Origin of the sequence: Acetobacter farinalis (assembly GCF_011516935.1) — a bacterium.
Taxonomy (GTDB): Bacteria; Pseudomonadota; Alphaproteobacteria; order Acetobacterales; family Acetobacteraceae; genus Acetobacter; species Acetobacter farinalis.
This window is the reverse complement of sequence record NZ_WOTF01000008.1, coordinates 1-57671: the sequence shown is the minus strand read 5'-3', so window position 1 is coordinate 57671 and position 57671 is coordinate 1. Positions and strand designations below refer to the sequence as shown.

The 57671-nt window shown below is 60.2% G+C and carries 42 protein-coding genes and 1 tRNA gene (1 of these 43 running past the window's edge); 14 read left to right on the top strand and 29 right to left on the bottom strand.

Going from position 1 to position 57671, the window contains the following annotated elements:
- The 3 genes in view from GOB82_RS08585 to gyrA are tightly spaced (at most 42 nt apart) and all read right to left on the bottom strand, a layout consistent with a single transcriptional unit that may run on beyond the window.
- Window positions 1–92, bottom strand: the start of a protein-coding gene (locus tag GOB82_RS08585; protein ID WP_166122122.1) for a peptidylprolyl isomerase. It extends 403 nt beyond the left edge of the window; only the first 92 of its 495 coding nucleotides appear in the window; its start codon is at window positions 90–92; the stop codon falls past the left edge of the window.
- 42 nt (window positions 93–134) lie between these two features.
- The gene (gene coaD / locus GOB82_RS08580) at window positions 135–668 is read right to left on the bottom strand and encodes a pantetheine-phosphate adenylyltransferase (RefSeq protein WP_265794519.1); all 534 of its coding nucleotides are present in this window, start codon (window positions 666–668) and stop codon (window positions 135–137) included.
- On the bottom strand, window positions 665–3493 hold the full coding sequence (gene gyrA / locus GOB82_RS08575; protein ID WP_242007292.1) for a DNA gyrase subunit A: 2829 nt from the start codon (window positions 3491–3493) through the stop codon (window positions 665–667). Before gyrA ends, coaD begins: the two co-directional genes overlap by 4 nt.
- Before the next feature lie 214 nt (window positions 3494–3707).
- Here gyrA and GOB82_RS08570 point away from each other — a divergent pair, with 214 nt between their 5' ends.
- Window positions 3708–3893 carry a YqaE/Pmp3 family membrane protein gene (locus GOB82_RS08570; protein WP_166122120.1) on the top strand — a complete coding sequence of 62 codons (186 nt, stop codon included), beginning with the start codon at window positions 3708–3710 and terminating at the stop codon, window positions 3891–3893.
- 123 nt (window positions 3894–4016) lie between these two features.
- Here the strand turns inward: GOB82_RS08570 and GOB82_RS08565 are convergent, their stop codons facing one another.
- The 4 genes from GOB82_RS08565 to truB all read right to left on the bottom strand — a co-directional run bounded on the left by GOB82_RS08565 (window position 4017) and on the right by truB (window position 9177).
- Window positions 4017–5435 carry an NAD(P)H-dependent flavin oxidoreductase gene (locus tag GOB82_RS08565; protein ID WP_166122118.1) on the bottom strand — a complete coding sequence of 473 codons (1419 nt, stop codon included), beginning with the start codon at window positions 5433–5435 and terminating at the stop codon, window positions 4017–4019.
- A gap of 76 nt (window positions 5436–5511) precedes the next feature.
- Window positions 5512–7662 (bottom strand): polyribonucleotide nucleotidyltransferase, encoded by a 2151-nt coding sequence (gene pnp / locus GOB82_RS08560; protein ID WP_166122116.1) that lies wholly within the window; start codon window positions 7660–7662, stop codon window positions 5512–5514.
- 305 nt (window positions 7663–7967) lie between these two features.
- Window positions 7968–8237, bottom strand: a complete 270-nt coding sequence (rpsO, locus tag GOB82_RS08555; protein ID WP_166122114.1) for a 30S ribosomal protein S15 — start codon at window positions 8235–8237, stop codon at window positions 7968–7970.
- A 25-nt stretch (window positions 8238–8262) separates the two neighbouring features.
- Window positions 8263–9177 carry a tRNA pseudouridine(55) synthase TruB gene (gene truB, locus GOB82_RS08550; RefSeq protein WP_166122112.1) on the bottom strand — a complete coding sequence of 305 codons (915 nt, stop codon included), beginning with the start codon at window positions 9175–9177 and terminating at the stop codon, window positions 8263–8265.
- 187 nt (window positions 9178–9364) lie between these two features.
- On the opposite strand from truB, the gene GOB82_RS08545 reads away from it, so the two are divergent.
- The 4 genes from GOB82_RS08545 to GOB82_RS08530 are packed head-to-tail and all read left to right on the top strand — an operon-like array spanning window position 9365 to window position 12898.
- Window positions 9365–10549, top strand: a complete 1185-nt coding sequence (locus tag GOB82_RS08545; RefSeq protein ID WP_166122168.1) for an MlaE family ABC transporter permease — start codon at window positions 9365–9367, stop codon at window positions 10547–10549.
- Between the two features lies 1 nt (window position 10550).
- On the top strand, window positions 10551–11333 hold the full coding sequence (locus GOB82_RS08540; protein ID WP_166122110.1) for an ABC transporter ATP-binding protein: 783 nt from the start codon (window positions 10551–10553) through the stop codon (window positions 11331–11333).
- Between the two features lie 6 nt (window positions 11334–11339).
- Complete coding sequence (locus tag GOB82_RS08535; RefSeq protein ID WP_166122108.1) at window positions 11340–12296, top strand: MlaD family protein; 957 nt, start codon at window positions 11340–11342, stop codon at window positions 12294–12296.
- The gene (locus GOB82_RS08530; protein WP_242007290.1) at window positions 12293–12898 is read left to right on the top strand and encodes a PqiC family protein; all 606 of its coding nucleotides are present in this window, start codon (window positions 12293–12295) and stop codon (window positions 12896–12898) included. Before GOB82_RS08535 ends, GOB82_RS08530 begins: the two co-directional genes overlap by 4 nt.
- An 87-nt stretch (window positions 12899–12985) precedes the next feature.
- Here the strand turns inward: GOB82_RS08530 and GOB82_RS08525 are convergent, their stop codons facing one another.
- From GOB82_RS08525 to GOB82_RS08500, 6 genes are all read right to left on the bottom strand, one after another.
- A complete protein-coding gene (locus GOB82_RS08525; protein ID WP_166122106.1) occupies window positions 12986–14557 on the bottom strand; it encodes a glycosyltransferase family 4 protein in 1572 nt (523 codons plus the stop codon).
- 84 nt (window positions 14558–14641) lie between these two features.
- On the bottom strand, window positions 14642–15958 hold the full coding sequence (locus GOB82_RS08520) for a hypothetical protein (protein WP_166122105.1): 1317 nt from the start codon (window positions 15956–15958) through the stop codon (window positions 14642–14644).
- Window positions 15959–16053: 95 nt separating this feature from the next.
- On the bottom strand, window positions 16054–19233 hold the full coding sequence (locus GOB82_RS08515) for a glycosyltransferase (protein ID WP_166122103.1): 3180 nt from the start codon (window positions 19231–19233) through the stop codon (window positions 16054–16056).
- Window positions 19234–19281: 48 nt separating this feature from the next.
- The gene (locus GOB82_RS08510; RefSeq protein ID WP_166122101.1) at window positions 19282–21066 is read right to left on the bottom strand and encodes a tetratricopeptide repeat protein; all 1785 of its coding nucleotides are present in this window, start codon (window positions 21064–21066) and stop codon (window positions 19282–19284) included.
- Window positions 21067–21110: 44 nt separating this feature from the next.
- Window positions 21111–22553: an HlyD family type I secretion periplasmic adaptor subunit gene (locus GOB82_RS08505; protein WP_166122099.1), complete on the bottom strand. Its 1443-nt coding sequence runs from the start codon at window positions 22551–22553 to the stop codon at window positions 21111–21113.
- A gap of 3 nt (window positions 22554–22556) precedes the next feature.
- Complete coding sequence (locus GOB82_RS08500) at window positions 22557–24812, bottom strand: peptidase domain-containing ABC transporter (protein ID WP_265794517.1); 2256 nt, start codon at window positions 24810–24812, stop codon at window positions 22557–22559.
- Window positions 24813–25456: 644 nt separating this feature from the next.
- Between GOB82_RS08500 and metH the strand changes: the two genes are divergently transcribed.
- From metH to purF, 5 genes are all read left to right on the top strand, one after another.
- Complete coding sequence (gene metH, locus GOB82_RS08495) at window positions 25457–28972, top strand: methionine synthase (protein ID WP_194300427.1); 3516 nt, start codon at window positions 25457–25459, stop codon at window positions 28970–28972.
- Window positions 28973–29062: 90 nt separating this feature from the next.
- Window positions 29063–30769, top strand: coding sequence for a Na/Pi cotransporter family protein (locus GOB82_RS08490; protein ID WP_166122095.1), 1707 nt, complete (start codon window positions 29063–29065; stop codon window positions 30767–30769).
- A gap of 64 nt (window positions 30770–30833) precedes the next feature.
- A complete protein-coding gene (locus tag GOB82_RS08485; protein WP_242007289.1) occupies window positions 30834–31268 on the top strand; it encodes a phosphoribosyl-ATP pyrophosphatase in 435 nt (144 codons plus the stop codon).
- Window positions 31269–31359: 91 nt separating this feature from the next.
- Window positions 31360–31884, top strand: coding sequence for a CvpA family protein (locus GOB82_RS08480; RefSeq protein WP_166122093.1), 525 nt, complete (start codon window positions 31360–31362; stop codon window positions 31882–31884).
- Window positions 31885–31930: 46 nt separating this feature from the next.
- A complete protein-coding gene (gene purF / locus GOB82_RS08475) occupies window positions 31931–33397 on the top strand; it encodes an amidophosphoribosyltransferase (protein WP_166122091.1) in 1467 nt (488 codons plus the stop codon).
- A 146-nt stretch (window positions 33398–33543) separates the two neighbouring features.
- On the opposite strand, the gene GOB82_RS08470 is transcribed toward purF, so the two are convergent.
- The 3 genes from GOB82_RS08470 to GOB82_RS08460 are packed head-to-tail and all read right to left on the bottom strand — an operon-like array spanning window position 33544 to window position 37424.
- On the bottom strand, window positions 33544–34242 hold the full coding sequence (locus tag GOB82_RS08470) for a PqiC family protein (RefSeq protein WP_166122089.1): 699 nt from the start codon (window positions 34240–34242) through the stop codon (window positions 33544–33546).
- A gap of 3 nt (window positions 34243–34245) precedes the next feature.
- A complete protein-coding gene (locus tag GOB82_RS08465; protein WP_265794515.1) occupies window positions 34246–35952 on the bottom strand; it encodes a PqiB family protein in 1707 nt (568 codons plus the stop codon).
- Window positions 35949–37424, bottom strand: coding sequence for a paraquat-inducible protein A (locus tag GOB82_RS08460; RefSeq protein ID WP_166122087.1), 1476 nt, complete (start codon window positions 37422–37424; stop codon window positions 35949–35951). Before GOB82_RS08460 ends, GOB82_RS08465 begins: the two co-directional genes overlap by 4 nt.
- Before the next feature lie 171 nt (window positions 37425–37595).
- Here GOB82_RS08460 and GOB82_RS08455 point away from each other — a divergent pair.
- Window positions 37596–37671 (top strand) — tRNA-Thr (locus GOB82_RS08455).
- A 386-nt stretch (window positions 37672–38057) separates the two neighbouring features.
- Here the strand turns inward: GOB82_RS08455 and GOB82_RS08450 are convergent.
- From GOB82_RS08450 to GOB82_RS08400, 11 genes are all read right to left on the bottom strand, one after another.
- On the bottom strand, window positions 38058–39740 hold the full coding sequence (locus tag GOB82_RS08450) for an ArnT family glycosyltransferase (RefSeq protein WP_166122085.1): 1683 nt from the start codon (window positions 39738–39740) through the stop codon (window positions 38058–38060).
- Window positions 39734–40489 carry a glycosyltransferase gene (locus GOB82_RS08445; RefSeq protein ID WP_166122083.1) on the bottom strand — a complete coding sequence of 252 codons (756 nt, stop codon included), beginning with the start codon at window positions 40487–40489 and terminating at the stop codon, window positions 39734–39736. The genes GOB82_RS08450 and GOB82_RS08445 overlap by 7 nt, the downstream gene beginning before the upstream one ends.
- Before the next feature lie 26 nt (window positions 40490–40515).
- Window positions 40516–41010: a F0F1 ATP synthase subunit B gene (gene atpF / locus GOB82_RS08440; protein ID WP_265794524.1), complete on the bottom strand. Its 495-nt coding sequence runs from the start codon at window positions 41008–41010 to the stop codon at window positions 40516–40518.
- Window positions 41011–41043: 33 nt separating this feature from the next.
- Window positions 41044–41625, bottom strand: coding sequence for a F0F1 ATP synthase subunit B family protein (locus GOB82_RS08435; protein ID WP_166122159.1), 582 nt, complete (start codon window positions 41623–41625; stop codon window positions 41044–41046).
- Between the two features lie 46 nt (window positions 41626–41671).
- Window positions 41672–41896 (bottom strand): ATP synthase subunit C family protein, encoded by a 225-nt coding sequence (locus GOB82_RS08430; protein WP_003624142.1) that lies wholly within the window; start codon window positions 41894–41896, stop codon window positions 41672–41674.
- Between the two features lie 53 nt (window positions 41897–41949).
- Window positions 41950–42699, bottom strand: coding sequence for a F0F1 ATP synthase subunit A (locus tag GOB82_RS08425; RefSeq protein ID WP_166122079.1), 750 nt, complete (start codon window positions 42697–42699; stop codon window positions 41950–41952).
- Between the two features lie 58 nt (window positions 42700–42757).
- Entirely contained in the window at window positions 42758–43057 is a 300-nt protein-coding gene (locus tag GOB82_RS08420; protein WP_166122077.1) for an AtpZ/AtpI family protein, read from the bottom strand.
- Between the two features lie 134 nt (window positions 43058–43191).
- On the bottom strand, window positions 43192–44136 hold the full coding sequence (gene ftsY / locus GOB82_RS08415; RefSeq protein ID WP_166122075.1) for a signal recognition particle-docking protein FtsY: 945 nt from the start codon (window positions 44134–44136) through the stop codon (window positions 43192–43194).
- 1 nt (window position 44137) lies between these two features.
- Entirely contained in the window at window positions 44138–45382 is a 1245-nt protein-coding gene (gene mtaB, locus GOB82_RS08410) for a tRNA (N(6)-L-threonylcarbamoyladenosine(37)-C(2))-methylthiotransferase MtaB (protein ID WP_166122073.1), read from the bottom strand.
- Window positions 45379–46203, bottom strand: coding sequence for a diaminopimelate epimerase (gene dapF, locus GOB82_RS08405; RefSeq protein WP_166122070.1), 825 nt, complete (start codon window positions 46201–46203; stop codon window positions 45379–45381). Before dapF ends, mtaB begins: the two co-directional genes overlap by 4 nt.
- Window positions 46204–46312: 109 nt before the next feature.
- Window positions 46313–46714 (bottom strand): VOC family protein, encoded by a 402-nt coding sequence (locus tag GOB82_RS08400; RefSeq protein ID WP_166122068.1) that lies wholly within the window; start codon window positions 46712–46714, stop codon window positions 46313–46315.
- Window positions 46715–46888: 174 nt separating this feature from the next.
- On the opposite strand from GOB82_RS08400, the gene GOB82_RS08395 reads away from it, so the two are divergent.
- Window positions 46889–48835, top strand: coding sequence for a hypothetical protein (locus GOB82_RS08395; RefSeq protein ID WP_377792250.1), 1947 nt, complete (start codon window positions 46889–46891; stop codon window positions 48833–48835).
- Between the two features lie 114 nt (window positions 48836–48949).
- Entirely contained in the window at window positions 48950–50716 is a 1767-nt protein-coding gene (locus tag GOB82_RS08390) for a DEAD/DEAH box helicase (RefSeq protein ID WP_166122066.1), read from the top strand.
- Window positions 50717–50784: 68 nt separating this feature from the next.
- Here GOB82_RS08390 and GOB82_RS08385 read toward each other — a convergent pair whose 3' ends face one another.
- Entirely contained in the window at window positions 50785–51459 is a 675-nt protein-coding gene (locus GOB82_RS08385) for an apolipoprotein A1/A4/E family protein (protein ID WP_166122064.1), read from the bottom strand.
- A gap of 149 nt (window positions 51460–51608) precedes the next feature.
- On the opposite strand from GOB82_RS08385, the gene GOB82_RS08380 reads away from it, so the two are divergent.
- Window positions 51609–53171 (top strand): S10 family serine carboxypeptidase-like protein, encoded by a 1563-nt coding sequence (locus tag GOB82_RS08380; RefSeq protein ID WP_166122062.1) that lies wholly within the window; start codon window positions 51609–51611, stop codon window positions 53169–53171.
- Between the two features lie 53 nt (window positions 53172–53224).
- Here the strand turns inward: GOB82_RS08380 and GOB82_RS08375 are convergent, their stop codons facing one another.
- The gene (locus GOB82_RS08375; protein ID WP_166122060.1) at window positions 53225–57559 is read right to left on the bottom strand and encodes a Hint domain-containing protein; all 4335 of its coding nucleotides are present in this window, start codon (window positions 57557–57559) and stop codon (window positions 53225–53227) included.
- Window positions 57560–57671 lie beyond the last annotated feature (112 nt).

Below are 57671 nucleotides of genomic sequence, written 5' to 3'. Positions count from 1 at the left end.
AGGGGAGCAATGTCCGAACGCAGGCGGATGACCACGCGGCCTTCGGGCACGTCCATATAAATCAGATCATTTTTATCTGTGTCGGCGGTCATAAAACTTCTCCTTGAACACTCGGTAACAGCACTGTGGGCCTGTTACCCCCCTGCCCGCGCCTTCAGCCGGGCGAGCAGGCGTTTTTGTGTGCCGGGTGTCACGAATTCGGAAATATCTCCGTGATACCCGGCAATTTCTTTCACAAGGCGTGATGAAATGAACTGTGTCCGTTCAGACGCCATGAGAAAAACAGTTTCAATGTCCGGGGCCAGACGGCGGTTCACGCCGGACATCTGAATTTCATAGTCGAAATCCGTCAGCACTCGCAGGCCACGGAAAATAAGCGAAGCCCCATGGGCGCGCACGGCTTCCACCAGCAGGGAATTGAAGGAGACCACTTTCAGATCTCCCTCCACCCGGCTGGCAATGGCGGGCAGGGCTTCCTCCACACAGGCCACACGTTCTTCCAGCGGCATGAGCGGATTTTTGCCCGGGTTTTTCGCAACACCAATCACCAGGCGGTCCACCAGCCGGGCTGCACGCTCGATCACGTCCAGATGCCCGGCGGTCACGGGGTCAAATGTCCCCGCGTAAAAGCCTATGCGCCGAGGCTCGGCACACACGCTCTTGGTCACGCGCCTTCATCCGGTGATGCGGACGCGTCATCAGGACCCGCCGCAGGAGAGGAACTGACCGCAGGCGGTGCGGCCCCTTCCGTCTCTCCGGTTTCTTCATCTTCCATAACCGGGAAGACGCTGCTCACGCGTTCATCCTCATTCAGGCGGAAGAGCGTGACACCGCTGGCCTGACGCGACATGACACGCACCTGATCAACCGGCACACGGATCAGGCGGCCTGCATCCGTCACCAGCATCACATCCGTTCCATCAAGCACCTGAAGGGTGGCAGCCACTTCCGTGCCGCGCTTGTTGGGCGAGAACGTCATGTTGGTAATGCCCTGCCCACCACGCCCGCTCACGCGGTAATCATACGCGGAAGAGCGGCGGCCAAACCCGCCATCGCTTACCACCAGCAGAATTTCCTCCGCGGCTTCAAGCTGGGCGAAGCGCTCAGGTGTGAGCAGTTCAGAACCGGATGTGGTTTCCTCTTCATCCGCATCAACCACCGGGGTTTCGGACTCTTCCTCACCCTCAACGGCATTTTCAGCACGGCGTTTGGCATTGGCCATCCGCAGGTAAGCCGAGCGTTCCTCCACCGTGGCGTCAACATGGTTGAGCACGGCAAGGCTGATCACTTCATCCCCTTCCGCCAGACGGATACCGCGCACGCCCGAAGACCCACGGCCTGCAAACACGCGCAATGTTTCATCCGTAATCTGGAAGCGGATACAACGAGCCTTGCGGGTGGCCAGGAACACATCCTGCCCTTCGCGGCAGGTGGCCACACCAATCAGCCTGTCCCCTTCATCCAGCTTCATGGCAATCAGCCCGGAAGAACGGATGTTGCGGAAGTCACTCAGGCGGTTGCGGCGCACGCCGCCGCTGGCTGTCGCGAAGACAAGGTGCAGGGATTCCCACAGCTCCTCATCATGCGGCAGAGGCAGCACGGCCGTAATCGTGTCCGACCCCAGATCAGGCAGCAGGTTCACCAGCGCGCGGCCCTTGGCCGTGGGGCTGGCTTCAGGCAGACGCCACACTTTTTCCCGATACGCCTTCCCACCGGAGGAGAAGAACATCACCCACTGGTGCGTATGCGCATTGAAGGAGCGGACCAGAATATCATCACCGCGTGTCCCGGCCCCGGTGCGGCCACGGCCACCCCGGTTCTGGGCGCGATACACATCCAGCGGTGTGCGCTTGATGAAGCCTTCACGCGTGATGGTGACAACCATCTGGCCGGGTTCAATCAGGCTTTCATCATCCTGATCTCCGGCGTAATCGGAAATTTCGGTGGCACGCGGTGTCGCAAGTTCAGCGCGGGCCAGCATCATTTCATCACGCAGCACTTCCATGCGGCGGACATGGCTGCCGATAATTTCCAGCAATGTGTTGATACGAATGGCAACTTCGGAAAGTTCGCCCTGAATCTTGTCCCGCTCAAGCCCGGTCAGGCGCTGCAGGCGCAATTCCAGAATACCGCGGGCCTGGGCTTCCGTCAGGCGGACCTTGCCATCCACAACCTGATTGCCATCATCATGGATCAGCGCCAGCAGCGGCGCCACATCTCCGGCATCCCAGGTTGCGGCAATCAGGGCTTCACGCGCGCTGGCGGCATCGGGTGCAGCGCGGATCAGCGCAATGACCGCATCAATGTTGGCAACGGCAATGACCAGACCAACCAGAATATGCCCGCGATCCCGCGCCTTGTTCAGGTCAAAGCGGGACCGGCGCAGAATGACTTCCTCACGGAAGGCAATAAAGGCCTGAAGGACGTCTTTCAGCCCCATCAGACGCGGCTGCCCGCCATCCAGCGCCAGCATGTTCACCCCGAAGGAGGTCTGAAGCTGGGTGAAGCGATACAACTGGTTCAGCACCACTTCCGGCGTGGCATCGCGCTTGATTTCAATCACCACGCGCATGCCGGAGCGGTCAGATTCATCACGGATATCCGCAATGCCTTCAATCTGCTTGTTGCGCACCAGATCGGCAATGCGCTCCTGCAGGGTGGCCTTGTTCACCTGATACGGAATTTCCGTGATGATAATGGCCTTGCGGTCCTTGCGGATTTCCTCAACTTCAGCCCGGGCGCGGATAATCACGGCGCCACGGCCTGTGGCGAACGCGCTGCGAATCCCGGATCGCCCGAGAATGATGCCACCGGTCGGGAAATCAGGCCCCGGCACGTACTGCATCAGTTCTTCCAGATCCATCTCGGGCTTTTCGATCAGCGCGAGTGTCGCATCAATCACTTCTGATGGATTATGCGGCGGGATGTTGGTGGCCATCCCCACCGCAATGCCGGTCGCGCCATTGATGAGCAGATTGGGGAAGGCTGCGGGCAGAACCGTTGGCTCATGCTCGCTTTCATCATAGTTCGGCTGGAAATCGACTGTATCGCGGTCAATATCCGTCAGCAGGAAGGTCGAGGCCTTGGCCAGACGCGCTTCCGTATAACGCATGGCTGCCGGGCTGTCTCCGTCCACGGAACCGAAGTTCCCCTGCCCGTCAATCAGCTTGACGCGCATGGACCAAGACTGCGCCATACGCACCATGGCATCATAAATGGAGGCGTCACCATGCGGATGGTATTTACCCATCACCTCACCGACCGCACGGGCCGATTTGCGGTAAGGTTTATCGTGCGTAAATCCGCTTTCGTGCATGGCGTACAGAATGCGCCGGTGCACCGGCTTGAGGCCATCACGCACATCAGGCAGAGCGCGGCTGACAATCACCGACATCGCATACGCGAGGTAGGAGGAGCGCATTTCCTCCTCAATGGTGACAGGAATAAGGTCAGAGGGTACCGGCGATCCCGGCTGGTCAGAAATCTCGGTCAAGGTCCATCCGTCTTGTTCATGGCCGCGCACCCTGCCCAAACGCGGGGCGCGCCTTAAAACGCGTAAGGGCACACCGCACGGTGTACCCTGCATGTTGTTCTAGCACACAAAGGCCGAGGCACCTAGGGCCGCGCACCGGGCTTGTTTTCCTCACGCCGGACCGCCATCCTGCCCGTATTGGCGTCATGCCTCTCCATGGGAGTCTCTTATCATCATGCGTCTGCTTCTTGCCCTGCTGCTGCCCTGGCTTCAGTTCTTCACCATCGGTCGGCCGTTCTCCGGCCTTATCTGCCTGTTTTTGCAGATTACGATTATCGGCTGGATTCCGGCTGCCATCTGGTCTGTCTACGCACTGAGCCAGTATGAAACCGACAGGAAGATTGCCCGCGCCGGCCAATAAGGCCCGGCCTGGGCCCGCCCGGTAAAGCCGCCTTCGGCCAAGGCCCAGTGTGCCGGAGCCGAAGGCAAAAAAAGCCCGCCAGACACAAAGCTGGCGGGCTTTTTTGAAGCAATGGCGCGGGATTTAACGCCCCGTCATGATCCGTTCAACCAGTTGCCCCACCGTCGGCACAAAGCCGTTGGCGTAGAACGGGTCTGTTGCAAAACGCCACGCATTGGTGCCGCCGAACATCAGGTTATGGTCCATCGCATCCTCCGCTTCCGGCCCGCTGGCGTGCGCCACGGTCTGAAGCGTTTTCTGGATGCAGAAGGAGCGCGGATCAGCCTTATGCCCGGTGGAATAGTTCGGGGCGTTCTGGCTCCAGTTGGAGAACTTGCATTCGGAAAGACAGCCCATGCAATCAATCTGGTCCGCCATGATCTCGCGTGCGCGGTCAGGTGTCACAAAAATCAGCGTGGAGTCCGGGGTGCGCATGGCTTCTGTAAAGCCCTGCGCTTCCCATCCGTGAATGCGCTGGAGGTCTTCCGCCGCCACAAACACCTCGCGCTTGCGCGCACCCACGCCGTACGACGCAGTATGCGCCCCCAGCGCTTCCGGTGAGAAGGCAACCTGCCGCTCGGAACGCTCACGCAGTTCCTGCATGAAGCTGTTATTCACGGCAGAGGAATAAAAACCGGTAGGGGAGAAACGGTTGAGATAGACATCACCCTTTTTCAGGGTGAGCAGCCGGTTTTTCCAGGCCTGCGGAATCGGGCTTTCCTGCGTGAGCAGCGGGCGTGTGCCGAACTGGAACACAATCGGCCCCAGTTCCGGATTATCCAGCCAGTCTTCCCACTCTTCCAGCCACCAGACGCCACCCGCCATGATAATGGGAGTTTCATCCAGCCCGAAGCTGCGCATCAGTTTGCGCAGAGCCGCCACGCGGGGGTAGGGATCTTCCGGATTAAGCGGATCTTCCGTGTTGGACAGGCCGTTATGCCCGCCTGCCCGCCAGGGGTCTTCATACACCACGCCGCCCAGAAGTTCGGACGTCTTGCTATAAGAACGCTTCCACAAGGCATTGAAGGCCCGTGCGGACGAGACGATGGGGTAGTAATACACCCCGTACTCCGCAGCAATGTGGGAAAGCCGGTAGGGCATGCCCGCGCCACAGGTCAGCCCGTGGATCAGGCCTTTGGCCCCTTCCAGCACGCCGGAAATCACGCGTTCTGCCGAGCCCATTTCCCACAGGATATTCGCATGGATACGCCCGCGGCCGCCTGCAATCTCATGCGCGACCTGCGCCTGTGCAATGCCGCCCCGGATGGCGTAGTCCACCAGTTCCTCATGCCGCTCCCGGCGGGTACGGCCATGATAGATCTGCGGAACGGGGTTTCCGGCTGAATCGTAACTGTCCGCATTGACAATGGAGACCGTACCGGCCCCACCGGCAGCAGCCCATGCTCCGGCTGACGCACCAGTCGAAACGGAAACACCCTTACCGCCTTCTACCAGCGGCAGGACATCCACGCCCCCCATGCGAACTGTGTTGATCGCCTTCATAACTGTCCTATCGTATTGTCTGGCAAGCGCCGGTCTCTGATCAGGGGCTCCTGCTCAGGAGCCCCTTGGGGGATGCTTACTCAGCATCCCGGCGCGGAGCGCGCGCAGGCCGGGCACCTACGGCTTCCGTGACATCAGCCCCAGTTTCCTGGTCAACAACACGCATGGACAGTTTCACTTTGCCCCGGTCATCAAACCCGATCACTTTCACCTTCACCTCATCGCCCTGCTTGACAACGTCTGTCGTCTTGCCAACGCGGCCCTGTGCAAGTTCGGAAATGTGAACCAGACCATCCCGTGCGCCCATGAAATTCACAAACGCGCCGAAATCAGCCGTTTTTACAACCTTACCGTTGTAAATGCGGCCAATTTCCGGTTCGGCCACAATCCCGTTGATCCGGTCAATCGCCTTCTGGGCCTGTTCATCAGACATGGCCGCGATGGTGATTGTACCGTCATCCCCGATATCAACCTTCGCACCGGAATATTCAACAATCTCACGAATAACTTTACCGCCGGACCCGATCACATCACGGATCTTTTCGCGCGGCACCGTCATGGTGGTGATTTTCGGTGCGGTGGAGGACACGTCTGAACGGCCTTCCGTCAGCGCCTTGCTCATTTCACCCAGAATGTGCATGCGGCCATTGCGGGCCTGAGCAAGCGCGATCTTCATGATTTCCGGCGTGATGGAGGTAATCTTGATATCCATCTGAAGGGCGGTCACGCCCTGTTCGGTGCCAGCCACCTTGAAGTCCATGTCGCCCAGATGATCTTCATCACCCAGAATGTCGGACAGAACGGCGAACTCTTCACCTTCCTTGATCAGACCCATGGCAATGCCCGCCACAGGGCGCTTCAGCGGCACACCGGCATCCATCAGCGCCAGAGAGGTGCCGCATACGGTCGCCATGGAGGAAGAGCCATTGCTTTCCGTGATTTCAGACACCACACGCAGGGTGTACGGGAATTCCTGACGGGAAGGCAGCAGCGGGTTGATTGCGCGCCAGGCCAGCTTGCCATGCCCGATTTCACGACGGCCCGGAGAGCCGATACGGCCGCATTCCCCCACGGAGTAGGGAGGGAAGTTGTAGTGCAGCATGAAGTTGGTGCGATATTCGCCCTGAAGCGCATCAATCACCTGCTCATCCTGCGCCGTGCCCAGTGTGGTCACAACCAGAGCCTGTGTTTCACCACGTGTGAACAGGGAAGACCCATGAGCGCGCGGCAGCACACCGACTTCAGACACAATCGGACGCACCGTGACCAGATCACGCCCGTCAATGCGCGTGCCGGTCTTGAGCACGGATGAACGCACCACGTCTGCTTCCAGATCCTTCAGCATCGGCTTGGCGGCATCAACATCCAGCTCTTCTTCAGCCAGCTTGGCCAGAATCGCTTCCTTGGCCGCGCCGATCTTTTCGTAGCGGGCCTGCTTCTTCTTTTCCTTGTAGGCGTCCGCAATCAGCTTGCGGCCAATCTTGTCAACGCGGGTGCGCAGTTTCTGCGCTTCCTTGGAGACTTCCGGCAGATCCCAAGGGGATTTCGCGGCGTGTTCAGCCAGGGAGATAATGGCTTCGATCACCGGCTGGAAAGCCTTGTGGCCAAAGGTCACGGCTTCCAGCATCACGTCTTCAGACAGTTCAGACGCTTCGGATTCCACCATCAGCACGCCTTCTTCCGTGCCGGCAACAACCAGATCAAGCTGTGTTTCGGTCAGCTGCTCAAGCGTCGGGTTCAGGATGAATGCACCATCCTTGAAGCCAACGCGAGCGGCGCCAACCGGGCCGAAGAAGGGAATGCCAGAGAGCGTCAGCGCTGCGGAGCAACCGATGAGAGCCGGAATGGAGGGGTCATTTTCCATATCGTGCGCCAGCACGGTGGCAATGACCTGCACCTCGTTACGGAACCCTTCGGGGAACAGCGGACGGATCGGGCGGTCGATCAGGCGGGACACCAGGGTCTCGTTCTCGGACGGACGGCCTTCACGCTTGAAGAAGCCACCGGGGATCTTGCCCGCGGCGTAGGCTTTTTCCTGATAGTTGACGGTCAGCGGGAAGAAGTCCTGCCCGGCCTTGACCGATTTGGCGCCCACAGCGGTACACAGGACAACAGTTTCACCATAGGTGACAACCACAGCGCCATCAGCCTGACGGGCGATCTTGCCCGTTTCCAGCACCAGCGGACGGCCGCCCCATTCGATTTCTTTACGGTAGTAATTGAACATACGGTTCTGCCTTACATTTCATTCATGGCCACATGAACAGGCGGGGAGAACCGATGGAGCGGACAGCGCCTCGGACGGCATGGTGACTGGTGGCAAAACCACCCAGGCGCCATGTGGTCGGAAACGCCGTGGCCCGCCGGGATCAGGATCCCGCACTCAGACCTGTGGCTGTTTACGTTTCATACGCAAAGACCGTTATGGCCCTTACGCGTGGAGCTATCATCACACACAGCCCCGAAAAAGGGAAAGGGTGTGGCTTGCGGAATGACCCGACAACCACACCCTCCACACCTTGAACGCTGGTCTTAGCGACGCAGGCCCAGACGCGCGATCAGCGCTTCATAACGGCTCTGGCTCTTGCGGCGCAGGTAGTCGAGCAGGCTGCGACGACGGCCAACGAGAATCAGCAGGCCACGGCGGGAATGGAAATCCTTCGCGTGGGTCTTCAGATGCTCGGTCAGGTTGACAATACGCTCGGTCAGGATCGCGACCTGAACTTCAGGTGAACCAGTGTCCGTGGGGGACGTCTGGTATTCGCTGATGACTGCCGTGCGGCGTTCTGCGGTAATCGACATCACATGTCTCCGTACAAAGAAGGTTCTAGAGAATCCGCACAGGGCGCAGGAAGCCGTCTTCACGCCGGCAAAGGCCCAGTACGCGCCCCCCTTCCATGGCCCGGATGGGTGCGTCCTCATCAATCTGGGGGAGACGATCCATCAGATCGACAAGGCTGAGCGCCTGTCCGTGCAACAAGGACACTGCTTCGTCTCTGGTCAGGGCCACCGCCGGGATGTCGGCCAGCGCGGTCGCGACCGGACGCAGCAGTTCCGGTGAGGCATGCGCGTTGTCGTCGTTTAGGACAATTTTGTCCAGAACAATCGCATCCGCCTCCGTAAAAGGCCCAACGCGCAGGCGGCGCAGGGCCGTAATGTGCCCCACGGTGCCGCAGGCCAGCGCCACATCCCGCGCCAGGGCGCGCATGTACACCCCCTTGCCGGATTCGACTTCAAAAATTGCCGTATCCCGATCAGGCCGTTCGATCAGCTCGAACCGGTCCACCCGGGCCGGGCGCGGCGGGAGTTCCGGCGGGCGGCCTTCACGCGCCATGTCATAGGCACGTTCTCCGGCAACTTTCAGCGCGGAAAACACCGGTGGCACCTGCATGATGTCCCCCGTCAGGGCGGGAAGGGCGGCCCGCAGTTCCTCATCCGTCGGGCGGACATCGGATACGGCGGTCACGTTGCCATCAGCATCGTCACTATCCCGCGCTTCCCCCAGCCGGAGCGTGAAGCGGTAGATTTTTGTGCCATCCATAATATACGGCACGGTTTTTGTAGCCGCCCCGAAAGCCAGCGGCAGCAGGCCGGTGGCCAGCGGGTCCAGCGTGCCGCCATGCCCGACTTTCTGCGCATCAAAAATCCGTTTGGCCCGACCGACCATCTGGGTGGATGTCACCCCGGAAGGCTTGTCGATCACCAGCCAGCCATCCAGGGGGCGGCCGCGTCTGCGTCGCATGAAGAACTCCCGTTGTCAGATATCACAAGACCGGCCTCGTAAAACCGGCAAATCCCGGCTGCATCTAGCGGACCCGCTCCGCCGCCGCAATGGCGGGCGCACGCAGCCTTTCCTTCAGAGCAGACCCACCCCGTCCCATAACGGGGCTGGTCAGGTCCGGATGCCTGCCCTACTGTTGTCTCATATTATGACAGAGCATGCCTCCCACGCCGCCCTGCAGAACGCCGGGCAGACCGCCGGCCAGAGCGCCGGGCAGCCTTTCCAGAAGCCTGTCTGGGCGCTGGAGGGAGAGCCTGACGCCCCCCGGCTGGTTCTTGCGGGTACCTGGACTGTGCAGAATGGCGGGTTGGCTCCCTTCCCGCCGGATGCGCTGGCACAGGCCCATGGCACCCTGACCTTTGACTGTCAGGGCATGACCGACTGGGATTCGGCCCTTGTCGCGTTCCTGTGGGATGTAAAGCAGGCCACAGGACACGCTGGCCTGGGTTTTGAGCCTGAAGGCCTGCCTCAGGCGGCACAGCGGCTGCTGGCCCTGCTGCCCGCTACCGCGGCCACCAAGGCACCCCCACCCCAACGCCCGCCGCTGCTGGAGCGGGTCGGCACCAGAACCCTCGCCGTTCTGGATGAAACCGGCACCGTGACGGAACTCGCGCTGGAGACAGCGCGTGAAGCCGCCCGGAGTCTGACCGGCAGAAGCGGGATGCGCACCAAGGATCTGCTGACCGATATCTGGAACGCCGGCCCCGCCGCCCTGTTGATTGTGGGGGTGGTCAATTTTCTGGTGGGGGCCATTCTGGCCTTTGTCGGGCTTGTTGAACTGCGGCGTTTTGCGGCCGAAATCTATGTTGCCAATCTGGTTGGCATTGCCTGCGCGCGCGAGATTGCCGCCATCATGACCGCCATTGTCATGGCGGGCCGCACCGGTGGGGCATATGCCGCACGCATTTCCACCATGCTGGGCAATGAAGAAATTGATGCCTTGATGGTTTTCGGTATCCCGGTGTCCAGCTACATCCTGCTGCCGTCCATTCTCTCGCTCGGGCTGATGATGCCGCTGCTGTATATCTACGGCACGCTTATCGCCATTCTGGGCGGTTTTGTGGTGTCCATCAGCATGATGGACATCTCCCCGATCGGGTATCTCACCACCACGTTCAATGGTGTCCCGCTGCACGAATTTGTCTTCGGGCTCACCAAATCCTTCTGCTTTGCCTGCTTCATCGGGCTGGCCGCCTGCCGTGTGGGCCTGAAGGCCGGACGCAGTGCCGCGGATGTGGGCATTGCCGCCACCCGTGCCGTGGTGATCGGCATTGTGGGAATTATTGCGATGGATGCCATTTTTGCCATTCTCGCCAATACTCTGGGGATCTGAAATGAGCCAGGCAGACACCCTTATCTCCGTGCGGGACCTGCGCCTCTCCTTTGGTCCGAAGGTCATTCAGCAAGGTGTGTCGTTTGACCTGAAGCGCGGGTCGATCTTTGCGATCATGGGCGGCTCCGGCTGCGGGAAGAGCACTCTTCTGAAAAGCATGATCGGCCTTCTCCGCCCCACTGCGGGCCAGATTCTGGTAGGGCAGGAAGACTACTGGGCACAAAGCGGGCTGCGGCGCAGGGATATCAACCTGCATTTTGGCGTGCTGTTCCAGAGTGCGGCCCTGTGGAGTTCCATGACAGTGGGGGAAAACGTGGCCCTGCCCATGGAAATGCTTACCTCCCTGCCGGCCGATGACATCCGCCGTCTGGTTGACCTCAAGCTCGGTTTTGTGGGCATGGAACAGGCGATTGACCTGATGCCCTCTGAAATTTCGGGCGGCATGCGCAAGCGCGCGGGGCTGGCCCGCGCCATTGCGCTGAACCCGGATATCCTGTTTCTGGATGAACCCTCCGCCGGGCTGGACCCCATTACCTCCGCCCGGCTGGATGACCTGATCCTGACCCTGCGGGACGGGCTGGGGGCGACCATCGTGATTGTCAGCCACGAACTGCCAAGCCTGTTTGCCATTGCGGATGATGGCATTTTTCTGGATGCAATAACCCACACACCCATTGCACATGGTTCCCCTCGGGACTTGCGGGACCACTGCACCATTCCGGAAGTCGTGGCCTTCATGAAGCGCGAGGCAGACCTTCCCCCGACAGATCAGACAAAGGGCTGAACGTTCATGGCTGGAAGCACAAACCGCAAAACCCTGATCGGCGCATTTGTTCTGGGCGGGGGCGCACTGGCGCTGGCTGTTATCGTCTTTTTTGGTCACATGCGCCTGTTTTCCTCCTCCCGGGAGGCCGTGGTGGTGTTCGAGAACTCCATTACCGGCCTTTCCGTTGGGGCTCCGGTGAATTTCCGGGGTGTGAAGGTAGGCTCTGTCGAGCGCATTTCCCTGCGTTTTGACCCGCTGGACCATAAAGCCTACATCCCGGTTGAACTCACACTGGACCCGGAGCAGGTCCATATCGTGCCGGATGAACGGGGCAAGCAGGCTGTTGGCATGCACCAGATGATTGCCAATGGGCTGCGGGCGGAACTCAACCTCCAGAGTTTTGTGACCGGTCAGTCCAACATCGAGCTGGATTTTGACAAATCTGTCCCGGCCATCCTGCACCCGCGCATTACGAATGAACTGGAAATCCCGGCACGCCTTTCCCCCATAGAGCGCCTGAAGGACTCGCTGGGCCAGTTGCCTGTCAAGGAGATAGCCAGCCACACGGATGAAACCCTGCTCTCCATCAGGACGCTGAGCGACAAGATGAACACCGACATCCCGCCGCTGATTGCCAGCATCAAAACCCTCTCGGACCGTTCACACGAGACCGCACAGGCCACAACCGATGCCATCCGCGACCTTCAGGCCAAGCTGGACACAACCCTCCTGAAAATGGACCAGTTCCTGCAAACCGGCACCAACCAGCTCGCGAGCCGGAGTGCGGACATGCACGCCACACTGGCATCCGCTACAAAAACACTGGATACGCTTCAGGCCATGCTTTCCCCTCGCTCCATTGACCGCGCCAATCTTGACGCCGCCCTGCGCGATATTGCCGCAGCGGCGGCCTCCCTGCGCGGGTTTTCCAGCGATGTTGAGCGCAACCCGCAACTCCTGCTGATGGGACGCCGCCCATGATGCTCACCATGATGCTCCCCCTGCGCCGCCTCTCCTGCGTGACCCTGCTTGCAGGCTGTGCGCTGCTGGCCTCCTGCGCCTCTCCTCCGCTGCGGATCTACACGCTGAGCATGCCGTCTGATCAACCCATGCAGCCAGCCCCTCTTTCCGCCCATACCCCAACGATTGGGATCAGCCTGACAGTGCTGCCCGATTATCTCGATTCACAGGATATTGTGGTACGGAATGGTGAAGTCATCGTCCGCAGTCCGAATGCCCGCTGGGCTTCCCGGCTCTCACTGGGCATTACCGACCTGATCACCAGCCAGATCGCCCACCAGCGCCCGCAGGATCTGGTGACCGACCAGCCTCTGGCTGAAACGCCCAGCCTGCGGGTACAGGTTAATATTGCGCGCCTTGATGTGAACGCCTCTGGTTCCGCCACGCTGGACGCAAACTGGGCCGTGCTGCCACTGGACCCGCATAAACCCCTGACGCAGGACCGGGTCCATCTTTCCGAAACCGGGGATGTCAGCACGGAGTCCGGTGTTGTCACCCTGATGCGCAAGCTCATCCTCACGCTGGCGGACAGGGTGAACCAGTCCATTCCTGCCCAATACTAAAACTCCTGTATGAAACAGGCGGACTGAACAGGCGCTGCACGAACAGCAGAACAGATGGCGGATCAGGACAAAACCCGATCCACCTTCTTATTTTTTGCGCCTGCCTGCAGAAGCCGCGGTTTTCCGGGTCGGAACCACTGGTTTGACCGCGACTTTTCTGGCCGGGGTGGTTTTTTTGGACGTCGCGGTTTTGGGGAGCGCTGTTTTGGCGGCGGCTGGCTTGGACGGCGTTGCTCTGGAGGCTGCTGCTTTGGAGGCACCCACCTTGACTGCCGCTGGTCTGATCTTCTCTGGCTTGGGCAGCACGGGTTCAGGTGCGGCGGCCATGCGGGATGCAGGCACGCTTTTTTTCCGGGCTGGCTGCCGGGTTTTCCGGATGGACGCTGGTCTTGCTTCAGCCTGTTGACCGCTGGTTCCTGCTCCAACCTCGGCTTTGTGCGTTGCGACCAGACGCTCGATCAACGCGTCATACTGCGCCAGATACGCCTTCATGCACAAAGACCGCTCGGCCTCGGCCCGCGCGGCCTGACGCATTTTTTTGGCTGTCTGGGTGTCTGCCAGCAGTTCCAGAACGCCTGCGGCAATCTTGTCCGGCTCCGTAAACGGCACCAGCCGCCCGGTTACGCCATCTTCGATAAATTCCTCAACCGGAGCCGTGGCGCTGCCGACAATCGCGCACCCGGCGGCCATTGCTTCCCGCAGGGACCAGGACGCCACAAACGGATATGTCAGATACACATGCACATCAGAACGCTGAAGCAGGGCAAGGAACACATCATAAGCCACCTTCCCCACGAAATGGACGCGGGAGAGGTCCAGCTTTCCATCCAGTTCAGCCAGCATCACCTCACGCCATGAGCCTGTGGGCAGACGCGCGCCGTAACTGACACCATCCCCGCCCACCATGATTACGCGGGCATTGGGCTGTTCCTTGAGAATGCGGGGCAAGGCCCGCATGAAAACATGAAACCCCCGATACGGCTCCAGATCCCGCGAGACATACGTGATCAGCTTTTCCTTCGGAGAAACATGTACATCGCCAATGCTGAACTTCCGGCGCGCCGCTGTCGGGTCCGGGCGGCAGGTTTCCAGATCCACCCCTTCCCGCAGAACCGTAATCTTCTCCTGCGCCCATTCCGGATAGGCGCCTTTCTGAAATTCCGTCGGCGTCTGCCCATAACCGGGGGCCGTGAGCGCCAGAAGATTGATGGCATTCTTGGCTCGCACCAGCGGCATCATGGACTGCTGCATGGGGAATTCCGGATCAAACCCCACATCAAAGCCCGGTTCGGTATGATAATAAAACTCGAAATACCCCAGCACCGGCACACCGGGGAACACATCCTGAATATTCAGCAGTTCCCCCCAGCCATGATGGCCGACGATAATATCCGGCTCAAACCCCAGTTTTTTCAGCGTGGTCGCCGCTTTTGCCACGGCATCGGCCCGCACCAGACCAAGATCGAACTCCCGCACGCCGGGGTGCGCCTGCTCCGCTGCCGGACGCGGCACACGGTAGATCACACGCCGGACGCCGGGAATGAGATTGGCATTATCTTCACTGATAAAAACAATCTCATGCCCACCCACCTGAACAAGATGCCGCACGAGATGAAGATACTGTCCGGGAAAGTTCTGGTGAATGAAAAGATACTTCAAGGGATTACCTGTATTGTTATGCCACCGCCTGTCTCGCCGCCCCCGGCGGGTTCTGTTTTTTTCAAACAGAACCCCTCAGAGCTTTCAGCGACGGGGAGGTGTCTTGCGGCCCGTGCTGCCAGAGCGGGAAGCCGGACGGGCCTTAGCCGCGCTGGCTTTGGTTTTCCCGCCGGTTTTTACAACGGGTTTGGATGCAGCAACCGGCGGTTGCGCTGCACGGCCCGCACGCTTTGCCGGAGCCGTGGCAACCGCCACCGGCGCCGCCACCGCTTTAGGGGCACGCCCCCTGCCAGCCGCATGCCCACCACGGGACTTGCGCGGCGCTTTTGTCCGCGGCAGATCTTCCTCTACAAACAGGTCAAGTTCGTCAGCCTCGACCTCAAGCTCCATGATCTCTTCCAGAACTTCAAGCTCTTCCAGATCGTCTTCAAGAAGGGCTGCAAGATCCGCCGCGGCGTCGGCCTCGGCTCTGGCGTTCCGGCCACGCCCTTTGCCAGCCGCACGGACTTTTGCCGAACGCCCCTCTTCACGGGGCAGAATTTCGAGCAGGAATGCTTCCAGCGGCGCAAGGCTTTCTGCCTCTACCGGTTCACCGCTCTCTACCGGGCCAATTTTCGTGCCATCCGTAAAGGTCGCGGTAACCTGACAGATGAATTTTTTAGCGGCCTTGCCTTTCAGGCGAATGCACAGGCCCAGAATGGGCAGCGCCATGCCGCGGCTACCGCAATACTTGCCGCCTTCCACCCATGGAGAAAGCCAGCCTTTACCCAGAACGGCCTGATATTCAATGTCTTCAGCAGGAATCAGGTCCGTAACGGCAACCCCGAAGCCTTCAATCCACGCATGGCTTCCCGGCTCACCCATCCATTCGCCCACGTGGGAGACGACATCCCCGCGCCGCTGGATATGGGCGGCAATTTCAGCCGCATCGACATTTTCTTTCGTGCGGGCCGGCACGGGAGCCTTCTGGCTGCCCTGAGCCGCACCCACCGGAGCCGGAATATGGGATGCGGGCACCATCGGGGCACGCTGCACAACGGGACCGGCATTGGCACTGTGGCTTAACTGCACTACCTGCAGACGCGGTGCGTCATGCGGGGAGCCAAGTTCCTGATACACTGTCACCAGCACCTGTGCCGGGCCATTCTGCACCCGGATCAGCGCTGCGCCATTCTGGCCACCCAGCCAGCCATCCTCTTCAAATGTCACGATGCTGATATTGCCCGCATCCCGCACAGGGGGCTGGGAAATACGCACGCCCGGCAGACCCGCGCCGGTGGGCGGCTGCTGCCCGGGAGCATGAAAAACGCAGAACAGGCCTGTCTGAAGCGTCATCAGATGTCCCGATACCTTGAGATCAGAAATCCGCTGCTGGGCAGGCGTCTGGGTAGTCTGTGACATAAAACCTCTTCCATCGTGACAAGACGAATAAACTGTAAATCAAAAAACCACGGGCCGGTAAAGAAAAGGTTATGAGACGGACGCAGGCCAGCCCTTTACCTCTCTGCGCGTCCAATACCTGTCAATACGTCATTCAAGGCACCCCCGGAAAGATCTGTCTCCAGTAAAATGCCCTGTTTTGTCGCACGAATACGTTCAGCCGGTGCGCCAAAATCAAACACCGCCACACGCAACCCCGCCTTCCAGGCCAGACCCAGCGTATAACACCAGGTTTCCGGCCATACGGACGGCAGAAAAGCATAATCGGCCTGCAGGGAAACAATCAGCGGAACAGCCTCCTCCTCCCTGTATTCCCCCGTGACAAAAACGTGACCAGTCCGCATCAGGGCATCATCATCCGGAGTATGCCCTGCCACCACGAACTCAAGAGGCAGCCCCCGCATGGCGGCATCCTGAGCAGCGGCCAGAAGGACATCGTATCCCTTTTCCTTACCGATCGCGCCGATAACACACACCCGGATCCGCTCGCGCCTCTTCCGTCCCATCACCGCCACGCCGGGAATGCGGCCCTGCGGCGCACGGCCGCATTCCTCTGTATCAGCCTTCCCGGCCATGCCTGCGGCACAAAGCGCCGCATCATCCTCCAGAGGGCTGACATGGCAGGTCAGACCCGGGAAATGATGCCGCATCCGCGCAGCCGTGTCCTGCGAAGGCACACGGACCTTGTGCGCCGCCTGCAAAAAACCAGCCGACCGCTTAAGATAAGCCGTGACGGAAATCTCTTCCCCCATATTCCGCCCCAGAAGCGCTATGCAGGTTTCGCACCCTGCGGCATCCGGTTCTCCACAATAGCGGCCCTTGGGGCCCATCAGAGAAATTCTCTGACAGAACCACATATAATCATGAATATAGACATCATAAGGGCAGGCCAGCGCCTCTGGCAGCCTATAGAGGCCGGAATGATGGCCTGCCATATGGTGCACCTCCACACCTTCCGCCCCCTCTGCCTTCAGAATGCGGACCAGCAGGGTCCACTCTTCCGGAAGCCGGAAACGCAGGGATGGGCATGCTCCTCCCCCCGACGGACCCTTTTCACCCAGAACGCCCTCTTCAATCTGGCACCCACCTTCAAGCGGGCGCAGGATCAGAGGCCGCACCCCCTGACGCAGCAGGGTTCTGATACGGCCGCGCACCACGCGCTCAACCCCGCCGCCATAATCATGCGTGACAAGCACCACGGCCCGGCGGGATCGGCTCTGCCCGGCCGAAGCCTTCCTGACTGAGCCCTTCTGCCGCGCGGCCTTCCCTGATGCAGCACCAGAGACCGGCACAGGAACAGGAACAGGAGCTGCCCGGAACCTCACAAGATCCAGCCTGCGCCGCGCCTGAAAAAGCGGATCTTCTGCAATCCATGCTGCAACCAGCTCATGATATCCGGGATGAAGGCGACCAAGAATAGCTTCATTCCGACGCATCAGGCCAGCACGCGTTCCCCCGAACGAGGCCGACCCAACATGCGCAACAAACGCGCCCGGCGCAGCCTGATGCCGCCAGCCCAACGCACGGGCCCGCATGCAAAAATCATTTTCCTCGCCATAACCTTGCGCAAAAACATCTTCCCGCAGCAGGCCAGTCTGGGCGAGACAATCATGACGGATATACATGCAAAAACCGTTTGCGGTGGGAATTTCCACCGCCTGCCCGGCATTGGCCGCCTGTGCACACGCCATCAGGCGTCGGGTTTCCTCAAGGTCCGGAACAGGGTTTTTCTTATCCGGCGCGGGGTAGGATAAAATGCTGGCATCATTGGAGAAGGGTGTGACCGTACCTGTTTCCGGCCGGGCATAGGCAATCTGCCGCAGTTCTTCCAACCAGCCTTCAGCCACCAGAGTGTCACTGTTGAGCACAATCACATCCTGCCCCGGCACAGCTTTCAGGCCGGTATTCACCGCTGATGGAAAGCCGAGATTACGCACATGCGTCATTACCCGGAACCCGGCCTGCGCGGCAAAGGCTTCAACAGCCTCCACCAGATCCGGATCCGGGGCGGCATCATTCACGATAATGACAGGGTTTTTACGAGAGTCGACAGTCTCGGCAACCGTTCTCAGACATGCCAGTGTCCGCGCCTTATCCCGATAAACCGGAATAACAAGCGCCACCGCTGCGCGCTGCCCGGAAACCAGTGGGCTGGCAGCGCCTCCCTGCTGCACAGGGACAGGAACAAATTTCGGAAACACCTGAGGACTACGGTCCTTTTTCCGTACCCCTGAAGGAAATTCCTGAGCAACGAGTCCCGCACTCTGGCTGGCAGAGCGCCGTTCCAACCCGGCATCCAGCGGGCTCCCGGCCAGATCCCGCCCGTCCGGTCCCACAACCCGCACCGGGCCATCCGGCAGGGCCTCCCAAGGCACATCCAGAGCGCGATACCGCGCCAATGGCACCTCGGAACTTACAGACACGCTGAAAGCCTCTGCCTTCAGTGTATGCAGAATTTTCCCTGTCTGCGCCTCCAGCACCTGAACCACGGGAATACGATCAGCATCATGCGGGAGCCAGACCCATCCTGTCAGTCCATCAGGACCGGCCTCCACCAGCCCCTCACTGCGCGTGATGACACGGGGCTGGAGAGGGCTTCCCAATAAAAACTGGCTATCAGAAAAAGAAAGATCCAGATTCTTTGCCGTCTGCCATCCAGCGGGACAAACCCAACCAGCCTTTTTATGCACGACCTTTGCAGGCTGACCATCCAGCCGCATCTGAGGCATAGCCCCCTCAGCAGCCGCACCGCCCAGAACGAGCACACCATCACCCTGCACGCCGCACCACCCTGCAAGGCCGTTCAGCCGCGCAATCTTGGCAGCCAGAGTGGCAATTTCGGGTGTACAGGCAAAATGAGACAGCAGACGCCCAAGAGAACGTACAGCCGCAGCCCCTTCCCCCGCGGCCTGCTGAAAGGTCGCCAGAAAAAACCAGCCCTCACGAAAATCAAAACGTTTTAAAAGTTCTTCCAGAAGATGGAGTGCACCGGATGCCTCTCCAACCGCCTGACGCGCCAGCGCCAGCGCCAGCATGACATGGGGATTATCCCGCGCCTGCCGGTTAGCGCGTTCCAGCCAGTCCCACGCCTCGGCCTCCTGCCCGGCCTGCCAGGCAGCGTTGCCCCGCCGGAAAGACTCCTGCGCCTGCGCGCTGGCCCACACCTCCCACGCAGCACGATCATCCTGCGTGACAAATCCGGACAAAGGCCCTCGCTCACCGGGCGAACGCGCCATCAGAGACCCAGCTTCCTGTTCACGCCGTGATAACCCTTTATGAAAGGCTCAGCTTTCGACAGGCAGAGGTGCTGTTCCACCTGTGCCAATACCCGCCAGTTCCGCGCTAGCCTGCGCAACATTCTGGGCTTCCGCCTTGCGATACCACTGACGGGCCTCCTCCAGATCTTTCTCGCCACCCAGACCATTGGCGCAATAGCGACCCATCATGAGTTGCGCCGCCGGATGCCCATGCTGCGCGGCCTTCAGGAACCATGCCCGCGCCTGCACACGGTCTTCCGGCACATCATGCCCACCGCCATAGAGGGCCGCCACGGAGAACATAGCCGAGACAGTGCCCCGCTCCGCGGCCTGCCTATACAAACGCAGCGCTTCCGTATGGTCTTTCGGGCCACCAGCCCCTGTCACGAGCAAGTCAGCATACGTCACTTCCGCTTCCACCATCCCGGCTTCCGCAGCTTTCTGGATCCACGCGCGCCCTTCTTCAAGGTTGCGGGCAATCCCCCTGCCCTGCAACAGCATATGACCATACCAGTACTGGGCATTGACCACTTTTTCCGCCGCTTTATGCAACCACTCGAGCGCTTCTTCCTCGTTCCGCTCTCCGCCGATGCCCTGCGCCAGACAGACACCAACATTGAAAGCGGCCAGCAGATCGCCCGCCTCGGCGGCCTGCCTGTAGAACTGCAGGAGAGCCGGCCCTTCGGCCGCGGGTGCCTCACCCTCCAGAACCAGATTTCCCAGATCAGCATTGGCCTGCTTGTCACCCTGTTCTGCGGCAAGCTTGAACCACTGTGCGGCCGCTTCCGGATCTTTGGGAACACCCACGCCCGCCATATAGATGGTCCCCAGCGTGTGGCTGGAGGCAGCATGGCCGCGTTCGGATGCAAAACGGTACCAGGAAATTGCTTCGGCATAGTTGGGGGGAAGGTCAACACCACGCCCGTACCAGTCCCCCAGAATGGCCGCCGCCTCTGCATCCCCGGCAAGGGCCGCTTTCCGCAGCCAAGTCTCGCCACGCGAGCGGTTCCGTTCAATCCCCTTTCCGGCCATGAGCGCCAGACCATATTTTGCCTGCCCGCCCCGCACATTCTTTTCAGCCGCCTGCCCGAAATACGCAGTCGCGACCGCATCATCCTGCGGAACCCCGCTCCCCCGTTCGGCCATAACGCCCATCAGGTAGAGCGCGGTACCCAGCCCGCCATCCGCCGCCTTCCGCAACTCACTCGCCGCAGCTTCATACTGTTCGTAAGTCCGGGCGTCCTTGAGCGCGATAAGCCCCAACCCCAGATGCCCCTGCAGACACCCGGCATCCGCGGCTTTCTGATACCAGAGCAGCGCCTGGGCCTGATCCTGAATATCTTCAGGCCCAGCACTCAGAACATAACCATAAAGGGCCTGCCCGTCCGGATCTCCGGCCTCCGCTGCCTGCTTCGCCCAGCGGGCTGCCTTGCGATAATCAGGCTGTGGTTTCTCCCGTTCCTGATAATCATCAAAAACGGAGGCCAGACTGTCGCCTTCAACCTCCTTAGGCAGACCATGCAGATAGAGTGTTGCCAGAATGAAGGCAGCTCTGCTCCAGCCCTTTTGGGCCGCGCGACGCGTCCAGCGTGCCCCTTCTATCAGATTGGGAGGCGCACCCTGCGCATTCAGATAAGCCTGCCCGACCAGAAACTGGGCTTCCGGCTGCCCTTCCCGCGCGAGAACTGTCAGCGCGGTAAAGGCCTTGGTGGCCTCCCCCTGCTCCAGCAGCGCTTTGGCCTGAGTCAGTCGGGTATCAGAGACATCTTTGTGCCCACGACCAAACAGCCAACTGATCAGACCCCGTAGCATGATGTGCCCCTTCCTCTTATGATCTCAGACATTCCGAAAACCTCTCAGGGCTCCCGCATGCCATCCGTCATCAGCGGCATGAAACTGTTCAGCAGATATTGCATGATCGTGCGTTTGCCGACACGGATATCGGCTGTTACCGGCATCCCGGGCTGCGGATGGAAGAACCGCGGCACACCATGCAGGGTATAGCGGTCAACACGCAGGCGGATACGATAAAACTCCTTGCTGCTGCTGTCGGGCGTGACGTCATTATCCTGCTGGCCACCACCAGCAGCTCCCCCAACAAAAGAGTCAGCACTGATAGTCCGCACTGTTGCGTCCGCACCGCCATATTGCTGATACGGGAAGGTTGCAAACTTGACGAGGGCCTTGTCTCCAAGCCTTACGAACCCGGCATCCTTGCCGGACATCACGGTCTCGATTTCAAGCCCTTTCCCCACCGGTACAAGGGTCATGATTTTCTGGCCGGCTGTCAGCACAGAGCCCACCGACACTTTGGAAATATTCAGCACAACCGCGTCTTCATCCGCTTTCAGCGTCACCAGACTATTGTGCAGAACAGCTTTCTGATACGCCCCTTTTGTTTCAGAAAGATGATGCTGCGCTGCGGCCAGATCGCGATACACTTCTGCCTTCCAGTTCTGGATATAGGCTTCTTTTTCAGCAACCTGCGCCGCAAGTTTGTTCCGTGTGCTGGCCGCCTGCTGCTGCGCACCAATCTGGGAACGCTCCACTTCCATCAACTCGTTCTGGGCACTCAGCGTAGAAAGCTTGCTCCCGACCTGATCCTTCTGAAGCTGCATCCGCATTTTATGCACATCCGAAGCCACCTTGGCGCGGGAAGCATACATTGCAGCACTGGCGAGATAACCCTGAAGGTCATTCTGAAGGCTGGCAATCTGCTTGTCGTAATTGCTGACCTTGGCGTTGAACTCCGCCCGGCGCCGCAGGAACGCCTCACCCTGCTGCACAGAGGCCGGGTTTTTCGGGTCAGCCTTATAGATCTGACCCTCCGCCTCGGAGATCAGACGATCAACCTCCGCCTGATACTGGTCCATCTGGGCGCGCATATTCTCGATGTCGGCACCAGAACTCGTCGGGTCCAGATGCGCCAGAACATCACCCTTATGAACGAAATCCCCCTCCCGCACGTCAATGGACCGGACAATGGAGGTATCCAGAGGCTGAATGAGAAGCGTCTGCTCCGTGGAGACCAGACGCCCCTGCGTCGACACCACCCGATCCAGTGGAAAGACAGTCATCACAGTCACTGAAGACAACACCAGAGCGCCGACCAGCCAGGTGATATACTGTGCGGACGCCGTGGGCGGCATATTGACCAGCGCCGCCGTGGGAGAATGAAATTCCAGCAAGGCCGGCGGCATATCACCCGGTGCGTATGGATCATCCGCCTGACGCAGAAATTCCGTACCCACCTCGGAACCGGTCTCCTGCCCTGAGGGCACAATATCCTGCTCACTCATGGCTTATTCTCCTTCCGCAATCAGAGAAGAGGAGCCGGTACGCGCTTTCCCCTCCGTATGCCGGTTCTGCTGCATCCAGAGGGTACGATAGATATCGCACCGTTCCAGCAGAACATCATGGGGTGCGATATCTGCCACAGACCCATGATCCATCACGCAGATCTGGTCACAATTCACTAGGGAAGACAGACGATGCGAGACGATCACCATGGTGCGTCCCTTGCCTATCCGCTCAAGATTGGCGTTCACCAGCGCCTCACTTTCCGGATCCAGCGCTGAAGTGGCTTCATCCAGAATCATCAACTTGGGATCGGTAATCACAGCGCGCGCAATCGCCAGACGCTGGCGCTGCCCACCAGAAATATTGGTGGAGCCTTCTTCGATAAAGGTTTCATACCCGGCCGGCATGCGTTCAATAAACTCTTCCGCACCGGCCAGACGCGCGGCACGCACGACATCATCAATCGTATAGCCCGGACGGCCAGCCGTAATATTTTCACGGATCGTGCCACGGAACAGGAAGTTGTCCTGCAACACCACGCCGAAGGACCGCCGAAGATGCGTCAGGTTAATCTCGCGCAGATCAACCCCATCCAGCTTGAGATAACCGGTATAGGACCGACTGACACCCTGAAGCAGACGGGTGATTGTTGATTTACCGGACCCGCTTCGCCCCACCAGCCCCAGCATGGTGCCCGCAGGAATTTCAAAGTTGACGTTATTGAGCGCCTTGGAGGTTGAACCCGGATAGGTGAAATCCACTCCCTCGAACGACAACGCCCCCTTGATCTGCGGTCGCATGCCGGTTGTCAGCGCCTTGGTTTCGGTCGGCTGGTTGAGAACAGAGGCTGCCTCACCCAGGGCAGTCCTTACTTCATTGAAATCGTCCAGAAGTCTGGCAAATCCGACCAGAGGGGATGCAACACGCCCACCCAGCATCATGAACGCAACCAATCCTCCGACCCCGACAGCAGACGGATTAACCAGTGCAAGGTAGGCCCCGATCAGGATAATGCCGCGATTGATAAACATATCCAGCGGCATGACCAACGTCTGGGGCCAGTTGGACATCCGTCCAACGGCCAGTTTCCAGCGAATGACAACCGCCGTCGCCTCGTCCCATATCTGCTTGCGCATATTTTCCAGAGCAAGCGTCTTGAGCGTGCGGATGCCGGCCACTGTTTCATACAAAACAGCACTCCGTTCACGCTCTGCCTGCATCTGTGCTCCCATCACGCGTGCAACCGGCCCCATGAAAATCACAACAATCAGACCAATACAGCCGGCTGCAGCAACCGTCATCCAGGCCAGAGTGGAACTGAGATAAAACAGGAACGGCAAGATCACGACGAGCGTAAACAGATCCAGAAACGTCGTCATCAATTTCCCGGTGAGAAAATCCCGCACCTTGTAAATTGCCATGACGCGACCAAGAAGATTCCCGGCCTGCTGCCGTTCAAAATATTCCAGCGGCAGGGCAACAAGACGGCTGAACACATGCAGGGAAATACGGGAGTCCACGCGCGTGGTCAGAACCATGGACAGTTCCCTGCGCCCGTAGGACAGCAGAACTTCGTACACGGAAAAAACAACAATAATCCCACTGATCGAAATCAGCGTGGACATGGATTTATAGTTCACCACCCGGTCAATAACCTGCATGACAATCAGGGGTGGAAAAATCTGCAGAATACTGAGTGTCATGGACGCAATGGCGATATCACGCAGGGAGCGCTTTTCCCGCAGCACCATCTTGGCCAGCCAGCTAAAATTAATGGGCGCATCTGCCTCCGACTGATCGCGCCGGCGTTTGATCAGCAGAATATCACCGGTCCAGATCTTGCTCAGACGCAGTTCATCAACCGGCACCGGGGCCGCAGCTTCGCCCTTCAGCGGATCACGCAGCCAGACAACGCCTTTGCCCGGATCCGCATTGACCATCAAGGCCGCGGACCCGTCCTGGAACATCAGCACGATCGGCGGCGAATTGCTCATCTTGACCAGATAGCGCCACTTGATGCGCATACCTTTGGCAACAGCGCCCTGCTCTTCCAGCCAGCGAACCAGAGAAGCCGGAGACGGGCTTTCTTCTTCCGGGTCTGCCGCGAAGTCGCGGATATCAAGCTCCAGCCCATGGAACCGCGCTGCCGCAACAACGGCGCGCAAACGAATCATGGTGGGGGTCAGGCGGACGGCACTTTCATGGCCGGGATCAGAAGAAGGGCCAGAAACATCGGGCACATGATCAGTCTGGTTCACGAACAACCCTTTTGACAAAACCTAAAATACGCGGCCCGACAGACTTGCCAGTCCAGCTTCCAAACAGAAGCTCTTATGACAGGGTGCGCCGATGACCTCAAAGTGTTTCTCTGTTTTATTCTCAGCACATTATGTTATTTTTTCAACAATGGCAGGAAAAACGGTCTAAAGCAAAGTCCAGACCATACAGGGAAAAGACAAAAGGGTCGGCCTCCAGAGCCTGTATCAGGGCAGATACCTGCTGTGGCGGACAAATAAGACAGAGAGTGCGAAAAAAAATGCACTGCCCACGTGCCCGCTCCTGTACCAGGCTCATCAGCAGGCGCCCCAGATGCCCACCCACCTGGCAGCAAGTACAGCCGCTTCCATGCCCTGTAGCGTCCTGCCCGTCCTCCATGCGCCGCACGTCTCCCCATCCGGCGCGATCTTCGGCGGAGGGCTGAACCCTGAAAAAAACAGCCATGCTGTCTGGACGGGCCTCCTCCCCCGAGCGGACCGACGAGAGAAGCTGCAGGCGTATCCGGGAGTCTGCCTCCCCTTTCCACCTCAGGCGGCTGGTGGACACCGATGCGGCTCTCTGGAATAATGCCCCGCCCTCCGGACCTGCGTCCGACCGGGGGCCTTCTTCCCGCTTTTTCTGATCCATGGGTGCCATGTCTGCTCGTCTCCCCGTTCTCGATGCTCTGCGCAATCAGGTTCTGCTCTGTGATGGAGGGATGGGCTCACGGATCCAGATGCTCGATCTGGACCTCAATCGGGATTACTGGGGGCAGGAAAACTGCACGGAAATCCTCACGCTCTCCCGCCCTGAACTGATCCGGGAAATCCACCGCGGCTATTATGAGGCTGGAGCGGACATGGTGGAAACCAATACGTTCGGTGGCTCGCCCATCACTCTCGCCGAATTCGATCTGGCAGACAAGGCACGCGAGATCAACCGGAACTCAGCCATTCTGGCGCGTGAAGCCGCCGAAAGTTTTGCTGATGGCCGCACCCGATATGTCGTGGGCTCCGTAGGACCGGGCACCAAGCTGCCCTCTCTGGGCAATGTGGATTATGACTCCCTGGAGGCCGCCCTTGCCGAACAGGGGCGCGGGCTGATTGAAGGTGGGGTGGACGCCATCCTGATTGAAACCTGTCAGGACACGCTACAGATCAAGGCGGCCGTCAACGGCATGAAAATTGCCCGCGCGGAAATGGGCACCACCACCCCGATTTTTGTGCAGGTTACCGTTGAGACCACCGGCACGCTGCTGGTCGGCCCCGATATTGCCGCGGCCGCTACCGTGATCCACAGCCTTGATGTGGACCTGATGGGTCTGAACTGCGCCACCGGCCCGCAGGAAATGGCGGAACATGTCCGCTGGCTTTCAGAAAACTGGCCACGCCTGACGTCGGTCCAGCCCAATGCAGGTCTGCCGGAGCTGGTGGACGGGCAGACCCGCTACCCCCTCTCCCCTGAAGACATGGCCACATGGGTCGAACGCTTTATTGTGGAAGACGGGCTGAACATGGTCGGCGGCTGCTGTGGCACGTCCACCCCGCATATTGCTGCGCTGGACGCCATGCTGCGCCGCCGCGCGGAGGGCACGGGCCACTATCGCCCCGCTCCGGTTGCCAAAAAATCCGTATGGATTCCCTCCGTGGCCAGCCTGTATGGGCAAGTGCCCCTGCGGCAGGAAAACGCTTATTTTTCCATTGGCGAGCGCTGCAACGCCAACGGCTCCAAAAAATGGCGTGAACTCCAGGAAGCTCATGACTGGGATGGCTGCGTGGCCCTCGGCCGTGAACAGACCGCAGAAGGCTCCAACGCTCTGGATATCTGCACGGCCTTTGTGGGCCGGAACGAGCGGGCGGAGATGGATGAAGTCATCAAACGCTTCACCTCTTCCGTCAACGCGCCACTGGTGATTGATTCCACCGAAACCCCGGTGATCGAAGCCGCCCTCAAGCTGCATGGCGGCAAGCCCATCATCAACTCCATCAACTTTGAAGATGGCGAAGGCCCGGCCACGGACCGCATGAAGCTGGCCCGCAAGTTTGGCGCGGCTGTGGTGGCGCTGACGATTGATGAAGTCGGCATGGCCCGCAGCCCGGAAGACAAGCTGCGCATTGCCTCCCGGCTGGTTGAATTTGCCTGCGAGAAACATGGTCTGCCGCAGTCGGACCTGATGATCGACCCGCTGACCTTCACCATTGCAACCGGCGCGGAAGATGACCGCAAGCTGGGCCTGTGGACGCTGGAAGGCATCCGCATGATCCGCGAGGCCTTCCCCGATATCCAGATCGTGCTGGGCCTCTCCAACATTTCCTTCGGCCTGAACCCGGCGGCCCGTGCCGTGCTGAACTCGGTCTATCTGGACCTCGCGGTGAAGGCGGGCATGACCGCCGCCATCGTGCATGTCTCCAAAATCCGCCCGCTGCACATGATTGCGCCGGAAGAGGTGAAGGTTGCGGAAGACCTGATTTTTGACCGCCGCTCGGACGGCTATGACCCGCTGCAAACGCTGCTGGCCATGTTTGCGGACCGCAAGGCCTCCGAAGCTGTCAAACGCCAGAAAGCGGAGAGCGTGGAAGAGCGCCTGCGTGACCGCATTGTGGATGGGGACCGCAAGGGGCTGGAAGCCGACCTTGATGAAGCCATGACCAAAATGCCGCCGCTCGACATCATCAACACCGTGCTGCTCGACGGCATGAAAGTGGTGGGCGAACTGTTCGGCTCAGGCAAGATGCAACTTCCGTTCGTGCTGCAATCCGCCGAAACCATGAAAGCCGCCGTGGCGCATCTGGAACCGCACATGGAACGCACGGAAGGCCAGCAGCGCGGCACCATCGTGCTGGCGACGGTGAAGGGCGATGTGCATGATATCGGCAAAAATCTGGTAGATATCATTCTGACCAATAACGGCTATCGCGTTGTCAATCTGGGCATCAAGGTGCCGGTGGCGGACATGATTGCCTCTGCCCGGGCGGAAAAGGCCGATGCCATCGGCATGTCCGGCCTGCTGGTGAAATCCACCGTGATCATGCGCGAAAATCTGGAAGAAATTGCCCGGGCGGGGCTCGACGTCCCCGTCCTGCTTGGCGGTGCCGCACTCACCCGCAACTATGTGGAGGAAGACTGCGTGGCGGCCTACGCCCCCACAGGCCGCGTGGCCTATGCGCGGGATGCGTTTGATGGCCTGACGCTGATGGACCAGATCACGCAGAACAGTTTTGACGACTATCTGGCGGCCATCAGCAAAAAGCGTGAGGGCAAGGCCACACGCCGCAACGCCCGCGCACCCGAACAGGCGGAAACACGCGGCTTTACCCCGGTTGACGCCGCAGCAGCCCGCGCGCGCCGGGAGCGCATAACGGCGGACGCCCCGGCTCTGGTCCCGCCTTTCTGGGGGCCGCGCGTACTCACCGCCACACCGGAAGCCATTCTGCCGTTCCTGAATGAGCGTGCGCTCTATCAGTTCCAGTGGGGGTTCAGGAAGCAGGGGCGCTCTCTGGAAGAGTTCCTGACCTGGGCCAAGCAGGACCTGCGGCCCATTCTGCGCCGCATGCTGGATCTGGCCGCCAAGGACAGCATTCTGGCCCCGCAAGCCTCCTATGGCTACTGGAAAGCGGCAGGCGACGGGAACGACCTCGTGCTGTTTGAAGAGGATGGCACCACGGAAGCCGCCCGCTTCACCCTGCCGCGCCAGCCGCGCGATGATGGTGAGTGCATTGCCGATTTCGTGCGGGACATCAGCCACCCCGAACGCGATGTGGTCGGCCTGCAGGTTGTGACCGTCGGCCAGAAAGCGTCCGACATCGCGCGGGACTGGTTTGAAGAAAACCGGTATCAGGATTATCTCTACCTGCACGGTCTCTCTGTTGAGATGGCGGAAGCCATGGCGGAATATACCCACCAGCGCATCCGCTCCGAACTCGGCTTTGCGGGGGATGACGCGCGGGATATGGAAAGTCTGCTCCAGCAGGGCTATCGCGGTTCCCGTTACTCCTTCGGGTATCCCGCCTGCCCGAGGCTGGAAGACCAGCACCCCATCCTGCGGCTGCTGAACGCGGAACGCATCGGGGTTTCCCTGACGGATGGTGACCAGCTCCACCCGGAGCAGTCCACCTCCGCTCTTGTGATCCTCAACAAACATGCGAAATATTTTACAATCTGAGGCCCACCCCGGCCTGTAACTGCCCTCTGGTCAGGGGTAAGCCGGGCAAGCCCCCGGCCCTGACTCCTGAACCAGAAGGAACCTGCCCCCTTGGAACTGCTGACACTTGTTGATCTTGCCGGAAGCGTCGCCCTGCTGCTGTGGGGCGTGCATATGGTGCAGACCGGCGTGCAGCGGGCGTGTGGCGCGCGGCTGAACAGCCTGCTGGCCCGCATGCTGGGCAACCGCTTTCAGGCGTTCCTGACCGGCCTTGGCATTACCGCGGTCCTTCAGTCCTCCACCGCCACGGGGCTGATGATTACCGGTCTGGCCGCGCGCGGGCAGCTTGAGCTGGCTCCGGCACTGGCGGTCATGCTGGGGGCCAATGTCGGCACCACGCTGATTGTCCAGCTTCTCTCCTTCGATGTTGCCGCCATAGCCCCGGTCTTTGTGCTGACCGGTGTCATGCTGTTCCGGCGGGGGCAGGGCACATGGCGGGATTCCGGGCGGGTGTTTATCGGGCTGGGGTTGATCCTCATCTCCCTGCGGCAGTTTCTTGTGCTGCTTGGCCCCTATACACACAGGCCGGAGCTGACAGCCGTTCTGGCCTCCATGAACTCGCACGACCTGGCCGCCGTGCTGCTGGGGACTGTCATTACCTGGATCAGCCATTCCTCCGTGGCCACGGTCATGCTGATCACCACCTTTGCCACCAGCGGCACCATTCCGGTGGAAACCGCGCTGGCGCTGGTGCTTGGCGCCAATATCGGCACGTCCATCAACCCGGTGGTGGAAGGCAGCCGCACTGACCTGACAGCCCGCCGCATTTCCATGGGTAACCTGCTGGTACGGGCGGTGGGGGCCATGCTGCTGCTTCCGGTTCTGCCGTATCTGAGCGGCCTTATCGCCCGGATCGAACCGGATGCAGCCCGCCAGGTGGCGAACTTCCATACTCTGTTCAACATCCTTCTGGCCGTGCTGATGATCCCGTTTCTCAACGGGTACGCCCGCCTGATGATGCGACTGATCCCCACCCCGCCGCAAACAGCACAGCAACTCCCGGGGGCCCCGCTCTATCTGGACCCTCTCCTGCTGGACAAGGCCCCTCAGCTTGCCGTGGGCAGCGCCACGCGGGAGGCCATGCGGCTGTGTGACCTGCTGGGCGCCATGCTTGACGCCATGCGGGATGGCCTGACGTCCTCCGACCCGGCCCGCGCAGGAGCGGCCCGCGCCCTTGGCAACGCCATGGAGGATCTGGGCAACGCCATCCGCTCCTATCTGGCCGGACTGGACCCGGAAACCGCCAGCCAGCATGAAATGGACCGTGCCGAGGATATTCTGGCCTTCACGACCCAGATGCTCCACGCCGAGGATATTGCCGAACGCAGCCTTGTGCCCGTGGTGCAGAAAATGGCCCGCCAGCGCCTACGGCTGCCGCCCGACCTGCTCGCTCCCGTGCTGAGCATGATCACGCAGCTGAACACCAACATCACCATCTGCGCCACAATGCTGCTGGGCACGAAGCGAGGGATGTCCAACCCGCTGAGTGGCCAGAAGGATTTTTTCCGGGATCTGGAAATCGAGGCGACCACAGCCTATTTCGAGCGCCTGCGGAGACAAACGACCGACACTCCTCCCGCCACGGAAGGGCATGACCTCTCCCTACAGGATGAGGACGTGACCTATCAGCTCACCCTGCTGCGTGACCTGCGGCGGGTGAACACGCATATCGTCGCGGCCTCCACCTACCCCATGACACCAGCGGAGGATGATCTTTTCGTGCAGGCTCCGCCAGAACAGAAACCAGAGGAGACTTAAAGGCCGTCCGGGCAGGAATTACTGCGGAAAAATCGCCTGTTTCGCGCCGCTCCGCACAGGAAGCTTGACCGGCCTCGCTTCTCCCGCTCATCATCACGGCATGCCCTATGTGCCGTCTTCCAGACCCCGTCCTGCCTCCCCCTCCGGGCCGCTCCCGGCTCCGGGTGAAACAGACATGGCCACAGCACCCGTCACTATGGACCGGACAGAGGCCGTCAAGCAGGTCAACCGTGACGCAGGGCGGCATGCCATGGCCTGCACCGCCGCCTTCATTGCCGGAAACCGGGCCGATATCATTCGGGAAAGCGCCGCCTTCATCCGCGGGCTTGAAGCCATCTGGGCGGAAGAAGAGATCGACCCGGCAGAGGTCTGGACCGAATTGCTGCGCCGCATTGAAATCGGAGAACTTTTCCTGCGGCTCAACCAGCCGCCCCACCGCCGGAAGCTTGATGGCAAATCCGCGCGGCCGTGGCGGATTACCACCAGCAAACTCCCCTGAAAAAAATTGCGGAACCCTTTCAGAAAACTTTTGAAATACCGGCCATATGCCGGTTTTACGCACGGGCTGTTCGTGGCATAAGCGCTGTCTTATGGCTGCCATTGACATCATAACCCTTGTGACTGTGGGGCTTTCCGCCCTGCATGGTCTCTGGCGGGGCTTCACCCGGCAGGCGCTGGGGCTGGGCGGCTGGATTGTGGCTATCGTTTTGGCCTCCCGGTTTTATCCGGTGCTTGTCCCCTGGACACACGGTTACCTCTCCAACCTGCTGGCCTCGGAAGCCGCGGCCTTCGTGCTGGTGCTCATCGGCCTGCTCATGGCCGCCACTGTGCTTTCGGCCTTTATCGTCCGGCTGGTGCATCTGGCCGCACTTGGCGGTCTGGACCGCCTTCTTGGGTGTGGCTTCGGAGCCATACGCGGGGGCTTACTTGTCATTCTGCTTTTTATGGTCGCGCAGTGGCTCATGCAGCCCGAAGATATGCTCCGCCTTGAAAAGAATGGTCGGCTGACCCCTTATATTCAGCTCGGCGCAGCCTATATCCAACCTCTCCTGCCGGATTTCGACGCGAAAGGGGTTGCGCAGAAGCTCGCTACGGGTCATGACGCCAACCTGTAATCTCTTGCGGCCCTGTGCCGGCCATTTGCGGAGGCCCTGCGCACCGATGCTCTCCCATCCGACTCTTCCTGAAGCACCTGTGAGTGCCTCATGCCATGATGACGACCACCCGCATGAAGAATGCGCCGTCTTTGGTGTCTGGAACGCCAAGGACGCCGCTGCCCTGACGGCGCTTGGCCTGCACGCCCTGCAACACCGGGGGCAGGAAGCCGCCGGCATTGTCTCCTACGATGGCCGATTCCACTCTCACCGCGGCCTCGGGCTGGTGGGGGATGTGTTCAATGACCCGCGTGTGATGGCCACCCTGAAAGGGAACTGCGCCATCGGGCACAACCGCTACGCCACAACCGGCGCCACACTGCTGCGCAACGTGCAGCCGCTGTTTGCCGAATTCGCCTTTGGCGGGCTGGGTGTGGCGCATAACGGCAACCTGACCAATTCCGATTCCCTGCGTCAGGAACTGATCCGCCGGGGCTGCCTCTTCCAGTCCACCATGGACACGGAAGTCTTTGTTCATCTGATTGCCATCTCCCTGTACGCCACGGTGGAAGACCGCCTGATTGATGCGCTCAAGCGCGTAACGGGTGCGTATTCACTGGTCGTGCTGTCTGAAGATGCCCTGATGGGCGTGCGTGACCCGATGGGCGTGCGCCCGCTGGTGCTGGGCCGCCTGCCGGGTGAAGACGGCAAGGAAGGAAGCTGGGTTCTGGCCTCTGAAACCTGCGGTCTGGACATCATTGGTGCGGAATTCGTGCGGGATGTGGAAGCAGGTGAGCTGGTTATCATCGATGATAACGGCATCCGCTCGCTCCGCCCGTTTGGCGAGACCAAGCCGCATTTCTGCGTGTTTGAATATATCTACTTCGCCCGTCCGGACTCCGTGCTGGAAGGCCTGCCCGTTTATGCCGTGCGCAAGCAGATCGGCAAGGAACTGGCGCAGGAAAGCGGTGTGGAAGCCGATGTGGTGGTGCCGGTGCCGGATTCCGGCGTGCCGTCCGCCATGGGCTATGCAGAAGCCAGCGGCATTCCGTTCGAACTGGGCATTATCCGCAACCATTATGTGGGCCGCACCTTTATCGAACCGACGGACCATATCCGTAATCTGGGCGTGAAGATGAAGCATTCCACCAACCGCCCCGCGCTGGATGGCAAGCGCGTGATTCTGGTGGATGACTCCATCGTGCGCGGCACCACCTCCCGCAAGATTGTGGATATGGTGCGGGCCGCCGGGGCCAAGGAAGTGCATATGCGCATCTCCTCCCCCCCCACCAAGCACTCCTGCTTCTACGGGATCGACACGCCGGAGCGCAGCCATCTGCTGGCCGCCCAGCATGACCTTGCCACCATGGCGGAACTGATTGGCGTGGACAGCCTCGCCTTCGTCTCACTGGACGGCCTCTACCGCGCCATGGGTGATGGACGCCGTGAACGCTATTGCGATGCCTGCTTTACGGGGAACTACCCCATTCCGCTGGTTGACCATGACCGGGAACACGGGCCGGGCACAGCCTGAGGCCGGGCACAGGACTGATACCAAAAAAGGCGGCCCGGAATGGGCCGCCTTTTTTATTGTCTTAAGCTGAGCAGCAGGCCTCAGCATCCGGGTAATTCCGCCGCCCTCCCCCTCACGGGAAAGGGCGCACGAAAAGAAACCCGGACTCAGCGCCGATGAGAGAGGCTTGAAGCGGACATCTGGCTCTGGCTGTCCGGCACAGGAGGCATCATGCGCAGTTGCGCCGCGGCCTGATCAGCCAGTTGCCCCAGAAGCTGGCTGAGGGTCTCCACCATCCCCATGGTGCCGGAGGATACCGGCGGAGCCTGCACCAGAACCCGCTGCATATAGATCTGCCCGTTTGTGTCGGGTGCGCCCGCCTGTGCCGCTTTTACCGAAAGAGCGGCTTCAATCTGCACCGTGCCGGAAGGCCCCGCGGAAAAGCGGGTCACGGAGAGTTCCACATAAGCCTGTGGCTCGATGGAAACCGCATCATTTTCCGCAAAAACGTTTGTGCCCGGCAGGCGTTGGGCCAGATCCCCCGCAAGGGCGCGGCTGATCTGCCCGGCAAGAGAGTCCCCCCACGCATCATTGGCGGCAACACTCAGCCTGTAGCCGGTATCGGCTGTTACAATGCGGTCCCTGTCCAGCCCGGATGCAATGGTGGGCTGGCGCACCTCAACAAACCGCGGGCCACCCGATGCAGGCTGCCCCGGCACAACGGAGAGTGTGTAGAGCGCAGGCCCGGCCCCGCTGGAGCAGGCCGTGAGCGTGGTGGCCATCACACCCAACCCCACCGCACCGAGCAGCAGGCTGCGGCGGGGAAGGAAAGCCTGAAGGCCGCGTGAGGAAGAAAACTGCGTCATGCTTTACCGTCCCGATATCAGCGCGGTGGGGTGGTTTGTCAGGAACTCGGACAGGAACCGCAGGGAACGCGCTGCCTGACTGAGCTGGATCACCATCGCCTGAAGGTTCCGGTGGAAATCACTGTTACCGCCATAGCTTGCCAGCAGGCGGTTTGCGTTCTGCAGGGTCTGGTCCAGCGCGGTCACCATTTCAGGCAGGCGCTGCATCAGAGGGTGAAGGCCGCTGTTGAGCTGGCCGCTGAGCGCCTGAAGATTCTTCAGGGATTCCTTCAGGCTGGCCAGAGACTGCTGGACATCCGGGCCGGTCAGGGTTTTATCGACATGGGCCAGCAGATTATTGGCATTCACGCCAATCTGCTCAAACGGCATATCAGCCAGACGCCCCGCCACGGTGGACAGGGAATCCATAATCCCGCTCATGCCCCCTGCCTGACTGGGGATCACGAGCGTCTGCCCTTCCATCGTAGTTTGGGCTGGCGGTGCGTTTTTCACGAAATTCAGCGAGATCATGCTCTCACCCGTCAGCAGGCTGGCGCTGTCGGTCGAGGCACGCAGGCCGTTCTCCACCAGCGTCCGGAACATGTCCGGCAATGCCTCGTGGTGAATTTCCTTGGCGGAGAGCACACGTTCCGGCTGGATCTGCATCCCGATCCGCACACGCGGGTGGCCTGTTTTCTGGTCCAGATCAAGCTTCACGCTAGTCACGCTGCCAATCTGGATTCCGAACATGGTGACCTGACTGCCCGGTACCAGCCCCTTGACGGAGGAGGTGACATACGTCGCCAGTGGCACACGTTCATGGTAGCCGGCGCTTTCGGCGTCTTCCTGGCTGTCGTACAGCCTGAAAACAGTATCCGCCGGAGCTTCCTCTGTCGTCTGACCTTTCTCCTTTTCCATCGGCAGGCCAAACGCCACCCCGCCGGAGAACAGCGCCTGAAGAGACTGCATCTGCACTTTCAGCCCCCCTGCGCCAAGCCCGACCTTTACGCCGGAAACACTCCAGAAGCGGGTATCTGGGTACAGATAATGATCATACGGCTCCCGCACAAAAAGCTGGATGAGAATAGGCCCGCGGCCACCAGGCGGCATGGTGTAACCCAGCACTTCCCCCACATCCACATCACGGAAGAAAACAGGAGCCCCCTGCCCGATAGACCCGATGGTGGGGGTGATGAGGGTATAGGTCCGGCCCGGTTGGCCAGACCGCACGCCGGGAGGCGCTTCCAGCCCGCGGAACTCCGTCACACGGCGCCCCTTGCCCTCTCCGGCACCATCCAGACCGGGGTCAAACGCGATATAGGCGCCCGACATCAGCGTCTCCAGCCCGGTGATGCTCGCACCGTTGATACGGGGCCGCACCACCCAGAACCGGGCCTTGTCCGTCAGCATGGGGCCGGAGCCGGCATTCATGCGGATCCGTACATTCACATGCCGCAGGTCATCTGTCAGGGAAATCCCCTCCACGGTCCCCAGCACCACGGCCTTGTTCTTCACCTGCGTCTGGCCGCTTGTCAGGCCATCCGCCGTGTCAAACATCACCGTAATTTCCGGCCCGTTATTGGCAAAGCTCTTCCATATCAGAAAGCCGGCAATAAGCACCGAGAGAACGGGAATAATCCAGATGATGGAAAACCGGATACGGCGCACGGTGGCATCTGGCATCGTGCAGTCATACTCGTCGGGAGATTGATGGTTATTCTGTCCGTTCACGCCCTGTCCGGCTCCATGTTACCCAGATATGCACTGGTCTGTGCGGCCTGCTCCCTGTGCCCGACATCGCCGGGGCCCTGAGCAAAGGCCGTATCGCCATTTTCACCTGCGGCATCCCACATCAGACGCGGGTCAAACGTGTGGACCGCAAAAATTGTCAGCACAACAACGGCGGCAAAACACACCATACCGCCGTTCGCCGTAATACTGGCCATATGGTTAAACCGCACCATAGCAACCAGAATAGAGACCATAAACACGTCAATCATGGACCAGCGGCCAATGATATCAATGATACGATAGACACTGGACCTGAAAGCCAGAGCCTTACGAGACCTGAGCCGTGTGGTTATGACCATGTAGGACAGGCCGACAACCTTGAGAACCGGCACCGTCACGCTGGCAAACAGAACCAGCAGGGAAAGCGGGATCATTCCCTCCACCCATAGCTCGATCGCCCCTTCCACAATGGTATGACCTGTGCCCGCCCCCATGCGGATAACGGTCATGACCGGATAAAGATTGGCGGGCAGATAAAACACGATGGCTGAAATCAGCAGCGCCATGGTGCGGCCCATGCTCTCCGCCTTGCGCCGCCGCACCACATGCCCGCAGCGCGGGCAGTGGCCCGCTGGCTCCGTAGCGGAGACCGGATGTTCAAACTCCAGCACCAGCCCGCAGGAAAGGCAGGACACCCGGTTGGCGGAAGGCATCAGCGCCTCTTCCCCCGTCGACACAAAGCGCAACGGCAGGCGCGGGCCTTTCATGAGCCGCATATACGGGTCAATCCGCCGGTGCTGCCAGATGAGTTCCGTATCCAGCGTGGCATCTGTCGCGGCCATGGAGACCATCAGCCCGGCCACCAGATAAACCGCGGCACCCACCTCCACAAACGCCAGATCCACCAGCTTGGTGTAGGCCACGAACACACCCAGAATATAGACTTCCACCATGGACCAGGGGCGCAGCAGTTCATACCACTTCATCAGATGCAGCACCCAGGACGGCAGGGTGGGCCGTAGGGAGGCTGTGAGAATCATGCCCATCATGGCAATCGCAATGCCGGGGGCCAGAATGGTGGCAATGGCCACCAGCACGCCCACTTCCCCCCAGCCTTCGTGCAGGAGTTCAACCGGACCTGTGAGAATATCCACCGTGCGCTGCCGCCCGTAGAGGTCCAGCATCATCAGGGTGGAAAACAGCATGGCGAGATACAAGGCCGCAGAGGTAATGCAAAAGGCCAGCGGCGTTGCGATAGGTGCGGTTTTATTACGCCGGTCCAGACACTGGTTACAGCGTGTGCAACGCGCCTGCGTGCCGGGTGGAAGCTCCGGCAGCCTCTGGATCAGGCCACAGCACGGACACTCTATCACACCCTCAAGAACCTGAACGTGCCGGGTGTTATCCACCGCTGTATCCTGAACAGGCATTACGGCTTCACGCATCAGGGCGGTAAATTGCGACACGCTCATGATGCCAACCTTAGAACGAAAAAAAATTCAACGTAATAGCCATCTCACAAGATTGCAGCCATGCGGGGATAAGACAGGCGTACACACAGGCCGAAATATCTTCTGTTTCCCCGCCTTTCCCCGTTGCGTTTCCTGAACTGCTATGATACCCAGCCCCTCGAAAGTGAGTATGCCCGCTTAGCTCAGTTGGTAGAGCACGTCATTCGTAATGATGGGGCCGGTGGTTCGAATCCGCCAGCGGGCACCACTTTCATATCTCCCTGAAAATAGAGATACCGCGCCCGTTGAGGATACCGCCTGAAGGCGCTTCAGCAACACTCTGGTGCGCTTTTCCCGACTTTATAGGCGTTCCCGGGCTTTTCATACCCCTGCCACCGTCCGCCGGAACAGTGCCGACGTGCTGATGCGTGCCAGAATAAGCACCGGGGCGTTCATCCGGCCTCGTTCTCAACCGGCTCACGCGGCTTTCCATACAGTAGAGTTGTTCAGGAGTGCTGTCTGGAGCGCGGCTTCGGCCCCGATGTGGAGCACTGTGGAGATCCCTGCTCCAGCCCTTGGTTCCAACCTCTTTCCCGGCTTTTTTCTGGGCCTGTTTTGGGCCTCTCTTCTGGCGCGGGCGTGAGGCCCCGGACGTTAGCGGGGTGTCAGGCCATACAGGCTGATGGTCAGATGATGCCCGTTTGAATAGTTCATCCCGGTCACGGAACCATAGGTTTGCACACGGCTGCGGGCCGGGCCGAGTGCGGCAAGAAAGGCCTCGCTGTCTTTCACATCCACCAGAGCGACCGCGCAGGCTTCATTGGCCTGCATCCGGCGCGCGGCATCTGCCGCTCCTTCCAGATGCACCTTGCCCCCCAGCAGGAACACAAGGCTCGGCTCGGAAAAAGAGACGGACGATACTTCCATCTGCCCGCACGGGCGATGCGCCGTGACCAGTGCCGTCAGGCGCGGAGCCAGCCAGATGCTGTGCAGACGCGGCACCACAACCGTGAACAGCCCGATATACAACAGCACGGCGGAGGCCACGCTGGCCAGCAGGGCCTTGCGCAGCTCCGAGCGGCAGATGAACACAACGGAAAGGCCGACAAGTGGCAGGGTTCCCGCCGCCAGAATCAGGGCCGGCAGGGAGAGGGTATGCTCCAGCGTCCACACCAGTACCGGGCCAGCCAGAGCAAGCGCCACACCAACAGCGGTCCAGAGTATGCCATAAGCCCCCAGCGCCAGACGCGCCCAGACAGCGCGGGGCCAGCCCGCCCACACAGGAGCCCCCTGCGCCAGCATGCCCGCAGTCAGAATGGCAATGGCCGGATAAGTGGGCAGCACATAATGCGGCAGCTTGGTCGCAATGGCTTCAAACACCACCCAGTGCGGAATGATCCAGCACAGCAGGTATCTGACAGACAGAAGCGTGCGGCTTTTCAGCACGGCAGGCAGCGCGGCCGCCGCAAAGAACGAGCCCGGCCAGAAGGCAATCAGAAACACCAGAAGATGATAGCCGGGCGGCAGGCCATGCGCCTGCTGGCCGGAAGCCACCTTGCCCAGAAAATTTGTGCCCACAGCCCTGCGGAAAAACTCGCCATGGCTGACAACACCAATCGCCACGCACCAGGGCAGCAGAATGGCCAGAGAAACCAGCCACCCCCATGCAGGCCGAAGCCTGCGCCACAGGCTGAAATTCCGCTCCACCGCGGCCAGGCACAAAGGCGTGGCCAGAGACGGAATAAGAATAACCGGCCCCTTCAGCATCAGGCCGCAGCCAATGGCTCCCCAGTAGAGCAGGGCTGTCCGAAGAAACGTCGGGCGTCCGGCTTCACGATCACACAAAGCCCGCAGCAGGGCTGCCTGCGCCAGCACCACACTGAGCAGCAGGGTGGAATCAATCGTGCCCATCCGGCTTTCCGCCGAGACCAGCACGGACACCATCAGCATCACGCCCGCCGCAAGCCCGGCTGTTGCGCCAAACAGGATGGAGCCCATCCATGCTGTCAGCACCACAACGGCAGACATGGCCAGCAGGGAGGGCAGGCGATACGCCCATACCGCACGGGTTTTCAGGGTGCCTGTTACCGCGACGGATGCTGCTTCCAGCCAGTAAATTCCGGCAGGCTGAAGATAGCGGGGTTTGTCCTGAAAGCGGACATCCACAAAATTTCCGCTTTCCAGCATCTGGGCCGTCGCTTCCATATAGCGCGGCTCATCACGGTCAAACGGTGGGGTGGAGGCCCGCCCCGGCAAGAAAAGGAAAAATGCCAGCAGGCCGAGCAACGCCAACCCACGCCGGGAAAGAGGGTGCTGGCCCCAGCGTGAGCCTAGCATTCGCGAACCGAGCGCGGCAGGCGCGTGCGGTTCCGCAGCCAGATCACACCCAGCAGATCCCGTATTCCCACCAGCGCACGGTTGAAATTGGTATATTTGGACTGCCCGTGCAGGCGCGGCCGGTGTTGAACCGGGTGGCACACCAGCGGCACACCATAAGAGGCAAACAGCGCGGGCAGAAAGCGATGCAGCCCTTCAAACTGGGGCAGCTTCAAAAATGCTTCGCGCTGGAAAAGCTTGATGGGCGCGCCCGTATCCGGGCACTCATCCCGCAGCAGGCGGCGGCGCAAGCCATTGGCAAACCGCGTTGCGAACCGGCGGGACCATCCATCCCGGCGCTTTTTGCGCACCCCCACCACAAGAGGCGGCACGCCATTGGCGGCACGGGCTAGCCGCAGCAGGCCAATCAACTCACGCGGGTCATCCTGACCATCCCCGTCAATCGTGGCAATCCATTCGCCACGCGCGGCGGTAATGCCTGTGCGCAGGGCGGCGGACTTGCCACAGCAATGATCATGGGAGAGGACACGCAGGCCGGGTAAAACTTCGGCCCGCATTTTCTGGAGGACAGCTACGGTATCATCCCGACTGCCGTCATCCACAAAAACAACTTCAGTCTCTGGCAGATGCACACAGGCTTCCGCCAGTTCCTGGCAGACAAACGGGAGGTTATCCCGTTCATCCAGAACGGCAATGACAATGCTCAGAACCGGACTATTATCATTCCGGGAAGAAGAGAGCGCGTTCAAGCCTGATCAATCAACAATCAGGGCGCTCAGGCAACGCGGCGCGCAAGAGCGGACGGCAGATCGGCAATGGCCCGATCGACCAGTTCTTCTGCCTTCTTCGGGTCAAGAGACTGACCAATAACGCCGCGTGCGGCCTCAACCGCCACATCCACGGCAGCCTGACGCACTTCCTTGATAGCGGCGCGTTCTACCGCTGCAATCCGGTCACGTGCCATCTGTTCATGGCGCTGCACGGCTGCTTCGGCTTCTGTACGGGCTTTTTCAGCCAGTTCTGCCGCATGGTGAAGAGACTGCTCAACCATGGAACGGGCTTCCACCAGAGCCTGCTCACGCTCACGCGTGGCGTCTTCCAGCATCTGCTCGGCTTCCCGACGGAGCTGGGCAGATTCATCCAGCTCACTCCGGATGCGGGCCGCGCGGCTATCCAGCACGGCTGTGATAGGTGTCCACAGCCTGCGCCAGAAGAAGGCGAAAAACAGAACGAAGGAAACAGCGAACCAGAAACCCGCTTCGTGAAAAATGCCAGACATGACTACAAGTTCTCCCGAAGCCGGTCAGATATTCTGGTGCGCGGTAGCACCTTCAACCTTCTGCGCCACAAGCTGGGCATCGGGTGTGGTACCTGTCAGGCGGGAAACGAGCGCCTGTGTTGTATCGGCCGCAATTTCTTTGAGTGTACCGAATGCACGTGCTTTTTCGGCAGCAACGCGTTTTTCCGCATCAGCAATTTCTGCTGACAGGCGCGCATTGATTTCTTCCAGCTTCTTATCCGCAGCACGCTGTTCTTCATCCAGCGCTTTCTGAAGATTGGACTGGGCTTCAGCCATGGCATCCTTACGGGCCTGCTGAAGTTCCGCCACGGCTTTGTCCGCATCCTGTTTTGCAGCACGCGCAACATCGAGATCACCCGAAATACGCTTGCTCCGGTCTTCCAGAACACGACCAACGCGCGGCAGCATGATCTGGCTCAACGCCAGATAAAAGCCCAGGAAGATCACAGCACCCCAGATTACCTGACCGGTAACCATGGGGTTGTGAAAATCGAGCTGAGGCATCCCTGTGGCGTGTGCACCAGGTGCAGCCATTACCAGAAGAGACACGCCGGATACCGTAGCGAACAAACCGGCACGGACCATCTTCATCATGACACCCACAGGAGAGCCTCCCTTTCCCTGCCGTTTATTAGACGAAAAGGATCAGGAACGCGATGAGAAGCGCGAACAGCGCGATAGCTTCTGTCAGCGCGAAGCCCAGCATGCCCAGACCGAACACATGCGGACGGGAAGCGGGGTTACGAGCAATGCTGCTCACCAGCGTTGAAAAGATGTTGCCGAGGCCGATACCAACGCCGGCGAGGGCGATCACGGCGATACCTGCACCGATTTCCCGGGCTGCAGCGATGTCCATATCAGTCACTTCCTTGTTAAAAAGTACAGTTCAAACGAAACGGGCAAAGCAGCTCAGTGAGCCACGGCCTCCCGCAGGTAGATGCAGGTCAGGATGGCAAACACGTAGGCCTGCAATACACCAACCAGCAACTCAAGAGCCACCAGCGCCATGTTAATGGCAATAGGCCCTATCGCAAACACATCACCCACCACGCCAAAACCGGCGAGCATGATGACAAAGCTTGCGAAAATATCGAACATGACATGCCCGGCGACCATGTTTGCAAACAGTCGGATGGACAGGCTCACGGGGCGAGAGAGAAAGGACAGGATTTCAATCGGGATCAGCAGCGGCGCGAGATACATGCTGGCACCAGCCGGCATGAAATGCGCGAAGAAGCGGAACCCCTGCGCCCGGAGCGACACGATCACCGTCAGCAGGAACACCATGACCGCAAGGGCCAGGGTCACCGCAATATGGCTGGTGAAGGTAAAGGAGAAGGGCAGCAGGCCGATGTAATTCCCGGCCAGAATGAAGAAGAACAGCGTGAAGATGAACGGGAAGAAGGCAGCGCCTTCCGGTCCGATCGTATCCACCGCCATGCTGCGAATGAATTCGTAGCACACCTCGGCCGCAGCCTGAAACCGGCCAGGCACGACAGCAGCAGGACGCATGCCGAAATAGAGGAACGCCAGAACCAGGCACGCGGCCAGGATCATGTAGAGAGGTGACTGACTGAAGCGCAGTGCCTCACCAAGCCCGCCAAGAACGGGACGAAGCTCGAACTGACCAAGTACGTCGATACTGGAACCGCCCGCCAAAACCGTTCTCCCACTTCACCGGACCCGGGCTGCTCCGCCGGGCCTTCAGCTTTCCAACTTACTGTTCCGGTGGCTTTACGAGCCGCCAGACATTCAGCACTCCTGCACTTCCGCCCAGCAGCGCGAAGATGATCAGGAAGATGGCACGGGTATGGAACCAGCGGTCCAGACCCCACCCAGCAGCCACCCCAACAACCAGAGCAGAAATCATTTCTGTCCCGGCCCTGAGTGCCAGTGCAGGCAAGGATTGCTCTTCCTTGTCAACCACACTGACTTTCTGCCCTTCTTCCAACTGACCGGCCCGGCGTTCCGCCTCTCTCAGTCGTTTGGTAAAGGACTCGTCGCTGTCTTCACCCATACTTCGCACCTCCAAGAAGGGTGCAGGCGCTTGCTAACGGCGCTGCCATATCCTGTCAAGGAAGCATAAGTAGCACCGGGGGGAAAATCCGTCACCTGTGCAAAAAAACTACGCCCCGCACCCTCCTGCCATGATCAGGACGCCGCTTCGGCCTCTCCTTCCGGCAGACCGACCAGCCCTTTGGCAAAATCCTGCGCGGAGAAGGGCCGCAGGTCTTCCGCCTGTTCCCCCACACCCACGGCATGCACGGGCAGACCAAAACTGTCCGCCAGCGCCACCACAATGCCGCCTCGGGCCGAACCGTCCAGCTTTGTCACCACAAGGCCGGTCACGTTCACCAGCTCACGGAACACGCGCACCTGCTCCATGGCGTTCTGCCCGGTTGTGGCATCCAGCACCAGCAGAACGGAATGGGGAGCTGTCTCATCAAATTTCCGCATGACGCGAATAATTTTGGCCAGCTCTTCCATCAGGGCGCTTTTGTTGTGCAGGCGGCCCGCTGTATCGACAAACAGCAGGTCCGCATCCTGCGCCTTTGCCTGCTTGAGGGCTTCAAACGCCAGTCCGGCGGCATCCGCGTTTGGCGGGCCGGCAATCACCGTGCAGCCAGTACGTTCACCCCATACCTGCAACTGCTCCACAGCCGCGGCCCGGAAGGTATCACCCGCCACCAGCATCACTTTTTTACCCTGATCGGTAAAATAGCGGGCCATTTTTCCAATGGTTGTGGTCTTGCCGGTGCCGTTCACCCCCACCATCAGCACCACATGCGGCCTGTGTGCCGGGTCTGGCGCAAACGGGATGGCAACCGGCTCCAGCACGCTGGCGATCTCGTCCGCCAGGGCGCTGCGGATTTCCGCATCGCTCACCTCTGTTCCAAAGCGGGTGCGGCGGAAGGACTCAATAATCCGGCCGGCAACACTCGGGCCGAGATCCGCTGTAATCAGCAGGTCTTCCAGCTCTTCCAGCGCTTCATCATCAAGTTTCCGTTTGGTAAAAACCGATGTCAGGCCGCCGCCCAGTTTCTGCGTTGAACGGGACAGCCCCTTTTTGAGGCGTGAAAAAAAACCTAGCGCCATCTCAAACCCTTTCCGCCAGCAGGCCCGCGGCATCCACCGCTACAGCCCGCAGGCTGATAATCTCGCCTGCTTCTGCCTCACCTTCCGCAAGGCGGACGGGGGCAAACTGTTCACTGTGCCCGGATGTGGGCGTTTCCATCAGCACCCACAAAGTCTGGCCAAGCAGGGTGCGGTAATACCGGTCGGCTGCTTCGGCCCCCACCTCCCGCAGGCGGGCCGCCCGTGCCTTGCGTTCCGGCACAGGCACCGCCCGCATCCGAGCCGCCGGGGTGCCCGGCCGCTCGCTGTAGGGAAAAACATGCAGATACGGCACGCCCTGCTCCGCCAGAAAGGCGCGTGTTTCTTCAAACAGCGCATCATCTTCGGTCGGGAACCCGGCAATCACATCCGCGCCGATCCCGATATCGGGGCGCAACGCACGGGCCCGTGCGATAACCCGTGCCGCATCTTCCGCCAGATGGCGGCGCTTCATCCGCTTGAGAATCAGGTCCGACCCGGCCTGAAGCGAGAGGTGCAGATACGGCATGAAGCGCGGCTCGTGCTCCAGAAGCCGCCAGATATCCTCATCAATTTCCACCGGATCAACCGAGGAGAGGCGCAGGCGCTCAAGACCCGGCACCAGCCCCAGCACACGGCGGCACAACTGCCCGAGGGAGGGCTGCCCCGGCAGGTCACCGCCCCATGAGGTCATGTCCACCCCGGTCAGCACCACTTCCCGATAGCCCGATTCGACAAGGGCGCGCACCTGCTCCACCACCACGCCCACCGGAGCCGAGCGGGATGGCCCCCGCCCGAATGGAATGATGCAGAAGGTACAGCGGTGGTCACACCCCTGCTGCACCTGCACAAAAGCCCGTGTGCGGCCCGCAAACTCCGTGACGAGATGCGCTGCCGTTTCCTTCGCGGCCATGATATCCGACACGGCACGCGGTTCGTTCATGGCGGCGGGAGCCCAGCTTTCCGCTTTCAGCTTTTCCTCGTTCCCCAGCACGCGGGTCACACCCGGCAGGGTGGCCCAGCGGTCCGGGTCGATCTGGGCGGCGCAGCCTGTCACCACGATACGGGCCGCCGGGTTATCCCGGTGTGCACGGCGGATGGCCTGCCGGGCCTGCCGCTCCGCCTCACCCGTTACGGCGCAGGTATTGACGATAATTACATCGTTGAGGGCAGCGGCATGCTCGCGCATGACCTCGCTTTCCCATGTATTCAGCCGGCAGCCGAATGTCAGAATCTCAGGGCGTGTCATGAAGCGTATGTGGCCAGATCCACTGTTCCCTCAAAGGCTGTTGCCGTTGCGCCGGTCATCAGCACATGGCCTGCCTGCGGGCCGCTTTCCACCCATTCAATCTGGAGCAGGCCGCCATCCAGCTCCACTGTGCAGCGGCGCTGCACCAGCCCGCGCCGCACCGCGTTCACCACCGCCGCGCACGCACCGGACCCGCAGGCTTCCGTCACCCCTGCCCCGCGCTCATGCACCTTCAGGCGCATGTGTTCCGGGGTGTCTATTCTGGCAAAACCAATATTGGCGCGCTCGGGAAAGAGCGGATCATGCTCCAGCGCATGGCCGTGGCTGAGCATCGAGAAATCTTTCACAAAAAACGTTGCGTGCGGGTTCCCCATGGAGGCCGCCGCCGGGTCTCCTTCCAGAGGGAGATGGAGTGTGTCCATCTCTACCGCCAGAGGCACGGCCTGCCACTCCAGGCGCGGCACCCCCATATCCACCGTAACCAGCCCATCCGCCTCGATCCGGGCAGGCAGCGTTCCGGCCCGTGTCTGCAGCACCGGCCTGCGGTTGCCCGTCTGCCGGAAAATCAGTTCCGCAACGCAGCGGGAGGCATTGCCGCAGGCTCCGGCTTCCGAGCCATCCGGGTTGAAAAACCGCACAAAGACATCCGCCCCCTCGGCACAGGCCGGGCGCAGCGTCACAAGCTGGTCACACCCGATCCCCCTGCGGCGATGCGCCAGAGCGGCAATCCGCGCAGGAGTGAGGGGGAGGTGGCCAGCACGCTCATCAAGAATGACAAAGTCATTCCCAAGCCCGTGCATCTTGAAAAAGGAGGTCTGCATAGGGCGCCTTATAAGGCAGATCAGCCCCCAATACCATTGCGGAACAGCCCTCCGCCGTGCGTAACCCCTGACTTTTTACACGGCCCTTCAGAAGACGCGGCGCAAAGCTTTAGAGAAAGCGACCCGCTTCACCACGTTGCAGCACTTCAATCTTGTACCCATCCGGGTCGGTCAGGAAAAAGAACGTGCCGATAACGCGGCCATCATGTTCCAGCGTCTTGATGGGTGTCGGGGCAAGACCCATGGCGTCCACACGGGCATGTTCGGAGGCCAGATCCGCAACGGATACGGCCAGATGCCCGTAGCCGTCCCCCAGAACATACGGCTGTGTGCGCCCGTGATTGACGGTCAGTTCCAGTTCAAACGTCTGCTCATCATTCGCCAGATAGATCAGCGTGAAGCTTTCAAACACCAGCCGCTCAACCGGCCTGAGACCCAGGGCGATGTCGTAAAACGCCAGAGAGCGCTGTTCTTCAAGAACCCGCACCATGGAATGAATCATTTTTGCCATCACACACGCCCCTTCAAATTCATGTGGCACCAGCGCCACCCAAAAGGTGCAGTGCTCATACCGCCGAAGTCCCTCCTGCTGAAATTATTTTTTAAAAAAATACTCTTTACGCAGCCCGCGCCAAAATGGTTTCAAACAGTAAATAGACAAAATTCAGGGGTTATATTTAAAGAAATGACGAGTTTTTCTCTTCTGCCAGCTCCGGCCATGCGCCAGATGCGGACGTGGCTGTTTGTCGGCACCATTCTGGCGCCAGGGCTGGCAGTCACCCAGCTTTGTGGCACGGCCCGCGCAGCAGAAGATGAAACGGCATCCCTGGAAGCACTTGAACGCCAGATGGCGCATATTCAGGAAGAACAGAAAGCACTCCAGAAAACCCTTGTTGTCATGCAAAAGCAGATTGCCGCCCATCGGGCCGCGCTGACGCATGGGGGCAGCGGGGCCGCCACACGCTCCGCCATGGACAGCAGCAGCCACCGTACACTTACAGCACGAAACGCTGCATCCGGCGCGTCTGCCGGCCACAAGGGCTGGTCTCCTGAAACCGGGCCAGACACCGACACGGGTGGACCGGGCATTGAAACCGCCATGAACACCACCCCGCATCGCACGGGCCACCATGCGACAGGCCCCGATGCGCAGCCCGTTTTCTCCGGTGCGAATGACCGCCCGGATGTGGAAGCCGTGATTGGCCACCGCGCGGAAGATATGGTGTCCCGTATTGCCGAAAACAGTGTCGGCCCGCATGCGCGTGAAACGGTGGGCGCTCAGGCCGCCGGTGCACTGGGCGACCACGGTGTGTTCCATATGGGGCCTGTCACCCTCATTCTGGGTGGCTTTCTGGATGCCTCCGCCGTGGTGGCAAACCGCCATACGGCATCCGGCACGTTCAACTACTGGCAGGCCATGCCGTATCCCAACGAATCCCGCTACCACACCAACAACTTTGAAGGCAGCGCCCGCTACAGCCGTATCTCGCTCATGGCCCGCGGGAATGTGGACGCGCACTCCACCATTTCAGGCTTCTTTGAAATGGATTTCGGGGCCGGTGCCGCCACGACTGACGCCTATGAAAGCAACAGCTACGCCTTCCGCCTGCGGCAGGCGTACCTTGCTTATGATAACAGTGACCTGAATTTCCATTTCCTCGCGGGGCAGGCATGGAGCATGCTCACGCCGGGCCGTATCGGCATTGTTCCGCGCCAGGAAAGCCTGCCGGAAACCATTGAATCCTCCATGCTGGCGGGCCAGACATGGGCACGGCAGCTCCAGTTCCGGTTCGTGAAGGATTTCCTCCAGCACCGCCTGTGGCTGGGCCTGTCCATTGAAAATTCCGCCACGCTGTATGACACCACCGGCTTCAACAATGCCGATGGCACTGTCACACTACCCAATGGCAAGATTGCCACCATCAGCAGCAATGGCACGGGGCTCACGAACGATGCCCCCTTCTCCAACGAGATCGCGCCAGACGTAATCGGAAAAGTGGCGTGGGACCCGCATTGGGGCCATTACGAAGCCGTGGGTATCCTCCACTTCCCGCATGACCGCGTTGCCTCTCTGGGCCAGGGCCACAACAATACCGCCATTGCGGGCGGCGGCGGCGGCTCCATGGTGCTGCCCATCATTCCCCACAAGGTGGAGATGCGTCTGGCCGGTCTGGCCGGGATTGGCATTGGCCGCTACGGCTCCGTGCTGCTGCCGGACGCCACGCTGAAAACCAACGGCGATATCGCCCCCATCCCCTCCATACAGGCCACCGGCGGCATTATTGCCCACCCCACGCCGCGAGTGGATGTGTATGGCTTCTTTGGCTATCAGGAAGCCGGGCGGCGCTATTCGAACTATGGAAGCGGCGCGTACGGCTATGGAAACCCGAACTATTCCAACGCTGGATGCGAGACCGAACTCTCCACACTGGGGTGCACCGCCAACACCCGCAGCGTGATGGAAGCCACGGTTGGCGCATGGTACCGGTTCTTCAAAGGGCATTACGGTACGGTGGAAGCCGGAGCCCAGCTTGCCTACTCCCGCAGGGATGCCTGGAAGGGCCAGGGCGGCGGTCCGGATACGAGCATGAGTCAGATATTTCTGGACTTCCGTTACCTGCCGTTCCAGTAACACAGCAAGCTTACCTGTAAGCGCTCAGGGCAAAAGTTCTCCGGCCAGGCCTCTGGTCATTTATGCGGGGAACCTTTATCCCCCCATAAATCTTGTTGCCTGGACCTAAGTAAAATGCCTTTTCAGAATGCCCCCGTCTCTCTTGCGAGCGCTCTTGCCGCTCGTGGGTACGCTTCCGCAACCCCAGTTCAGGCCGCCGTCCTGGCCCCTGATGCCGAAGGCCGGGATCTTCTTGTTTCAGCCCGCACCGGCTCAGGCAAAACCGTTGCCTTCGGGCTGGCGATGGCGGACTCCCTGCTGGATGACAGCGGCCGCTGCCCCCCGCCGGGCGCGCCGCTGGCTCTGGTGATTGCCCCCACGCGTGAACTCGCCCTTCAGGTGCGCAATGAGCTGGACTGGCTCTATGCAAAAACCGGTGCCCGCATTGTCTCCTGCGTTGGTGGGATGGAACCCCGCACGGAAGCGCGTGCGCTTTCCGCTGGCTGCCACATTGTGGTCGGCACGCCGGGGCGCCTGTGTGACCATCTCTCCCGTGGCCAGCTCAACCTGTCCGCCCTGCGCGTTGTGGTGCTGGATGAAGCGGATGAAATGCTGGATCTGGGCTTCCGTGATGAGCTGGAAACCCTGCTGAAAGCCGCACCGACCGACCGCCGCACGCTTCTGTTCTCCGCCACCATCGCGCGGGACATTGCAAATCTGGCCCGCCGCTACCAGCGTGATGCCCTGCGCATCGACACAGTGGGCGGCAACACCCCGCACACAGACATTTCCTACCGCGCGATTCTGGCAGACCAGTCCGACATGGCAGGCACCATTATCAATGTGCTGCGCCTGATGGAGTCTCCCACCGCCATCGTGTTCTGCCACACGCGTGAAGCCGTGCGGCAGTTGCAGGGGATCCTGACGCAGCGGGGCTTCTCTTCCGTCGCCATTTCCGGTGATCTCGGGCAGAACGAGCGCAGCCGCGCCATTGAAAGCCTGCGCCATGGTCAGGCGCGTGTCTGCGTGGCGACAGACGTTGCCGCCCGCGGCATTGATATTCCCGATCTTGGTCTCGTGATTCACGCAAGCCTGCCGTCCAACCCCGCCACCCTGCTGCACCGTTCAGGCCGCACAGGCCGCGCCGGGCGCAAGGGCACCTGCGTGCTGCTGGTGCCGCCCGCACGCAGAAGGCTGGCCGAACGCCTGCTGGAAGGCGCGAAAGTCACGGCAGAATGGAGCGGTGCCCCGACTCCGGAAGATATTGCCAAAGCGGATGCGGAACGCCTGCTGTCCGCACCGGCACTCTCCATTGCCGTACCGGAATCCGGCGGCATGCATGAGCTGATCACCAAGCTGACGGAAAGCCATTCCTCGGACCAGCTTGCGGCAGCCCTGATTGCCATGTGGCGTTCCAGCCTTCCCGAACCCGCCAACGTGCGCGTGCTCTCCCCCGGCTCTGTCAAGAAAGCGCCGCGTGAGAGAACCCGCCGTGATGACGAGGAAGGAAGCAGCCGTGAACCGCGCGAGCCGCGTGAATCACGCGAGCCGGGCGCCTGGTTCCGTCTGTCTGTTGGCCGTGAAGACCGCGCAGATCCGAAATGGCTGGTGCCCATGCTCTGCCGTCTGGGCGGTATCCGTAAACAGGATATCGGCGCGATCCGTATTCAGCCGGACCATACTCTGGTGGAAATTGCACAAGACAAGGCTGAGCGCTTCCAGTCCTGCGCCGCCGGAGCGGATGCGGATGAAATTACTGTCGAACCCGCAGCCGCGCCGCGTCAGGGTGCGTCCGGTGGCCGCCCGCCGCGTTCAGGCGGTCCCGGTGGCCGTCCGCCCCGCAAGTCTGGCGGTGGCTTCAGCAAAAGCGGCCCGTCCAGCCGGAAACGCAAAGACTTCTGATCTTTCAGGCCCAAAAAAAGGCCCCTTCCTTTCGGGAGGGGCCTTTTTTCTACCTCAACCTTGAGCCCTTAGAGTTTGGGCACGGTTGTCATCTCCTTCAGACCAGAATTGAAGCGTTCTTTCTGGTTCTTCCAGGCGTTTTTCGCGTTCTGCCCGGCTTTGTTCCACTTGTTCTGGGCGTTCTTGCCGACATTCGTCACTCGGTCACGCTGGGCTTCCAGCTTCTTGCGCGTTTCTTCGCTCGCGTTGTTCCATTTGTCTTTCGCGTTCTGCTCAGCATTCGTCACGCTGTCGCGCTGCTCTTCCAGCTTCTGGCGAGCTTCCTCGGTCGCAGCGTGCGCCCTGTCTCTCGCGCTCTGAACAGAATTCGTCACGCTGTTGCGCTGCTCTTCCAGCTTCTGGCGAGTGGCCTCGCTCGCATTGTTCCATTTGTCTTGTGCGTTCTGCGCGGCATTCGTCACGCTGTCACGCTGGGCTTCCAGCTTGCTGCGAGTTGCATCAGTCGCATTGTTCCAGCGGTTCTTCACGTTATCCTGTACGGACTGACCGGCATTTTTCAGATTGGATGAAAATTGGTTTGCATCAGTCTTGACGGCATTGCGCGTATTCTCCACTCCCTGCTGCACCTGCTGCTGTGCGCAGGATGTAAGGGAGAGGCACGGATCAGCATAGGCGGCGGTGGCAGAAGCCAGAACCGTTGCCAGAGGCAAACCCATAACGGCGATTTTCCGAATGAACTGCATAAGTATTCCTTCCATGATTCCTGATGATCATCAGGAAGACAGGGTTTTCTAGACTTGGAATTTGTCAAAAAATGGCCAAACTCGCCTTAATGAGCCAGAATTTCTTCCTACCCACTGCATCTTTTTTTGTGTTTGGAGACTAAGCCCTTATGTCCTATCTTTCTTTACTCTACAAACACACAAACAGACACAGAGCGCCTGCCGGAATTGCCCTGGCAACCGCTCTGTGCCTGTCTGCCGCTCCGCTATACGCTGCTCCGTCCCCACAGCCAACAGCGCCCCATACCCAGGCTCCGAAAGAGGCGCCCAAAGACTTCCAGGGCGCAGCCGCCATGCTGCCGGACGATGCCGTAACACATCACACAGACACGTTCGCAGGTCACAAAATCAGCTACACCGCGCATGCTGGGACCGTTGTGCTGCGTGATGACGCTGGCAAACCAACCGCCCGCATCTTCTATGTCGCGTATACGCAGGATGGAGCAGATCCTGCGCGGCGGCCGGTCTCCTTCTTTTTCAACGGCGGGCCGGGTGGGGCCACGGCCTACCTGCATCTGGGGGCTGCAGGCCCCACAGCGCTCACCTTCCCGGCAGGAAACCCGACCGACGGCGCAAATGCCCGGCTGGGGCTCAACCCGGATAGCTGGCTGCCCGATACGGACATGGTCTTTATTGATGCCCCCGGCACAGGCTGGTCCGTACCGACAGACCCCAAAACGGCGGACAAAACCTTCTACGGCGTCAAGCAGGATGCGCAGGCGTTTGCCAAAACCATTCAGCTCTGGGCCAGCACCAATGGCCGGCTGATCTCCCCGCGTTACCTCGTGGGGGAAAGCTATGGCGGCATTCGCTCCATTGAGGTGGCCGCAGCGCTGGCGCAGCAGCAGAACATCATGGTGAACGGGATTGTCATGATCTCGCCCGCGCTGGACATGGGGCTGCTGGATACCAGCAACAACATTCTGGCCTCCGCTCTCGTGCTGCCTTCATTTGAAGCCGCGAAACTGGCCATGCAGCACAAGCTAGCCCCTGAAACCGCGGCACGCCAGCTTGATGAGGCCTACCATTATGCGCTTGGCCCGTACCTCTCCACTTTGGCCAACACACCTCCCACCGGTGATGCCGCACATGATTTTTATCAGGATGTGGCGACCCATACCGGCCTGCCGGAAGATGTGATTACCAAGGAACGCGGCATGCCGCAGCCGGGTGCGCACGATGTCCGCAGTCGGGATGGACGCCTCTACACCCTGTATGACGCCACGGTCTCCATTGCCGACCCCTTCCCCGAGGGTGTGGACAACAGTGACAGCCCGGACCCGACCCTGGCTGGCTTTGGGCGCGCCTATGGCAGCGCATTTGAACACTATGCGTCCAAAACCCTGAACTACCAGACGGATCTTTCTTACGAACTGCTGAACATGAAGGTGAACGCCGCGTGGGATTTCAGGGGAGAGGGAGAACCCGTTGCCCACCAGATTCCGGTTCTGCGCCGCCTGCTGGCCCTGAACCCGACCCTGCGCATCTTTATTGCCAACGGCTATTATGATCTGGCCTGCCCGTTTGCCAGCGCGCGCTGGGTTACGGAGCATATCCCCGTGGGCCGCAACCGCATCAGCCTGCACACCTACCCCGGTGGCCACATGCTCTATATCCGCCCGGACAGCCGCGCCGCCCTCTCCCGCGATGTCCGCGCCTTCCTGAGCCCCTGAGAGTATTTTCAACACAAAGCTGGAGCTGGCGTTACGCCAGCTCCAGATGTGCTTCAGCCCACCAGCACCTTCATCCCGTGTGATACGGGCTGAAGAGCCGCTGCCAGTGCCTGCTGCACCAGATCTTCCGTCCAGCCTTCACGCAGGAAGGCGCGTCCTGCGCGGCTCATGCTGGCATGGGTTGCGGGCCATTTGTGCAGGCGGAGAACCTGATGCGCCAGATCTTCCGCGCTCTCCTGAACCAGACCACTCAGCCCCTTCGGCAGCATCAGCCCTTCAGCCGCAACCGGCGTCATCACGCACGGCACACCTGCTGCAAAACTGTCCAGCACCTTCCCTTTGATACCCGCCCCGAACCGCAGCGGCGCCACGCTCAAGCGTACACTGTCAAACAGGGCATCAAGATCTTCAACCTGCCCCAGTGTTTCCACACCCCGGCGCGCCAGAGCATGAATACTGTCTGACATTTCAGCCCCTGCCAGAAGACAGGAAATAGAGCGATCCTGCTTCCACACACGCGGCATGATCTCTTCCACCAGCCAGCGGGCTGCGTCCGCGTTCGGGGTATGGGCATAATTTCCAAGGAACACCACACCAGAGCGTTTGGCAAAGCCCGGAACACGGGCTCGCGCCGGCACGGACCATGGCACCACATGCACATTGGCCTGCGGCACATCAGCGCGAATCTGCTCAGCTTCCGTCACGGAGTGAGTCAGCACCACATCAGCCTGAAGCATGGAGGCATATTCCGCCAGCTTCATCCGCTGCGCACGAACCAGCACTTCCGGCCGCTGCTGCACTTCAGCCTGACGCATCAGACGCAGGAAGTGCAGATCGGCAACGTTATACACCACCCGCGCCTTTTTCTGGTGCATCCGCACAAGGGCGAGGTAGCGTGTCGCGTTTTCGGCACGGTGCAGATACACCACATCAAAGCTGCCAGCCTGACGACGCAGGACATCTTCCACAGAATGATAGACCGGGCCGGTCAGCATCTTCACGCCCGGAGCCCCCTTCAGGCTGGTGTCTCCAGTCATCTGGTCTGCGGCCACAAAACTGACCTCATAGCCCAGCGCCTGAAACGCCTGCATGTGAGACATCACAGCATGAGACCCGGCATCACGCCCCGTATCCGGGCGTTGGCTGTCAATCATCAGCACGCGACGACGGGGCGGCACCGCGGCAGACGCCAGCCCGCGCCGCTTGCGCAGCCCCTGAATGTCACGCTCAGACTGCCCGCTATCCGCCTGCGCTCTGGCCTGCGAAAGCTTTTCCACCTGCCCGAGCAGGAAGGACAGGATGTGATCCTGATCGCCCTTATCGGACACCGAGGCCACAGCCCGGCTCACAACGTCTTCCAGAGCAGGGTCAAACGCACCGACCGGATCAATCACATGCGGCTTGCCCAGCATGGCACCATCCTGCTCACGCCGGACCTCCAGCACATGCCGGGTAAAGGGTGAGAGCATGGCAGGGAACAACACATCAAACCCGCACTGCTCTGTGGGGCTTGCTCCCGCATTGCGCACGTCCGGCCGCAGGGCATTGGCCACCACGGAGGCAACAAGCTGGCCATTATCCAGCACCTGCAAGGCCACCGGCACGTCCGGTGTTGCCGGGCTGAAAGCCCAGCCTGTCAGACGGTCCCGGCTGACAGTATCCACGTATCCCTTCAGCGGTGTGGAAGGACGAGGCACAATGACAGCATGAGTGCCCTGAATGTCTGCCTGATCCAGCATCCAGGGTGTATTGGCCAGCGCCACATGATCTTCCACGCGCCGAACTTCCAGCACATGCCGCTCCAGAGGGGAAAGGCCACCCGGCACGTCAAACACAAACCCGCAGGCTCGGCCAAGGTCGGCCCGTGGCTGGTCCGCCAGCACTTCACCCAGCACCACACCGCGGTCGAGCACCTGCAAGCGCACAGGTTTGCGGGTTTCCGGGTTACGGGCCCAACCTGCCAGACGGGTGCGGGTTACACTGTCCAGATAGCCTTCCAGCGGCCCCGTACCCAGCGTTTTCCTGCCTGCCAGCACATTCAGCGTTTTGCGGATGGCATCCAGACGCGCCCCTTCTTCAATACGTGGGGCGTAATAAATAACCGGCTCCTGCACGGCATCGGGATACAGCCGGGCATAATCAGCCGCATTGTGGAACATGCTGCGGGAGCCATCATCCACAAAGGTTTCCGACTGCGCTCCATTGGCAAAAATAACGTCATGGCTTTCCAGCTCGATGTGGAAATACGCCACTTCATCCATAGCCTTGGCCTGCACAATGGAACGGCCATTAACCAGTGCTACGGCAGGCACCAGAACGCCCTCAAGATACATGGCATGCAGAGGAGAGACGGACAGATCCTGCCGGGGCAGGTTTTTCCCCAAAGACCCGGCACGGAACACAACCGGCAGAACATCCCGATTTCCCGCAGCAAACTGCCCGGAATACGCCCGCCGCCCGATCCAGCGAATGGGGCGGAAACCATGGCGCAGTGTGCGAACCTGATCACCAATTTTCAGATGTTCAACCGGCACTTCACCACGGTCCGTATCAATCAGCGTGCCGCGGCAATAGCAGGGCGTACCTTCTTCCAGCTCAAACAGACCTGTACTGCCATCAATCAGAGCAACCTGAAGAAGCTGGTCCGGTGTGCCATTGATGGTGAGAGTCTGGATGTTCTGCCCACCCTGATCACTGATGGTCAGCGTATTGCCGCTTACAGTAAATTGTGAGGGTTCGGTGCTGTTGGCCCATGACTGCAATCTGGCGCCGATATCAATGGTGTCATTCTTCAGCGTGGTCGTGCCACTATCGAAGATCTGCAGCACCGAGCCGGACGTGATGTCTGTATTGGTCAGCGTTCCGCCATATTCAACACAAACAAGACTGTCCTCAAGCACCATGTGATCAGCACTGCCAATCACATCCACAGATCCATTCTGCACGGTATCACCAGACGCAACACCCGTCCCACGGATCTGTTCCTGAGCTCCTCCCTCAATCGTATTGCCGACCGCAGAGACTGTTCCGCCCAAGTTCGTGAACGGAACACTCCCGCTCTGCCCGATGATAAACTGGGCATTGGTGCCTGAGATGGTGTTGCCGGAAACCATCGAACTCCCACTGGCTACCACCAGTGTTCCATCAGACACTGTTGTGCCCGTGACAGTATTGCCCGTGCCAACACCGACCAGATAACCACCGGACAAAACGGTTTCCGAGCTGACAGATGCATTGCCGTAGAGATCTTCCTCCCCGGCGATACTATTCCCGGAAGCAGTTGTATTCTCTTGCAGAATGGAAAGACCCTGCACGCTCGTTGCAGACAACGTCCCACCATTAAAGACCGTCACGACCGCGCCGCTGGCAATCATACTGCTCGCAAGCACCGCCCCGGAAAACTCTACTGTTCCCGAAGCACCGGAGAGGAGCGTTTCTGACGTGGCAAGACCACTGACATTCACGTCAAGGTTCGCACCGGAAGAAAAAACATCCCCTCTTGCCTGGCCACCATAAGTTGTCTGAAGCTGGCCACTGGAAATAATATTCCCCGAGAGCAGGCCGGACGATGTCGCGACGAGAATCCCGCCAGACAAAACCTGCGTGCCCGAGACGACCGCCCCAACCCCGACAGCATCCAGTTCGGCACCCGAAAGCACTTCTCTGTAAGCCGCACCACCTGAACTGACAACACCCAGCACGGAAGACCCGATCAGGATATCATTTCTGGCAACACCTCCTGAAAGCACTAAAGTCTGTGCTGAATTAAAAAGAGTGTTTGCAGAAATAATCCCCCCACCGGAGGCAATAACCATACTATTATCGTTAAGAATATTCTCCTGCACCAACCCACCGGAGCTGGTATGTGCTTGTGCAGAACCCTGAAAAACATTCCCTGAAACAAGACCACCAGTGCTCGCAACAGCTTTAGCTGTGTCGTAAAAAGTATTCCCTGAGGCAATCCCGCCTGAAATGGTCTGAATTTCACTAAAGCCAGATGCAATATTGGCAGACGCCAGCCCACCACTCTGAGCAACAATAATGCCCCCATTCAGTGCATAACTGCTTTCAACGATAGCGCCTTGCTCGGCCGCACCCGCAGCGGCCCCAAGACCGGCAACAGTTTCACCGCGGGCCACGCCACCGGACATGACGACTTCCTGCCCGAAAGAAATCGTGTTTCCGGAGGCCAAAGCGCCAGAAAAAACATCAATCTTGCCGCCTTGCAGCACATTTCCTGAAACCAGACCGCCAGAAGTGGCCGCGACCACGCCCCCAATAATATTGGCTGAGGAAATAACCGCACCATTCGCCAGAGCATCTATCTCTCCAGCCGTCACCCGCGCACCGCTATCCAGACCGAAGTTCCGAACGAGGCCTCCAATCACCTGGAGGGATCGAAGAACCGTTGATTGATGTGCTTGGCCAGTAATTTCTGGGTTTTGGCGATTTGATTGACGGTTTTCTGGAGAGCTTTTGATCTGCGTTTTGAGCAGATCA

What these genes read in the sequence shown, in the direction of transcription:
- GOB82_RS08570 (WP_166122120.1), top strand. Translation starts at nt 3,708, where the DNA reads ATGCGTCTGCTTCTTGCCCTGCTGCTGCCCTGGCTTCAGTTCTTCACC.
- GOB82_RS08565 (WP_166122118.1), bottom strand. Translation starts at nt 5,435, where the DNA reads ATGAAGGCGATCAACACAGTTCGCATGGGGGGCGTGGATGTCCTGCCG.
- pnp (WP_166122116.1), bottom strand. Translation starts at nt 7,662, where the DNA reads ATGTTCAATTACTACCGTAAAGAAATCGAATGGGGCGGCCGTCCGCTG.
- rpsO (WP_166122114.1), bottom strand. Translation starts at nt 8,237, where the DNA reads ATGTCGATTACCGCAGAACGCCGCACGGCAGTCATCAGCGAATACCAG.
- truB (WP_166122112.1), bottom strand. Translation starts at nt 9,177, where the DNA reads ATGCGACGCAGACGCGGCCGCCCCCTGGATGGCTGGCTGGTGATCGAC.
- GOB82_RS08545 (WP_166122168.1), top strand. Translation starts at nt 9,365, where the DNA reads ATGACAGAGCATGCCTCCCACGCCGCCCTGCAGAACGCCGGGCAGACC.
- GOB82_RS08540 (WP_166122110.1), top strand. Translation starts at nt 10,551, where the DNA reads ATGAGCCAGGCAGACACCCTTATCTCCGTGCGGGACCTGCGCCTCTCC.
- GOB82_RS08535 (WP_166122108.1), top strand. Translation starts at nt 11,340, where the DNA reads ATGGCTGGAAGCACAAACCGCAAAACCCTGATCGGCGCATTTGTTCTG.
- GOB82_RS08530 (WP_242007290.1), top strand. Translation starts at nt 12,293, where the DNA reads ATGATGCTCACCATGATGCTCCCCCTGCGCCGCCTCTCCTGCGTGACC.
- GOB82_RS08520 (WP_166122105.1), bottom strand. Translation starts at nt 15,958, where the DNA reads ATGTCACAGACTACCCAGACGCCTGCCCAGCAGCGGATTTCTGATCTC.
- GOB82_RS08515 (WP_166122103.1), bottom strand. Translation starts at nt 19,233, where the DNA reads ATGGCGCGTTCGCCCGGTGAGCGAGGGCCTTTGTCCGGATTTGTCACG.
- GOB82_RS08510 (WP_166122101.1), bottom strand. Translation starts at nt 21,066, where the DNA reads ATGCTACGGGGTCTGATCAGTTGGCTGTTTGGTCGTGGGCACAAAGAT.
- GOB82_RS08505 (WP_166122099.1), bottom strand. Translation starts at nt 22,553, where the DNA reads ATGAGTGAGCAGGATATTGTGCCCTCAGGGCAGGAGACCGGTTCCGAG.
- metH (WP_194300427.1), top strand. Translation starts at nt 25,457, where the DNA reads ATGGGTGCCATGTCTGCTCGTCTCCCCGTTCTCGATGCTCTGCGCAAT.
- GOB82_RS08480 (WP_166122093.1), top strand. Translation starts at nt 31,360, where the DNA reads ATGGCTGCCATTGACATCATAACCCTTGTGACTGTGGGGCTTTCCGCC.
- purF (WP_166122091.1), top strand. Translation starts at nt 31,931, where the DNA reads ATGCTCTCCCATCCGACTCTTCCTGAAGCACCTGTGAGTGCCTCATGC.
- GOB82_RS08470 (WP_166122089.1), bottom strand. Translation starts at nt 34,242, where the DNA reads ATGACGCAGTTTTCTTCCTCACGCGGCCTTCAGGCTTTCCTTCCCCGC.
- GOB82_RS08460 (WP_166122087.1), bottom strand. Translation starts at nt 37,424, where the DNA reads ATGAGCGTGTCGCAATTTACCGCCCTGATGCGTGAAGCCGTAATGCCT.
- GOB82_RS08450 (WP_166122085.1), bottom strand. Translation starts at nt 39,740, where the DNA reads ATGCTAGGCTCACGCTGGGGCCAGCACCCTCTTTCCCGGCGTGGGTTG.
- GOB82_RS08435 (WP_166122159.1), bottom strand. Translation starts at nt 41,625, where the DNA reads ATGGTCCGTGCCGGTTTGTTCGCTACGGTATCCGGCGTGTCTCTTCTG.
- GOB82_RS08430 (WP_003624142.1), bottom strand. Translation starts at nt 41,896, where the DNA reads ATGGACATCGCTGCAGCCCGGGAAATCGGTGCAGGTATCGCCGTGATC.
- GOB82_RS08420 (WP_166122077.1), bottom strand. Translation starts at nt 43,057, where the DNA reads ATGGGTGAAGACAGCGACGAGTCCTTTACCAAACGACTGAGAGAGGCG.
- ftsY (WP_166122075.1), bottom strand. Translation starts at nt 44,136, where the DNA reads ATGGCGCTAGGTTTTTTTTCACGCCTCAAAAAGGGGCTGTCCCGTTCA.
- mtaB (WP_166122073.1), bottom strand. Translation starts at nt 45,382, where the DNA reads ATGACACGCCCTGAGATTCTGACATTCGGCTGCCGGCTGAATACATGG.
- dapF (WP_166122070.1), bottom strand. Translation starts at nt 46,203, where the DNA reads ATGCAGACCTCCTTTTTCAAGATGCACGGGCTTGGGAATGACTTTGTC.
- GOB82_RS08400 (WP_166122068.1), bottom strand. Translation starts at nt 46,714, where the DNA reads ATGGCAAAAATGATTCATTCCATGGTGCGGGTTCTTGAAGAACAGCGC.
- GOB82_RS08395 (WP_377792250.1), top strand. Translation starts at nt 46,889, where the DNA reads ATGACGAGTTTTTCTCTTCTGCCAGCTCCGGCCATGCGCCAGATGCGG.
- GOB82_RS08390 (WP_166122066.1), top strand. Translation starts at nt 48,950, where the DNA reads ATGCCTTTTCAGAATGCCCCCGTCTCTCTTGCGAGCGCTCTTGCCGCT.
- GOB82_RS08385 (WP_166122064.1), bottom strand. Translation starts at nt 51,459, where the DNA reads ATGCAGTTCATTCGGAAAATCGCCGTTATGGGTTTGCCTCTGGCAACG.
- GOB82_RS08380 (WP_166122062.1), top strand. Translation starts at nt 51,609, where the DNA reads ATGTCCTATCTTTCTTTACTCTACAAACACACAAACAGACACAGAGCG.